Origin of the sequence: Mucilaginibacter sp. RCC_168 (assembly GCF_041355315.1) — a bacterium.
Classification (GTDB): domain Bacteria; phylum Bacteroidota; class Bacteroidia; order Sphingobacteriales; family Sphingobacteriaceae; genus Mucilaginibacter.
The window spans coordinates 1-57,671 of sequence record NZ_JBFUPN010000010.1 but is presented as its reverse complement, the minus strand read 5'-3'; the positions used below and the strand labels follow the sequence as shown (position 1 = coordinate 57,671).

General features: G+C 43.3%; 53 protein-coding genes (1 of these 53 running past the window's edge). 24 read left to right on the top strand and 29 right to left on the bottom strand.

Features of this window, described 5'->3' with window-relative positions; translation table 11 throughout:
* From AB6735_RS11150 to AB6735_RS11135, 4 genes are all read right to left on the bottom strand, one after another.
* Positions 1–48, bottom strand: partial view of a YMGG-like glycine zipper-containing protein gene (locus AB6735_RS11150; protein WP_370996003.1) — the beginning only. 270 nt of this gene lie to the left of the window's left edge; the window shows 48 of its 318 coding nt (coding positions 1–48); the start codon lies at positions 46–48; its stop codon lies beyond the left edge, outside the window.
* Between the two features lie 104 nt (positions 49–152).
* Positions 153–950: an alpha/beta fold hydrolase gene (locus AB6735_RS11145; protein ID WP_370996002.1), complete on the bottom strand. Its 798-nt coding sequence runs from the start codon at positions 948–950 to the stop codon at positions 153–155.
* Positions 951–964: 14 nt separating this feature from the next.
* Entirely contained in the window at positions 965–2,281 is a 1,317-nt protein-coding gene (locus AB6735_RS11140) for a gluconate:H+ symporter (protein WP_370996001.1), read from the bottom strand.
* A gap of 128 nt (positions 2,282–2,409) precedes the next feature.
* A complete protein-coding gene (locus tag AB6735_RS11135; RefSeq protein ID WP_370996000.1) occupies positions 2,410–3,885 on the bottom strand; it encodes a sensor histidine kinase in 1,476 nt (491 codons plus the stop codon).
* 189 nt (positions 3,886–4,074) lie between these two features.
* Between AB6735_RS11135 and AB6735_RS11130 the strand changes: the two genes are divergently transcribed.
* A complete protein-coding gene (locus tag AB6735_RS11130; RefSeq protein WP_370995999.1) occupies positions 4,075–4,431 on the top strand; it encodes a response regulator in 357 nt (118 codons plus the stop codon).
* 997 nt (positions 4,432–5,428) lie between these two features.
* A complete protein-coding gene (locus tag AB6735_RS11125; protein ID WP_370995998.1) occupies positions 5,429–5,797 on the top strand; it encodes a PleD family two-component system response regulator in 369 nt (122 codons plus the stop codon).
* Between the two features lie 65 nt (positions 5,798–5,862).
* Here AB6735_RS11125 and AB6735_RS11120 read toward each other — a convergent pair whose 3' ends face one another.
* The 3 genes from AB6735_RS11120 to AB6735_RS11110 form a co-directional block, all read right to left on the bottom strand.
* A complete protein-coding gene (locus AB6735_RS11120; protein WP_370995997.1) occupies positions 5,863–6,234 on the bottom strand; it encodes a hypothetical protein in 372 nt (123 codons plus the stop codon).
* Between the two features lie 71 nt (positions 6,235–6,305).
* A complete protein-coding gene (locus AB6735_RS11115) occupies positions 6,306–6,812 on the bottom strand; it encodes a GbsR/MarR family transcriptional regulator (RefSeq protein WP_370995996.1) in 507 nt (168 codons plus the stop codon).
* Between the two features lie 178 nt (positions 6,813–6,990).
* Positions 6,991–8,133 carry a hypothetical protein gene (locus AB6735_RS11110; protein ID WP_370995995.1) on the bottom strand — a complete coding sequence of 381 codons (1,143 nt, stop codon included), beginning with the start codon at positions 8,131–8,133 and terminating at the stop codon, positions 6,991–6,993.
* Between the two features lie 231 nt (positions 8,134–8,364).
* Here AB6735_RS11110 and AB6735_RS11105 point away from each other — a divergent pair, with 231 nt between their 5' ends.
* The 7 genes from AB6735_RS11105 to AB6735_RS11075 all read left to right on the top strand — a co-directional run bounded on the left by AB6735_RS11105 (position 8,365) and on the right by AB6735_RS11075 (position 18,031).
* Entirely contained in the window at positions 8,365–11,475 is a 3,111-nt protein-coding gene (locus AB6735_RS11105) for a tetratricopeptide repeat protein (RefSeq protein WP_370995994.1), read from the top strand.
* Positions 11,476–11,509: 34 nt separating this feature from the next.
* On the top strand, positions 11,510–13,363 hold the full coding sequence (locus tag AB6735_RS11100; RefSeq protein WP_370995993.1) for a hypothetical protein: 1,854 nt from the start codon (positions 11,510–11,512) through the stop codon (positions 13,361–13,363).
* A 153-nt stretch (positions 13,364–13,516) separates the two neighbouring features.
* On the top strand, positions 13,517–14,602 hold the full coding sequence (locus AB6735_RS11095) for a hypothetical protein (RefSeq protein ID WP_370995992.1): 1,086 nt from the start codon (positions 13,517–13,519) through the stop codon (positions 14,600–14,602).
* The gene (locus tag AB6735_RS11090) at positions 14,599–15,312 is read left to right on the top strand and encodes a MotA/TolQ/ExbB proton channel family protein (RefSeq protein ID WP_084192179.1); all 714 of its coding nucleotides are present in this window, start codon (positions 14,599–14,601) and stop codon (positions 15,310–15,312) included. The genes AB6735_RS11095 and AB6735_RS11090 overlap by 4 nt, the downstream gene beginning before the upstream one ends.
* Positions 15,309–15,710: a biopolymer transporter ExbD gene (locus AB6735_RS11085; protein ID WP_295717316.1), complete on the top strand. Its 402-nt coding sequence runs from the start codon at positions 15,309–15,311 to the stop codon at positions 15,708–15,710. The genes AB6735_RS11090 and AB6735_RS11085 overlap by 4 nt, the downstream gene beginning before the upstream one ends.
* A gap of 96 nt (positions 15,711–15,806) precedes the next feature.
* A complete protein-coding gene (locus AB6735_RS11080; RefSeq protein WP_370995991.1) occupies positions 15,807–16,619 on the top strand; it encodes an energy transducer TonB in 813 nt (270 codons plus the stop codon).
* A 113-nt stretch (positions 16,620–16,732) separates the two neighbouring features.
* A complete protein-coding gene (locus AB6735_RS11075) occupies positions 16,733–18,031 on the top strand; it encodes a folylpolyglutamate synthase/dihydrofolate synthase family protein (RefSeq protein WP_370995990.1) in 1,299 nt (432 codons plus the stop codon).
* Between the two features lie 54 nt (positions 18,032–18,085).
* Here the strand turns inward: AB6735_RS11075 and AB6735_RS11070 are convergent, their stop codons facing one another.
* Positions 18,086–18,601, bottom strand: coding sequence for a lipocalin-like domain-containing protein (locus AB6735_RS11070; protein WP_370995989.1), 516 nt, complete (start codon positions 18,599–18,601; stop codon positions 18,086–18,088).
* A 106-nt stretch (positions 18,602–18,707) separates the two neighbouring features.
* Here AB6735_RS11070 and AB6735_RS11065 point away from each other — a divergent pair, with 106 nt between their 5' ends.
* From AB6735_RS11065 to AB6735_RS11055, 3 genes are all read left to right on the top strand, one after another.
* Positions 18,708–19,064, top strand: coding sequence for a winged helix-turn-helix transcriptional regulator (locus AB6735_RS11065; protein WP_370995988.1), 357 nt, complete (start codon positions 18,708–18,710; stop codon positions 19,062–19,064).
* An 84-nt stretch (positions 19,065–19,148) separates the two neighbouring features.
* Positions 19,149–20,141 (top strand): L-glyceraldehyde 3-phosphate reductase, encoded by a 993-nt coding sequence (gene mgrA / locus AB6735_RS11060; RefSeq protein ID WP_370995987.1) that lies wholly within the window; start codon positions 19,149–19,151, stop codon positions 20,139–20,141.
* A gap of 127 nt (positions 20,142–20,268) precedes the next feature.
* A complete protein-coding gene (locus AB6735_RS11055) occupies positions 20,269–21,246 on the top strand; it encodes a Gfo/Idh/MocA family protein (RefSeq protein WP_370995986.1) in 978 nt (325 codons plus the stop codon).
* A 43-nt stretch (positions 21,247–21,289) separates the two neighbouring features.
* Here the strand turns inward: AB6735_RS11055 and AB6735_RS11050 are convergent, their stop codons facing one another.
* On the bottom strand, positions 21,290–21,466 hold the full coding sequence (locus AB6735_RS11050; protein ID WP_370995985.1) for a DUF6496 domain-containing protein: 177 nt from the start codon (positions 21,464–21,466) through the stop codon (positions 21,290–21,292).
* A gap of 203 nt (positions 21,467–21,669) precedes the next feature.
* On the opposite strand from AB6735_RS11050, the gene AB6735_RS11045 reads away from it, so the two are divergent.
* The 4 genes from AB6735_RS11045 to AB6735_RS11030 all read left to right on the top strand — a co-directional run bounded on the left by AB6735_RS11045 (position 21,670) and on the right by AB6735_RS11030 (position 26,032).
* Positions 21,670–22,764, top strand: coding sequence for an AI-2E family transporter (locus tag AB6735_RS11045; protein WP_370995984.1), 1,095 nt, complete (start codon positions 21,670–21,672; stop codon positions 22,762–22,764).
* Positions 22,765–23,111: 347 nt separating this feature from the next.
* Positions 23,112–24,071, top strand: a complete 960-nt coding sequence (locus tag AB6735_RS11040; protein ID WP_370995983.1) for an MBL fold metallo-hydrolase — start codon at positions 23,112–23,114, stop codon at positions 24,069–24,071.
* A 64-nt stretch (positions 24,072–24,135) separates the two neighbouring features.
* Positions 24,136–25,023, top strand: a complete 888-nt coding sequence (locus AB6735_RS11035; protein WP_370995982.1) for an alpha/beta hydrolase — start codon at positions 24,136–24,138, stop codon at positions 25,021–25,023.
* Positions 25,024–25,144: 121 nt separating this feature from the next.
* A complete protein-coding gene (locus AB6735_RS11030) occupies positions 25,145–26,032 on the top strand; it encodes an alpha/beta hydrolase (RefSeq protein WP_370995981.1) in 888 nt (295 codons plus the stop codon).
* Positions 26,033–26,172: 140 nt separating this feature from the next.
* Here AB6735_RS11030 and AB6735_RS11025 read toward each other — a convergent pair whose 3' ends face one another.
* The 8 genes from AB6735_RS11025 to AB6735_RS10990 form a co-directional block, all read right to left on the bottom strand.
* Positions 26,173–26,745 carry a hypothetical protein gene (locus tag AB6735_RS11025; RefSeq protein WP_370995980.1) on the bottom strand — a complete coding sequence of 191 codons (573 nt, stop codon included), beginning with the start codon at positions 26,743–26,745 and terminating at the stop codon, positions 26,173–26,175.
* Between the two features lie 57 nt (positions 26,746–26,802).
* On the bottom strand, positions 26,803–27,042 hold the full coding sequence (locus tag AB6735_RS11020; protein WP_370995979.1) for an Ada metal-binding domain-containing protein: 240 nt from the start codon (positions 27,040–27,042) through the stop codon (positions 26,803–26,805).
* A 23-nt stretch (positions 27,043–27,065) separates the two neighbouring features.
* Positions 27,066–27,773, bottom strand: coding sequence for a 2OG-Fe(II) oxygenase (locus AB6735_RS11015; RefSeq protein ID WP_370995978.1), 708 nt, complete (start codon positions 27,771–27,773; stop codon positions 27,066–27,068).
* A gap of 10 nt (positions 27,774–27,783) precedes the next feature.
* Positions 27,784–28,632, bottom strand: coding sequence for a bifunctional helix-turn-helix domain-containing protein/methylated-DNA--[protein]-cysteine S-methyltransferase (locus tag AB6735_RS11010; protein WP_370995977.1), 849 nt, complete (start codon positions 28,630–28,632; stop codon positions 27,784–27,786).
* A 315-nt stretch (positions 28,633–28,947) separates the two neighbouring features.
* Complete coding sequence (locus AB6735_RS11005; RefSeq protein ID WP_370995976.1) at positions 28,948–29,481, bottom strand: GNAT family N-acetyltransferase; 534 nt, start codon at positions 29,479–29,481, stop codon at positions 28,948–28,950.
* A gap of 239 nt (positions 29,482–29,720) precedes the next feature.
* The gene (locus AB6735_RS11000) at positions 29,721–30,923 is read right to left on the bottom strand and encodes a sodium:proton antiporter (protein ID WP_370995975.1); all 1,203 of its coding nucleotides are present in this window, start codon (positions 30,921–30,923) and stop codon (positions 29,721–29,723) included.
* Between the two features lie 269 nt (positions 30,924–31,192).
* Positions 31,193–31,732 (bottom strand): hypothetical protein, encoded by a 540-nt coding sequence (locus AB6735_RS10995; RefSeq protein ID WP_370995974.1) that lies wholly within the window; start codon positions 31,730–31,732, stop codon positions 31,193–31,195.
* Positions 31,733–31,813: 81 nt separating this feature from the next.
* A complete protein-coding gene (locus AB6735_RS10990; protein WP_370995973.1) occupies positions 31,814–34,057 on the bottom strand; it encodes a sodium-translocating pyrophosphatase in 2,244 nt (747 codons plus the stop codon).
* A gap of 310 nt (positions 34,058–34,367) precedes the next feature.
* On the opposite strand from AB6735_RS10990, the gene AB6735_RS10985 reads away from it, so the two are divergent.
* From AB6735_RS10985 to AB6735_RS10975, 3 genes are all read left to right on the top strand, one after another.
* On the top strand, positions 34,368–35,777 hold the full coding sequence (locus tag AB6735_RS10985; RefSeq protein WP_370995972.1) for an APC family permease: 1,410 nt from the start codon (positions 34,368–34,370) through the stop codon (positions 35,775–35,777).
* Positions 35,752–37,161 (top strand): D-alanyl-D-alanine carboxypeptidase/D-alanyl-D-alanine-endopeptidase, encoded by a 1,410-nt coding sequence (gene dacB / locus AB6735_RS10980; RefSeq protein ID WP_370995971.1) that lies wholly within the window; start codon positions 35,752–35,754, stop codon positions 37,159–37,161. Before AB6735_RS10985 ends, dacB begins: the two co-directional genes overlap by 26 nt.
* A 95-nt stretch (positions 37,162–37,256) precedes the next feature.
* Positions 37,257–37,655, top strand: a complete 399-nt coding sequence (locus tag AB6735_RS10975; protein WP_370995970.1) for a hypothetical protein — start codon at positions 37,257–37,259, stop codon at positions 37,653–37,655.
* 260 nt (positions 37,656–37,915) lie between these two features.
* On the opposite strand, the gene AB6735_RS10970 is transcribed toward AB6735_RS10975, so the two are convergent.
* The 3 genes from AB6735_RS10970 to AB6735_RS10960 all read right to left on the bottom strand — a co-directional run bounded on the left by AB6735_RS10970 (position 37,916) and on the right by AB6735_RS10960 (position 42,119).
* Positions 37,916–38,335 carry an OsmC family protein gene (locus AB6735_RS10970; RefSeq protein WP_172337035.1) on the bottom strand — a complete coding sequence of 140 codons (420 nt, stop codon included), beginning with the start codon at positions 38,333–38,335 and terminating at the stop codon, positions 37,916–37,918.
* A gap of 127 nt (positions 38,336–38,462) precedes the next feature.
* Positions 38,463–39,533: an NADPH dehydrogenase NamA gene (namA, locus tag AB6735_RS10965; protein ID WP_370995969.1), complete on the bottom strand. Its 1,071-nt coding sequence runs from the start codon at positions 39,531–39,533 to the stop codon at positions 38,463–38,465.
* Positions 39,534–39,701: 168 nt separating this feature from the next.
* On the bottom strand, positions 39,702–42,119 hold the full coding sequence (locus tag AB6735_RS10960; protein WP_370995968.1) for an outer membrane beta-barrel protein: 2,418 nt from the start codon (positions 42,117–42,119) through the stop codon (positions 39,702–39,704).
* A 535-nt stretch (positions 42,120–42,654) separates the two neighbouring features.
* On the opposite strand from AB6735_RS10960, the gene AB6735_RS10955 reads away from it, so the two are divergent.
* Together AB6735_RS10955 and AB6735_RS10950 are read left to right on the top strand one after the other, a co-directional pair.
* Positions 42,655–44,211: an amino acid permease gene (locus AB6735_RS10955; protein WP_370995967.1), complete on the top strand. Its 1,557-nt coding sequence runs from the start codon at positions 42,655–42,657 to the stop codon at positions 44,209–44,211.
* 155 nt (positions 44,212–44,366) lie between these two features.
* Complete coding sequence (locus AB6735_RS10950) at positions 44,367–44,936, top strand: MarC family protein (RefSeq protein WP_076377851.1); 570 nt, start codon at positions 44,367–44,369, stop codon at positions 44,934–44,936.
* Positions 44,937–45,236: 300 nt separating this feature from the next.
* Here AB6735_RS10950 and AB6735_RS10945 read toward each other — a convergent pair whose 3' ends face one another.
* From AB6735_RS10945 to AB6735_RS10905, 9 genes are all read right to left on the bottom strand, one after another.
* Positions 45,237–45,725, bottom strand: coding sequence for an SRPBCC domain-containing protein (locus AB6735_RS10945; protein ID WP_370995966.1), 489 nt, complete (start codon positions 45,723–45,725; stop codon positions 45,237–45,239).
* A gap of 12 nt (positions 45,726–45,737) precedes the next feature.
* Positions 45,738–46,043 carry an ArsR/SmtB family transcription factor gene (locus AB6735_RS10940; RefSeq protein WP_370995965.1) on the bottom strand — a complete coding sequence of 102 codons (306 nt, stop codon included), beginning with the start codon at positions 46,041–46,043 and terminating at the stop codon, positions 45,738–45,740.
* 74 nt (positions 46,044–46,117) lie between these two features.
* The gene (locus AB6735_RS10935; RefSeq protein ID WP_370995964.1) at positions 46,118–46,489 is read right to left on the bottom strand and encodes a DUF4180 domain-containing protein; all 372 of its coding nucleotides are present in this window, start codon (positions 46,487–46,489) and stop codon (positions 46,118–46,120) included.
* A gap of 251 nt (positions 46,490–46,740) precedes the next feature.
* On the bottom strand, positions 46,741–47,907 hold the full coding sequence (locus tag AB6735_RS10930) for an RsmB/NOP family class I SAM-dependent RNA methyltransferase (RefSeq protein WP_370995963.1): 1,167 nt from the start codon (positions 47,905–47,907) through the stop codon (positions 46,741–46,743).
* A complete protein-coding gene (locus AB6735_RS10925) occupies positions 47,904–49,145 on the bottom strand; it encodes a hypothetical protein (protein WP_370995962.1) in 1,242 nt (413 codons plus the stop codon). Before AB6735_RS10925 ends, AB6735_RS10930 begins: the two co-directional genes overlap by 4 nt.
* Positions 49,102–50,631 (bottom strand): glutamine-hydrolyzing GMP synthase, encoded by a 1,530-nt coding sequence (gene guaA, locus AB6735_RS10920; RefSeq protein WP_370995961.1) that lies wholly within the window; start codon positions 50,629–50,631, stop codon positions 49,102–49,104. The genes AB6735_RS10925 and guaA overlap by 44 nt, the downstream gene beginning before the upstream one ends.
* Positions 50,632–51,111: 480 nt before the next feature.
* Complete coding sequence (locus AB6735_RS10915) at positions 51,112–51,816, bottom strand: SDR family NAD(P)-dependent oxidoreductase (protein WP_370995960.1); 705 nt, start codon at positions 51,814–51,816, stop codon at positions 51,112–51,114.
* Positions 51,817–51,941: 125 nt separating this feature from the next.
* Positions 51,942–53,720, bottom strand: coding sequence for an aromatic amino acid hydroxylase (locus AB6735_RS10910; protein WP_370995959.1), 1,779 nt, complete (start codon positions 53,718–53,720; stop codon positions 51,942–51,944).
* A gap of 71 nt (positions 53,721–53,791) precedes the next feature.
* Complete coding sequence (locus AB6735_RS10905) at positions 53,792–54,742, bottom strand: lysylphosphatidylglycerol synthase transmembrane domain-containing protein (protein WP_370995958.1); 951 nt, start codon at positions 54,740–54,742, stop codon at positions 53,792–53,794.
* A gap of 299 nt (positions 54,743–55,041) precedes the next feature.
* Between AB6735_RS10905 and AB6735_RS10900 the strand changes: the two genes are divergently transcribed.
* From AB6735_RS10900 to AB6735_RS10890, 3 genes are all read left to right on the top strand, one after another.
* Positions 55,042–55,911 carry a carbon-nitrogen hydrolase gene (locus tag AB6735_RS10900; protein WP_166093266.1) on the top strand — a complete coding sequence of 290 codons (870 nt, stop codon included), beginning with the start codon at positions 55,042–55,044 and terminating at the stop codon, positions 55,909–55,911.
* A 101-nt stretch (positions 55,912–56,012) separates the two neighbouring features.
* Positions 56,013–56,366 (top strand): four helix bundle protein, encoded by a 354-nt coding sequence (locus AB6735_RS10895; RefSeq protein ID WP_370995957.1) that lies wholly within the window; start codon positions 56,013–56,015, stop codon positions 56,364–56,366.
* Between the two features lie 2 nt (positions 56,367–56,368).
* A complete protein-coding gene (locus AB6735_RS10890) occupies positions 56,369–57,466 on the top strand; it encodes an agmatine/peptidylarginine deiminase (protein WP_370995956.1) in 1,098 nt (365 codons plus the stop codon).
* Positions 57,467–57,671 lie beyond the last annotated feature (205 nt).

The following is a 57,671-nucleotide window of genomic DNA, read 5'->3' as shown; positions in this document are numbered from 1 at the left end:
TAGCAGAAACGCTACAAACAGACAGGCATATATCATTAGCTTTTTCATAAAACATGTATTGATAAGTGTTAAAAAACAATTTCTAAACATACCTATACAAATAGCAAGCCGCTTATATAAAAAGGGCCCTTAAATAACTAAAGGATGACATTTTATTTCAGAAAAGCCAGCACAACTGCAGAAAACTGTATAGTTCTGGATGCACTATTATGATCGCCTGTAACATAATTGAGCTTAGAACCGGGGATAAGTTTGTTAAGAGCGGTTTCTGATCCGTTGTCATGATCTTCAGTACCGCAAATGATCATAACGGGTATTTTTACTTTGGCTAATTCCTGTGGACTTGTGGAGGGCTGGTATTTTTGCTGTAAAGCCAGCGCAGTTACATCAAAGGCTGGATTGCTGTGGATGTAATTGATCATGCCATCCACATCGTGAAAGGTAGTATCGCCCATGAGCGCCTTGTAGGCATGGATCCGCCTGGGCCATTCCGGGTTGGTATAGGCATCGCCCATGCCTCCCATCACCAGTTTTTGTATCCGCTTATCCAGCACCAATAATCGCGAAGCAATAATGGAACCTCGCGAATAGCCAACTATGTCATATTTTTTAAGCTTAAGGCTGCTGGCCAAGCCTATGATGTCTTTGGCCTCGGCATCATTCGCGTAACCAGCATCCGTATGGGGTTTGTCTGACCGGCCATTACCCCGCTGATCTAAAATGATCACTTGATAACCGGCATTTAAAAGGTCGGTATAAAGCTGACCTTTTTTCCAGCCTTCACCAGTACCCGAAAAGCCATGGACCAGTATCACCGGAAAACCATTTCCCTTTACCTCGTAATATATTTTTGTACCATCAAAAGAAGTGTAGTAATTACCAGCGGCCTGCTGCGCATGGCTGCAATAACCAGTCATTAATAATAGCAGGATGATGATACTTTTTCTCATGACAATGGGATCTGCTATTTTACAAACTGGTTAATGATCAAAACACCTATTAAGCCAATAACCGAAACCAAGGATTCCATCATTGACCATGATTTGATAGTATCTTTGATGCTCAGGTTAAAATATTCTTTATAAAGCCAGAAACCAGAATCGTTCACATGCGAAAAAGCCAGGCTGCCCGCTCCTATCGATAATACCATTAAGTTGGGGTTCACATGATTTTGTAACACCAGCGAAGCCACAATACCCGCGGCTGTTAACCCTGCTACCGTAGCCGAGCCTAAACTTATCCGGATAATAGCGGCGATAACCCAACCCAACACAAGTGGCGGAAGGTTTAGCTTCTCTAACTGGGCAGCAATTTGGTCGCTCACACCACTGGCGGTCAATACCTCTTTAAAAGCTCCTGAACCGGCGATGATCAATAAGATTAAAGCGATATCTTTAATGGCATCGGTATAATTAGTTGCCAGTTGACTCATATTCCTGCCCTGCTTCACGCCCAAAGTAAAGGTGGCCACAATAAGGGCAATCAACATTACAATGGATGGATCGCCCAGGAAAGTTACCAGTTTTAACAAGCCGGGATCTTTAATGCCGAGATACGGAAAAAATGCCGTAAGCATGAGTAGTATCACAGGCAGCAGGGCGGTAAAGAAACTATTAAAAGCGCCGGGCAGTTTTTCTTCGGGTAGTTCTTCGGCCCTGAAGGTAGCTAACGGCTCCGAGGGTATCTTTTTCAGAAAACGAGCAAATACGGGCCCTGCCAATATAATGGCGGGGATGGCTATCATCAACCCATAAATAAAGGTGGTAGCCATATTGGCATGAAACAATACCACCAATGCCGATGGTGATGGATGCGGCGGTAAGAACCCATGGGTTACAGATAGCGAGGCCAGCATAGGCAAACCAATATATACCGCAGGTAATTTATATTTATACACCACCGAAAATATAAGTGGTACCATCAGCACAAAGCCAATGCCGTAAAACAGTGGTATACCGATAATAAAACCGGCGGTTACCAGCGCCCATTGTATGTATTTTTGGCCAACGGCATTCACCAGTACTTCGGCAATTTTTTGGGCGGCACCGCTTACAGCCACCAGCTTGCCCAGCATAGCACCCAGACAAATAATAATAAGCAGTTGCCCCATAATATCGCCCATGCCTTTTTGTACAGACGCGGTAACTTTATTGATAGGGATACCCAGCATCAAACCAGCGGCAATAGATACCAAAAGAAAAGCGATAAACGGATTAACTTTTGCCCAGCTTACCAATAAAACAAGCAGGATAATACAGATCAGTATAGTTAGTAATGCCATGATTTAAACTGTTAGGTACAGGTAAGCAGCTTGGTGAAGCCCGGCCGCATGTTATCTGCCTAAAGTAATAACAATATTTGAGTTTCGGATTTTTATAGACAAAACCGTTACAATTAACCGGTCAGTTGTTACAAAGGCTGATCCCAATCAGCCTGTAATGGCAGCAGGAAGTAAAATTCGGCGCCTTTGCCATCCTCGCTCTCTACAGCAATTTTTCCATGGTGCAGCCTGATGATCTCGGCCGATAAATAAAGACCAATACCAAAGCCCGACAATCCACGAGTGCTCTCATCTTCCACCCGGTAAAAACGCTGAAAAACATTTTGCTGATCTTTGGCTTTTAAGCCTATACCTTCATCTTTTACACTTACCCGCAAATGTTCAGTAAGTTTTTTAACCTCTACAGTTATGGCACTGCCTTTGGGCGAATATTTTACGGCATTGCTGATAAAATTACCTATTACCTGAGCTATCTTTTCCCTGTCGGCGGTGATCTGTACAGTTTGTCTGTTTTCAAAAGATAAAACATGATCTGGTGCTATGAGCATTTTATCGGCTGCTATCTCGGTAAGCAACTCGTTCATATCAAAAGTTTGGGTATTCAACTGTAGTTTACCCGACTCAATTTTTGACATATCCAGAAAACCATGAATGAGCCTGTTCATTTTGTTGATCTGTTTTTCTGACTTTTCAAGAGCGTTTATAAAAAAATCATCATCCGCTTTTTTTGCTTTTGATACCAGTAACTGGGTATAGGCTTTAAGTGAGGTGAGCGGCGTTTTTAACTCATGACTGGCCATAGCTATAAAATCATTTTTCATGATCTCCTCCTGTTTACGTTTGGTAATATCATTAATGGTACCCAGCATGCGTACGGGTTTACCGCGTTCATCATACAAAATCTTCCCGGTTGTTCGTATCCAATGTACCGATCCATCGGCCCATATTATACGCGCCTCGTATAAATAAACACCTGTTTTTATGGCTTTTTTATAGGCATTATTTACTATCGCCTTATCATCGGGGTGTATCATATCCCGCAATTCGGGGTGTGTTAACTTATCTTCAGGGTCAAGACCAAATATGACAGAAAGCGTTGGTGATGCGATAACATCATTAGTCACCAGGTCAAGATCCCAGTTGCCTATGCCTGTAGCTTCAATAGCCAAGCGCAAGCGTTCTTCGGCGTCTTCTAAAAGCTGCCTGGCTATTACCTGCTTGGTTACTTCTGTGGCAACAATCATAACGCCGGTTACCTTATTATTATTGTCCTTAACAGGTTGGTAAACAAAGTCAAAATAAAACAAATTAACATGCTCATTCCGGTTAAGCCTGATGGGAGTTTCATAACCATAATGGATATGACCGCTTTTATAAGCATCCTTAACCAGGTTTATATAATCACTCGCGTTGTCTCCATCCAATGCAAGGGTAAGCGGCAGACCAATAATATTGGCCTGTTTTCCCCATAATTCAAGCACATTCGCATTGGCCGATTCAATGATGAGATCAGGGCCTTTCAGAAAACTGATGGCCACCGGAGCCTGGATAATCAGATCATCTATGTATTGTCTTGCAGTTATATTTTGATCGTTCTTTTTCAAAACTTTAATTAAAACAAAAATATATATAGATCTGCTCTTTTTTTATGATTCAATAATATAAAAAATAGTTAAGTTTGTACTTTATTTACCCGATAATTTTTTAGCCCAAGTCATAGCTTTTTATGCTATTTTAGTTACATTTATCCGCATACCTCAGATCCTTTGGCCTTTTCACTTTTTAATATTTTTATGTCAAAACGTATTTTAGTATTAGATGATAATCAGGACATATTAGATATTGTGCATGAAACCCTTACCTATGAACAGTTTGAGGTAAAAAGTACTTCGAACAGCCTGGATGTATTGCCTTTAATGGAGCAGTTTCTTCCGGATCTGGTTATACTTGACTACCGCGTTTCCGGTACCACAGGTGGCGAAATTTGCAAAAACATCAAGTTGCACAGTAAATTCAATAACATACCGGTTATTATATTCTCGGCCTATCTGAATAATGATGACCACCTGCTTAACTACGGTTGCGATGGTGTTATTAATAAACCTTTTGATCTTTCTGAACTGGTTGAAAAGGTGAATAATTTAATATAAGCTTTTAAAAGATACATCTTCCATTAGGTCCATGCCGGTAATTTTACTACCCTTTATTTTTCTTCATATCCGCTTTCTCAACGGCAATCATTAACAGACAAATAAAAAACATTCTTCAAAATGATATTTTATTGCAACATCTATTAAAATTGAGCCTTAAAAATTCCATTTAACTAATAATTAGATATTTAGATTCAAACATTCATAATTTTATTATTTTTGTTAGTACCAGGCGTTATAGAATATTGATATACAATTAAAGTACCGATCGTATATGGTTATTCCAGCAAATTCAATTGAATCCATCAGAGCTCAAGGTAAAAGATTACCTATGTGCCCTAAGTGTAAGGCTCCACTTGACGACCGCGTACCAAGGGGCGCTTTTGTAAAAACCATATTCTTCTTTCTACCCTTAAAACGCTATATCTGTTATAAGTGTCAGCGCAAACGCTATGTACTACGGTAGTTAATCAAAACATTATTTTTTATGCTTTAGATTAAGCAAAACATACCTAATAGTATGTTTTGCTTAATCTAAAGCTCATTTTCATAACAGGTATTGTAATTTGCGCACTATTTTATTTATAGTGACCGACCTAAATTCAACTACCAAAAGAAAAAAAAAGTATCACTGCTCCAAATGCGGTGAGCCTTTCCATTTCCAGTTAAAGAGAAACTGGTTTGTAAAAAGAGTATTATATTTTTTGCCTGTGAGGAAGTACTTCTGTGCCAAATGTAAAAAAGCATCCTATATTTTTGTGGACCAATCACATCCATAGCCGGCTTCGGATGTTTGCTTAAATAGCCATTAAAATCGGTTTTTTATTTTATTTGTACCTGTTACGAAAATAAATCGCTTTGTTATTAAGTATAATCGGCAATATTTAACTGTACTTTAAGTACTTAACTATTACTTTGGTACAAGAATTGCTAAACTTAGCATAGTTTGCTTTTTTATTATCTGAAAGCAATTATAGACGATACTTAAAGACAAAATATGAGACGGATTTTAGCAGTAGACGACGACAGCGACATTCTGGAGGTTTTACAGTACATATTGGAAGATTCGGGCTATGAGGTGATAACCCTTGCTGATGGGCATTATCTTTTTGACAAGATAAGAGAAAGTCAGCCCGATCTTATCCTATTAGACATTATGTTAGGTAATTTAGACGGGCGTGAGCTTTGCAAAGATGTTAAAAGCAGTATAGAAACACATAATATACCGGTTATATTGATATCGGCAAGCCATGAGGTGTCCAGAACATTAAACCAAACCGGCGCCCCTGATGATTTTATCGCAAAACCATTTGATATTGATGTTTTACTTGGAAGCATTAACCGGCAATTACATAATGCAGCTTAAAATGCACAAATAGCAGGTCGTAACCGCAATTACTCCTGCTATCGCTTTAAAGCCTATTTCCCTGTTCAGGCATTGATATTAAATGCCCTATCCCTTTTAGCCCTGTTACGTAATTTGAAAAATACAATCAGGTTTAAAAAGTGCATAGCCCCCAGTATCAGAATAATACACCCTACCTTATAGCTTAAAACTTCCACCACTACCTGCGTACTGATTATGCTGCCTGTTTCTTTAAGGGCCAAACTCATGTAGCCTATATTCACGAGGTAAAACCCTACTACCAGCAACTTGTTCACAGAATCGGCCAATTCATTATTGCCGTGAAAAATATCCACCAAAAATATACGTCCGTTTTTAAATAGCACTTTAGCCACCCATACGGTTAATGCGATGCTTACCAGCAGGTAAACAATGTAGGTTAAGATAAAATAGTTCATGATTGTGATTATTTATATGTTATTAATTATTGAATTTTCAGTAAAAAATGAAATTTGGAGATAAAAAAATATTACTTGAATATTTTAAATATCGAACCAAAAAACCAACTCTCCTCGGCTTTGAGCATGGTATCTAAAGTTTTGTTTACATTATTGGCCAGCTTGTTAATATCGGTAACCGAGGAATGGAATGCTTTAAAGGCGGGATCTTTTTTATCCCCTTTCACCTCCGTTAACTGGCCTAATATTTTGATCACCGGGTCGAGCTCACGTTTTTTGCGTTCTTCGGCCACCCGCCTGGCAATTATCCAGGTATCTTTTTCGGCATAAAAGTATTCTTTACGCTCACCGGTTTTATGCTGTTTTTCAACCAGGCCCCAGCCAATCAGGTCGCGCAGGGTCATATTGGCATTCCCGCGCGATATGCTCAGCTCGGCCATTACCTCTTCGGTAGTTAAAGCCTCCGGCGAAATGAGCAGCAAGGCATGTACTTGGGCCATAGTGCGGTTAATCCCCCACTCCGACCCCAATTTACCCCAGGCTTCAATAAATTTCAGCTTTGCTTCTGCCAATTCCATATACAAATATAAATAACTTTTTAAACTTTCAAAAATAAATGAAAGATATTTTTGATTTGGGATGTGGGATGTTTGTCATGCTGAGCGGAGCGAAGCATCTATTGTACGCCATACATCGCGAAGAAGATCCTTCGTTCCTCAGGATGACAGCGTTAATTGAATTGGCATCTTTTCAAACTCACCACTCACCACTCACCGTTTTCAGCTCCTTATCTATCTTTTTATTCCACTCCTCCTGTGCGGCCATGTTCATGCCGTGAGCGGTTTCGGTATCATATTGCTCCTGCATCACGTTCATTTCATGAAACGATTCCAGGTATTGTACATTGATAGGGCCATCATAATTATCTACTGTATATTTTTCCGCCTTTAGTTTTTGCTTAAACCGTTCTATGATAATCTTTACAATATCAAAGTGCCTTTGCTCGTGATTCAAACTGTAGGCATTTTTACTGTCGGGTTTTACCCAGCAGGCACTTTTAGGTAAAAAGGCTTTCAAACCCAGATGCACGTTAACCATGCTTTTACTCACACTCACATCTTCACTATAACCAATGCTGGGTAAAACTTCGGCGCCAAACCGGCTGTTGTTGACTGGTTTGGCCTTAAAATCGTCCCACGTTAAAGGCCTTTTGGATGAATAATAAATGGTGTCACCTTCGGGCTCCTCCGTATAATCGGTAAAAATGATCTTCACACCTTTTGCCAGTTTAATATTGGTGCCGGCCTCCTTATTTATCCAGGTATTAAAAAAGGTAAGGCCGTACTCAAGCGCATGACGTAATACCATTTCTACGTCAACCTCCTGGTTAACGTATCGGTTATAACCAGCACTGCCATTATAATCTGTCAGATGGATATTTTGACCATCCCTTTGCAGGTAAAAAGATAAGGACACTTTTACTTTACCTTCTACATGATTGCCAGGCAGTGGTGTTTCATCAAGTTTAAACTTCTCTAAATGGATCATCACCGGTCTTAACGTTTTATCGGGCGGGAGGGCGGCAGTCACAAACTGTCTGATAGCCGCTAATGCACCTCCTTTAAAGTCAATGGCATACTTTACCGCGTTACCTGGGCCAGGTGGTAACAGCCAGGCTACCGCGGTACGGTCGGTCCGGTTATCTATTACCCCGGCTACATAAAACTCTTTTGCAGATACAGGCAGTCGCTCATTATTTAAAACAATCGGATCCGTTGCTTTTTGAGCTTTTAAAATTGGCGAAGAAATTAAAATAATGAATAACAGCAGCTTAACCCGCAGTCGCACCGGGCGTAACCACACAGCAACTAAGTCAATTAATACAACATCATCCATCATACTATATAATGCATAATGTTCAAATAAATTGCCTTTAAGTGTACTATTTGGTTACCTTTGACCATCGATACCAGTGCTATGGTTTTGTTCAACAATTTTAAAGTTTTCCACACACATATTGTCTTAAGTATTACCTTCGTTAATTAGTTGTGTTATCCACATTTGTTAATTACTTATGTTAATAGCTCTTTTTCGTTTCGCTAATTTAGCACCATCGTTAGTATGCGCTTTATGATCAAAATAAAATACATTTCCCTGTTAATCCCCGTATTTATTGTTTCAACGGCCAGCGCGCAGCAAAATCCATCCTTCCAGGTTTACCGCAGTTATCACACGGCTATGGACCTGATGGACAAGGGCAAATTTGCCTCTGCTGCCGAGCAATTCCGCACTGTTGAAGCCTCACGCCTTAAAACAGCCACCCAGCCCCAGTTTGAGTCGGAGCTGTCGCTGGTAAAAGAAAACAGCCAGTATTACGAGGCTTTTTGCGCCCTTAATTTGGGCAATGACGATGCCGAAAGCATGTTTCTGCGCTTTATTAAAGAGCATCCCGAAAATCCATTAACCAAGCTGGCTTATTTCCAAATAGGTAAATCGTATTTTAAACAAGGTAAATATGAAGATGCCATCCGCTGGTTTGACAAGGTTGAGGCAGGCGAACTGAACGGTCATGACAATACCGAGTACAAATTCCGCAAAGGTTATGCTTATTTCTCACTTAAAGATTATAAGAACGCGCAACTGCTTTTTGCCGAAGTAAAAAACAAACGCTCGGAGTTTACCGAGGATGCTACCTATTATTTTGCCTATATAGCTTATCTCAACAAGGATTATCACCTGGCGCTGGCCAATTTTGAAAAACTTAAAAATTCCAAAAAATACGAAAACAGCTATCCATACTACATATCGGCGGTTTACTTTTTGGATAAACGCTATGATGATGTGCTGAGCTATGCGGTGCCTATTGTAAATAACACCCACCAGGAGCATGAAACTGAGATGCTGCGCATTATTGCCGCCTCCTATTTTGCTAAGGCCAATTACGATAACGCGGTTAAATATTATGATCGTTTCCAAAGCCGCGACCAGGGTAAAACCCAAAACACACAGGATAGCTACCAAATCGGTTACACTTATTATAAAGTGGGTAATTACGCGAAAGCAGCCACCGAGTTGGAGCGCCTAATAGAGCAGGGCGATGTGTACAGCCAAAGTGGTAATTACACGCTGGGTGATGTTTTCCTGAAAATGAATAACAAACAAAGCGCCCGTAATGCATTCTTAGCGGCTTCTAAACTCACTTACGACAAGCAACTCCAGGAAGACGCTTTGTATGAATATGCCAAACTATCCTATGAGCTCGATTTCAATACCGAAGCGCTGGCGGCTACCCGTTTATATTTAAAAAATTATCCGCGTTCACGTCGTAATGATGAAGTGAAAGTGTTGCTTGGCGAGGAATTGCTGAACTCCCGTAATTACAAGGAGGCCGTTGAAATACTGGAGCCGATACCTAACAAATCGGAAAGCGCGCAGATTGCTTATCAGAAAGTAACTTATTACCGCGGTCTGGAATTTTATAATGAGCGGGCTTTTGAAAACGCTATTGGTATTTTCCTGCGTTCGTTAAAAAACCCTGTAGATCGGAGGACTCAGGCTTTAACTACTTACTGGATGGCCGAGGCTATGTATGAGGTACGTAAATATGGCGAATCGGTGGAAAACTTTGAAGCGTTTTTAAGTATGCCCGAAGCCAAAGAGACCGATCTGGCCAACTACGCCAATTATGCACTGGCCTATGCTGCCTTTTATGGCGAGCAATACAAAAAAGCCGCCAATTATTTCGAAAAATTTCTGCGTGGCGACGTAAAAGATAAAAACACCGAAAACGACGCGATAACCAGGCTGGGCGATAGCTATTTTGTATTGAAAAGCTACGGCACCGCGCTTGATTATTATAACCGCATTATAGCCATGCATAACCAGGGCGAAGATTACGCCTTGTTTCAGCGCGGTATGATACAGGGATTACAAGGTTCGCTGGATACCAAGATCAGTACGTTGAACGATGTCTTGAACGCCTTCCCGAATTCGGATTATGCCGATGATGCTTCTTTCGAGATAGCTTATACCTATTTCCTAAAAAATGATGGCGACCGTGCAAAAACCGATCTGAACGCCATGATCCAGAAGTATCCGCACAGCAGCTATGTACCGCGCGCGCTGACTACCATCGGCCTAATTGACTACAATGCCGGTCATGACGATCTGGCTGTAGAATCATTCAAAAAAGTGGTTGCAGATTATTCCTCAACCGATGAGGCCAAACAATCGCTCAAACAAATTGAAAAAATATATACCGATAAAGGCGATGCCCAAACATTTATCAATTACGCGGGTACAACCTCTATTGGCAACTATACCACCTCGCAGCAGGAAGATATCATGATCACCGCTGCCAACAACCTTTATTTAAAAGGCGACTGGCAAGGAGCTGTAGGCGCAGTAAACGCCTATCTGGATAAATTCCCAAGCAAACAGATCTACGAAAAACAAGCCAGATTTATCAGGGCCCAAAGTTTGGTTAACCTGAACAGATCGCAGGAAGCCGTTGTTGATTATAACATTATCCTGAACGACTGGACAAGCGCCTATACCGAGAAATCATTGATCAGCATGGCTAAGCTGTATATCTCTCAGAAAAAGTATAATGAGGCTATCGTGTTTCTGAAAAAACTGGAAACCAACGCCGAGTTTAAAGAGGATTACTCTTTCGCTATCAATAATCTGATGCTTTGCTATGCGCAGATGAACATGCCTGACGATGTGCTGAACTACGTAAAACAGATCAGAGGTAATGACAAGGCCGCCCAGGAAGATAAATTCCGCACTGGTTTATACGCCGGCGAAGCTTATCTGCAAAAAGGCGATACCACTGCAGCGATAAAAGAATTTGATTACACGGTAACCAACACCAAAACCATAGCCGCTGCCGAAGCTAAATATAACATTGCTAATGTGGAATACTTAAAAGGCAGGTACAAAACATCGCAAAAGATGTGTTTCGACCTGGCTAAGGAAATGCCGAACTATGATTACTGGGTAGCCAAAACCTATATTTTGCTGGCCGATAATTATGTAAAGTTGAAGGATAATTTCCAGGCAAAAGCCACGCTGCAAAGTATTATTGAAAATTATAAAGGTAACGACGATGTATTGCCTACAGCTAAACAAAAGTTGGGTGTACTGACGGGCAAACCTGTAAAAATAGAGGCCACTGCACCAGATACAAGTGATAATAAACCGGCCCCGGCCGATACCACCAAAACCGGTCAAAACTAACAGGATGGCAAAGAATAAGATAAAAAGACAGGCAATGAAATTAAAATATATCTATACGCTGCTTACCTTAATAATAGCATTATACTTTGTCCCTGCACAAGCGCAAACAAAGAAACCGACCAAAAAGGCCACTACTAAAACTGCAGCAAAAAAAGCGCCGGCAAAACCGGCAGCTAAAAAACCTGCGGCAAAAACTACTGCCTCTAAAAAAGCCAGCACATCATCAAAAAACTTAGGTGATGCCGCGGCAAAATCTGCTGCGGATACCACCAAAAAGGGCGGCAACGGTACCAATGCCGATAACGGCGGCAGTCTTTCTGAAGAGATCGTAGTAACTACCGCTTACAAACCGGTACTGGCCGACGCGGTGAAAATACGCCGTAACCCAGATCTGGAAGATAAAGCACCGTTTAAAGCTCCTTTAGTATATGCTCCGCTTGATAAAAGACAGGAACAAAACTCAGAGATCCGTCAGTTGGAAGCCATGAAAAGGCCACCAGAGCAGGACTCGGTTCTGCTGAACAATTATGTTAAAGCAGGCGCGGGAAATCTAAAATCTCTTTTTGGTGAAGCATACTTTTCAAACGGTCGTGACCAGGCATTGCAGTTTGGAGGTTACCTGAAACATTTTTCACAGTCAGGATCATTAGAAAAACAAAGCCAGAGTAAAGATGATGTTGGCGTATTTGGTAAAAGCATCATGGGTGATAATAACATCAGTGGTCGCATCACCTACAACCGCATGGGTACCAACTTTTACGGATATGATCAATCGGCCCCTGATAACAGCTTTGTACCCGGCAAGCAACATTTCAACACCATTGGCGCCGAAGCCGAGCTGGCCAAGAACTATAAAGACGTAGAAAACGATTTCACCTATGCATTGAAAATAAAAGGTTATGCCTTCAGCAACGCCTACCAGGCCAGGGAAAACAACTTCGTAATATCAGGCTTTATCAACCAAACCGTAAAACAATTTTATGCAGGATTGAGCGGTTCGGTGGATCTGAGTTCACAGAAAGATAGTCTTTATAAAATCAGTAATAACATTTTGAGGTTAAACCCTTATATCAAATTCCAGGGCACCAATTATAAAATTGACGCGGGTGTAAACATCGAGAAGGAATTTGGCGATTTTGGCAAGTTCTACATTTTCCCTGCCGCTAAATTAGAGGTGCAGGTGATCCCGAAATACGTGCGTTTGTTTGTAGAGGCTAAAGGCGATATCAACCGGACATCCTTGCATGACCTGGCTTACATTAATCCTTTCATCGGCCAAAACATCGAGATCAAAAACTCGGTTGACCAGTTGGATCTCAGCGCGGGCTTAAAAGGCACACTGGCTCCCGGTTTAAGCTTTAAGGCATCCGTGTTCCGCAACAGTGTTAAAAATATGCCGCTATTGGTAAGCAATTTCGACGCCGAAGTAAACAAGTTCAAAGTGATTTATGATGATGGCAAAGCCCGTGTGAACGGCTTTAACGGCGAGCTTGATTTTAAAGCCAGTGATGATTTTAACATTTTTGGTCGTGTAGAGATCAAAGATTACCAAATGGCATCAGAAGCACAGCCCTGGAACCTGCCAAAATTTTTATTAACCGCCGGTACATCCATCAATATTAATAACCAGGTAAGTATTACCGGTTCGTTATTGTTCCGCGGCTCAACAAACGACAGGATATCTACCACTTCTGGCGGTACATCAACTATGGTTCAGAAGCCAATTGCCTCCTTTGCCGATTTAAGCGGCGGTGTTCAATACAAGGCTACCCATCAAATAACGGTATTTGTACAGGCTAATAACATTTTAAGCACCAGTTATCAGAACTGGTTATACTATCCTAACTACGGATTTAATATCTTTGGCGGCGTTGGGTATTCGTTTTAGACGGGATTCGAGGTTCGTGTGATGTGGTTCGTGTTATGCGGAAATACCGAAATCACGTCACACGAACCTCGAACCCAATAACGTGAACCAGGTAACACGAAGCAATTTACCTTATGCCTTTTGATGTTTTATAATTAACCGTATTTTTAGCGAATGGATATAGCCAATTATTTAAGCGAACTGTTAGGCCGACATAGTAAAGTAGGTGTGCCGGGCCTTGGTTCATTTACACAAGTGCGTGTAAATGGTTATTATAACAGCGCCGAAGGCAAATTATATCCGCCAGGTTACCAGGTACAGTTCAGTCCGGATCCATTCGATGATGATACGCTGGTAGAGCATATCGCCCAAAAGAAAAACATCTCGCTGGCATCATCCAAATATTTTACCGAAAAGTATATCACCTCCCTAAAACAGGATGCCGCTTTTAAAGAAGTCCCCTTCGCCAACCTGGGCTGGTTTTATACCAACAATGAGGAGATAGCGTTTAAAGCCGGCGAAAATCATAACGAAGGTCCCGAGTTTTATGGCCTGGCACCCATCGCCATTAAAAAGCTTAATCAGCAGACCGAAAGTTCGGAAGCCGGGAGGTCCGAAAGTCCTGCCGCTCAGCCGCTGCCTTTCACGGTAGCTCCACAAGAGCCCGTTGTTACTCCACCTGCGCCAACGGCCGATCAGCCCGAGGTATATGAGGATGAAGAAGTGGAAGAAAAACCACGTTCGGCAAGTCCATGGCTTATTGCGCTCATCATTTTGATCGTTCTTGCGGTGGCAGCATTTGCACTTTATAAATACAACCCGGCATTGTTCAATTTTGTCAGGCAACCGGCAAAACCCGGTGCCGAACAACCTAAAACACAGCCTGCGGCTGCAGCAGACAGTGCGAATGACAGTAATAAAACAGCCGCCCCTATTTTGGATACAGCAAAGGCAATTTCTAAACCCGATACGGCGTTAAAGAAAACAGTGGCAGCTGCCGATACCACAGCCAAACCTGAATTTGTGATATTTGCCGGCTCATTTAAAACGCAAAAGAAAAGCAACGAAGCTGTTAAAATTTACAAAAGCGTTGGTGTTGATGCCCGTGCATGGCATGGCCCAGGTTCTGGTAAGTATATTAAAATAATCATTGGCAGTTTTGCCACATCTGCAGAAGCAGAAGCCGAAAGACTTAAATTAATAAAAGAAAAAAAAATAAGCAAACTCTCATACAGCCAAGAAATTAACGAAAAGAAATGACATTATTATTGATACAGCAGATAGCAGATACCGCGAAACACCTGGCAGACACCGCAGGCCACATTACACAACCTATCACCACACAGCCCGAAGAGCTGCGTTTTGGCGATCTATTGATCAAGGGTGGTTGGGTAATGGTTCCCATTGGTATTTTGGCTGTTTTAGGTCTGGTGATATTTTTTGAACGGTATTTTACCATCCGCAAAGCCTCCAAAAACGAGGCTAACCTGATGCTGCAGGTACGCTCAAGTATCCACTCGGGTAACCTGGAATCGGCCATAGCGCTTTGCCGTAATAATAATTCGCCCCTGGGCCGTATGCTGCAAAAAGGGTTGCTGCGTATCGGTCGCCCGATTAAGGATATTGAGGGCGCTATTGAAAACGTAGGCAAGCTGGAAGTATCCAAATTGGAAAAAAACATCGGTATCCTGGGTATTGTTGCAGGTATCGCGCCCATGTTTGGGTTCCTGGGTACTATTGCCGGGGTAATCAAGATCTTTTATGATATATCTAAAACAGATAACATCAGCATGGGTGTTATATCTGGCGGTTTATATGTAAAAATGGTAACATCTGCCGCCGGGTTGATGGTAGGTATCGTAGCTTATGTATGTTACCATATTTTGAATATGATGGTTGATAAGGTAATTTTGAGCCTGGAAACTGATGCTATTGAATTTATTGATCTGTTAGAGGAGCCAAGCAAATGAATTTAAGAAAAAGACATAGAGGTGCATCGGCAGAGGTTCATACCTCGGCCATGAACGACATCATGTTCTTCCTGCTTTTGTTTTTCCTCATCGCATCAACAGTTACTAACCCAAATGTGATCAAGCTGGTACTGCCCAAATCATCAAGCGGGCAATCGGTATCCAAAAAAACCATCACGGTATCGGTAACTAAGGATCTGAAATATTACGTCGACAAAAAGGAAGTTCCGGTAGATGCCCTGCAAACTACCTTATCCGGATATAAAACCCTGGCAACCGAACTCACCATAGTTTTATACGTTGATAAAACTGTAGCCATACAGGATGTGGTTCAGGTAATGGATATAGCACAAAAATTAAACATCAAACTGGTTCTGGCAACGGAACCTAAAGGGTAGTTTAGAAGTGTGAGTGCGGGCTCAAAGAGCCAGTGTTTAATAGCTCTGCAAAATTAGCTCCCGCACTCGCAACTGACACCCCGCACTAATAAAAAAATGGAATACAGAGAAGAAAATAACTATCCAAAGGCATTCGCGGCAACAGGCATTATTTTGGCTGTGCTTATTGCTGCCTGTTATTTTATCGTGTTTCAAAACCCGCCAAAACAGGAAGAAGGCACCGGGGGCATACTGGTAAATTACGGTACGGTTGATGAAGGTATGGGCAACAATTATATGAGCACCGAGGAACCTTCGGTTGCTGAAAAGGCCAATAATACCAAACCGGATAAAGTTACCCACGAAAAACCCACCGAGGATAAACCCACACCGCAAACCAGCGACAAAACCGTGGTGACCCAAAATACAGAGGACGCACCGGAAGTGGCTGCGCCTACAAAAAAACCAACCAATACCGTAACTACTCCGCAGCCAACCAAAACACCGGCCAAACCTACCGTGAACCAGAATGCCTTATATAAAGGCAAGGCTACAACCGGCACCGGCGAAGGCGATGGAACCGGCAGTACACCAGGCAACCAGGGCAAACCAACCGGTACAACCCTCACCAATAACTACAACGGAACAGGATCTGGCAATGGCGGTAGCCTCAATCTGCAATCACGCAATTTTGTAAGTAAACCCAATGTTGATGATGGTAATCGTTTTACAGGCAAGGTAGTGATAGATATACAGGTAGATAAAGCTGGCAATGTAACTTATGCCAAGGCAGGCCGCGGAACCACCATATCTGATTATAACCTGATCCAAAAATGCGAGGATGCCGTAAGAAACTCCCGCATCAGCCCGGCAGAAAACGCCCCCGATACCCAAAAAGGTGCTGTAGTATTTGTATTTAAGGTAAATTAGACGTCAGTTTGCAGTTTTGAGTTTGCAGTTTGCACTTCCAAACTATAGCTTTGTTTCCCGGTAATTGCATTAAACGTTGCTAACTGCAAACCGGCAACTGCAAACTACCAACCATGAACTACAACGAAACCATCCAATACCTATACACCCAACTCCCCATGTTTACGCGCGATGGGGCTTCGGCTTTTAAAAAGGACCTCACCAATACCATTGAGCTTTGCAAACGTTTGAATGATCCTCAGCATCAATTTAAAAGCGTGCATATTGGAGGCACCAACGGCAAAGGTTCTACATCGCACATGCTGGCGGCTATTCTGCAAACGGCAGGATACAAAACCGGTTTGTATACATCGCCCCACCTGAAAGATTTCAGAGAACGCATCCGGGTTAACGGGCAAATGATCAGCGAGCAAACCGTGATTGATTTTGTGGCGCAACACCGTGCTGATTTTGAAGAGATAGCTCCTTCCTTTTTTGAGATGACCGTAGCCCTGGCTTTTGACGTTTTTGCTCGCGAAAAGGTAGATATCGCTATAATTGAAGTAGGCTTGGGTGGCCGGCTGGATTCTACTAACGTGATCACGCCACTCCTGTCGGTGATTACTAACATCGGTTGGGACCATATGAACATGCTGGGTGATACCCTGCAACTGATAGCAGGCGAAAAGGCAGGTATCATTAAACCCGGCATCCCGGTGGTTATCGGCGAACATCAGCCGGAAGTCGCTTCTATTTTTATAGATAAGGCACGGGCAATGCAATCGGAACTACTGTTTGGATCCGATTATTGGAAAATCTACCCATCTGTTGGCGAGTCACAGGTTTCTGATTATTTATCATTTGCGATAGAGAAAACACGTCCGGAGATTTCCTATTATAAACTGAAACTTGACCTTCCCGGTACATACCAACTCAAAAATGTTAAAACCGTTTTAACCACGATTGAAGAATTAAAAAAAATGGATTTTGACATCAGCGATGATAACATTCGTAACGGTTTATCACGGGTTAAAACGCTCACCGGCTTACATGGCCGCTGGGAAATTTTAAATACTCAACCGCTGACCATTTGTGATACCGGGCATAACACTGACGGCATACAGGAGGTAGTCAAAAACATTGCCGCGGTTGATTACCAGCAACTGCATTTTGTAATAGGTATGGTGAATGATAAGGACATTACCAAAGTACTCGCTCTGCTCCCAACAAAAGCTATCTATTACTTCTGCAAACCAGATATCCCGAGGGGATTAGATGCTGAAAGCTTAATGCTTAAAGCAGAAAGCTTTGATTTACACGGAGAGACTTACCCATCAGTAAAAGCGGCATTATCAGCCGCCCAGGCTAATGCCACCGATAACGACCTGGTGTTTGTTGGTGGCAGCACTTTTGTGGTGGCAGAGGTGGTATAAGCTAATTGTTGAGTTAGTGAATTATTGATTTATTGAATATAGAATCAGATAAATTTATTCTATCCGTTTCCATTCCACTTCCCCGGTTGCTGTAGCACCTGTAGTTGGGGCGGGTACCGTATACTTAAACACATTCCCTACCAATGTAAATGGCCGTTTTTGCTGTGTACCCTCCCAGTTAGGAAACGAAGCGTGGTCGATATGGAAAATAATAGTGCCTGTAGCATTGTCTACACTATAGGTTCCAAAATGCGCATTGCTGCCTTTTACTGCTTCTCTGTTCTCTTCATCAGTACCTTTGCTTTTATCATTTGCTGCAAATTTGGTACGGCCCTGGCTAAATATCTGTAGCGCATAACGGCCACTTTTATCTAAAACAAGCAACCCCTGTGGATTATCGCCATATAAATGCACCCTACTGCCATCCGCAAGTATATTATCAACAGCAATTAACGAATATGTTCCGGCAATGCTCACAGTTGCCGGCTTTGATAACATGCTGCTTTTTTGTTGGGCACTAACAGGTAAACAGCAAAAAATGGAAAATATAAACATCAGGGTACTTTTCATATGTCAAAGTTAAATTTGCTATGTACCTTTATCAAGTAGGCACAAAAAAGTAGCCTGCTTACAAATAAGTTACCATGCTGTAAATCAGCTATTTTATTTTTAACTGATGGATAAAAAAGTAAAAAGAGAGGCGCCAAAATGCGGAATTGATTATGCTTTTCAACGAATTGGAGGCAAATATAAAGGTCGTATCCTATGGCGCTTAAGGGTTGGCACCTTACGCTATGGCGAACTGCGGAAAACAGTGATCGGGATAACATCAAAAATGCTTACACAGGCTTTAAGAGAACTGGAAGATGATGGGTTGATTAGTCGGAAAGTATATGTAGAAGTACCTCCCAGAGTTGAATATACCCTTACAGATACGGGTAAAGGGCTGCTCCCTTTTTTATCTGTATTAAGAGATTGGGCCAAAGAGCAAATGTTGATAAACCACATTGAGGCTATGCCTGGACGTTCTTAACATAACAAATTATTTACTTCCGCTTTCTGCATAAAATTCTATTTTTACTTTTCTTAAAATCATCGCAATTCTCACATTTATTCTATGACATATCTACCATCAGCAGACAGATACAAAAAAATGCAATATCGCCGCTGCGGCCATAGCGGCATCAAACTTCCGGCTATTTCGCTGGGTTTGTGGCACAATTTCGGGCATGTAGATGTAACCGAAACTTACCGCAAAATTTTACACCTGGCTTTCGATAGCGGCATTACGCACTTTGATCTGGCCAACAACTACGGTCCGCCCCCGGGTTCTGCCGAAGAGAATTTCGGTCGTATTTTAAAAGAGGATTTTCATGGCTACCGCGATGAGATGATCATCTCGAGCAAAGCTGGTTATACCATGTGGGATGGCCCTTATGGCGACTGGGGCTCTAAAAAATACCTGGTAGCCAGTTTGGATCAAAGCCTGAAACGCATGGGTTTGGATTATGTGGATATATTTTACCACCATCGTCCCGATCCGGAAACACCGCTGGAAGAAACCATGGCCGCGCTTGATCTGATTGTTCGTCAAGGTAAAGCTTTATACGCGGGTATCTCCAACTATCCGGCTGCCGAAGCTGCGAAAGCTATCGCGATATTGAAAGACCTGGGTACGCCCTGCCTCATCCATCAGCCCAAATATTCTATGTTTGTACGTGATCCGGAAGAAGGCTTACTGGATGTGCTGGGTAACACCGGTGTGGGCTGTATCCCTTTTTCGCCGTTGGCACAGGGCTTGCTCACCAATAAATACCTGCATGGCATTCCCGAAGATTCAAGGGCCGCCAAATCAACCGGTTTCCTGCAAAAGGACCAGGTAACTCCTGAAAGGATTGCCCAGATAAAACAATTGAATGACCTGGCCCTGAAACGCGGCCAAACACTGGCTCAAATGGCGTTGGCCTGGCTGCTGAAAGATAGCCGGGTAACTTCGGTGCTGATTGGTGCAAGCCGTGCTGAACAATTGGCCGATTCATTAAAGGCGCTGGATAATATCACATTCTCGGCTGATGAGCTTAGCCAGATAGAAAAAATACTGGCCCTCTAATCCCCTGAAGGGGAAACTGACTTGCGCGTGTATATACAGGCTATAAATCAGGTAGGTTAATCAGTTATAAATTAAATTCAAGTTATTAAAAAGTCTTCCCCTTCAGGGGGAGACTTAGAGGGGGCTTATGAGCAATATAAACTGGGGTATCATTGGTTGCGGCGATGTAACCGAATTAAAAAGCGGACCGGCATTTAAAAAAGTAGCCGATAGTAACCTATTGGCTGTAATGCGACGCGACGCTGCCAAGGCGGCCGACTACGCACAGCGCCATCTGGTAAACCAATGGTACAGTGATGCCGAAAAACTGATGGACGAGGCCGGCGTTAATGCTATTTATATAGCCACTCCCCCCTCCTCGCACCTGGAATATGCGCTAAGTGCCTTAAAAAAGGGGCTGAACGTTTATGTCGAAAAACCGGTTACCCGCAATGCAACTGAAGCCCGCGCTATGGCCGAAGCTGTAAAACAAAGTAATGCCAAACTAACCGTTGCCCATTATCGCCGTGCCGTACCCATGTTTCTGGCGGTCAAAGAGCTGATCGATACCCAAAAGATAGGTGATATCCGCACTGTACAGATCAGGATGTGGCAAAGCCGCAAACCAGGGCTAATCGCTACAACCAAGGACAACTGGCGGGTTAACCCCGAGTTATCTGGTGGCGGTTATTTTCATGACCTTGCCCCACACCAGCTCGATCTGATGCTGTATTATTTTGGCGAGCCTGAAAAATACCATGGACTCTCGCTCAATCAATCGGGCGTTACCCCGGCTGATGATCATGTTTGCGGGCAGATCTTATTTAAAAACAAAGTAGTGGTAAACGGGTCCTGGTGCTTTAATGTAGCCGAAAACCTCACCACCGATACCTGCGAGATCATCGGCACTAAGGGCAAGATCACTTTTCCGTTCTTTGGTAATTACATCAGCTGGAAAACTGATACTGAAGATGAAACCGTCACTTTTACCCATCCGCAGCACATTCAGCAACCCATGATCGAAAAGATAGTTACTTACTTCAAAAGCGAAGGCCCCAACCCCTGCAGCATTGAAGAAGCTATTGTGCTAATGGATGTGATGGATGCATTCACCAACAACGGATAAAAAGCGTTGTTGTTTTGGACAATAACGCTTTTCAATTTAAAATTTAACTTTTCTTTTTGGGTACTTTAGCGCCCTCTTTCCGTGCCTCTGATAGTCCGATAGCTACAGCCTGCTTCTTGCTGGTCACTTTTTTGCCGGTTCCGCTTTTAAGTTTGCCCTCTTTCATTTCATGCATGGTTTTTTCCACTTTTTCACCTGCTTTTTCTGAATACTTTGCCATAATTTTAATTTTTAAGTAGAATGATTAACTCATGCAAAATATTTGCCAAAATTTATTCTTTTGAAAGCTAATACCGGTGATATAGAATCAACAACCTGGTAAATTTTAAATCCACAAAAATTAAAATGGTAAATTATTATCTGTAATAATTGCTTAACTTCAAACATCCGCTCGCTGTATGCGTTACCAACTGAAATTATCATATGTCCACCAAAAAGCTGATTGCACCATTTTACGAACGACTTGCATTAACATTAATTGGCTTTTTGGCGCTTGGATATCTGATCATTATAGGTAAGGACCTACTTGACCCCATGATTTTCGGGTTCATTTTCGCGATACTGTTGTTACCTATTTCCAACTTTCTGGAAAAAAAATGCCGGCTGCCGCGCAGTGCTTCATCTTTAATATCCATATTGCTGCTTATTGGTTTTGTTTACGGCATATTGTACCTGGTAGGCTCACAGATATCAAAAGTAGCCAGCGACTGGCCTATGCTTAAAAACCAGGTAACACAATCATTGCATGACTTGCAGGAATGGGTACAATCGGCATTTCATATTAATACCGAAAAACAAATGAACTATGTGCACAGTACAGCAGATAAGCTTATGGCATCGGGTGGCGATGTTTTAGGTACAACTTTCGGAGCTATTTCATCACTGATGCTATTTTATGTGTTCATCCTGATATTTACCTTCTTTATACTGCTTTACAGGCGTTTGCTGCTGCGTTTTATTATCTGGGTTTTCCGGGACGAAAACGAGCACATCGTAATGGATATAGTGGAGAATATTCAATCTATATTAAGGCAATACATCCTGGGCCTTTTGCTGGAAATGGTGATCGTAGCAGCTGTGGCTATCAGCGTTTTCCTGCTTATTGGTATTAAATATGCTGCTTTGCTGGGTATTATCGTTGGCTTATTTAACATTATACCTTACATTGGTATTTTTACGGCGCTGTTGCTCAGCGCCATTATTACCTTTGCAACTGGTAGTATTAAGGATACTTTATTGGTGATGGGCAGCGTAATCGGTATTCATGCGGTTGATGCTAACTTCCTGCTGCCTACCATTGTAGGCTCAAAAGTGCGACTCAACGCGCTGATATCATTTATAGGGATCATTTTAGGGGAAATGATATGGGGCTTGTCGGGTATGTTTTTATCCATACCGGTTATTGCTATTTTCAAGATCATATTTGACCGTATAGAGAGCTTAAAACCATGGGGCTATCTATTAGGAGGCGATTACGAATACAAAAAATCCGCCGCCGCCAAAATGAAAATAGAGTAATATTTATTTAACAAAAAGTTAACGCCTTTTTACGAATACTCTCTTTAAAATTCCGGTCCTTTATTTTAGGTTTGTATTGTATTAATCCCCCTAACTAATGCAAACTACTAATGCCCCTCTACGCCCTGTTTACAAGTGCAAAAAGTGCAATGAAGTACTTGATTTGCGCCGTAAAAGAAGTCCATTCATCAGAACATTTCTCTTTTGGCTACCGCTAAAAAAGTTCTTTTGTACACGCTGCCTCAAAGTACGTTATCTTTTTTAATTATCACTCGGCTTAATGCTGCAGGTTCATTAATTTAGCGGCCTCACAATTGCAATACCTGCAATTGAAAAACTGATTAAACATGCGCTTTAAGCAAGCTTTATTGATACTTACTTATATTTTGCTGCCCTTTGTTATTTTGGCGCAGCCTAAAAGTAAACCGGCTTTTCGGCTGGTGCCATTAGGTGTGTTGGGTGGTATCGATGAAAGTAATTTATCAGCTTATATGTTAGCTGCAACCGGCACCGATCAATATATCTGCCTGGATGCTGGAACCTTGCATGCTGGCATTCAAAGAGCAGTGGTAAACAAGACATTCAGGGTTTCTGGTGAGCAGGTATTGAGACAATACATCAAAGGGTATTTTATATCACACGCCCATCTTGATCATATAGCAGGGCTTATTATTAATTCGCCCGAAGATAGCAGCAAAAATATTTATGGCCTTCAAAGTACTATTGAGACCATCAAAACCCACTACTTTACCTGGGCCAACTGGGCAAACTTTGCCGACCAGGGCGAAACACCCGCTTTAAAGAAATACCATTACCGGGTACTTGATCCCGGCACCGAAACTGATATAGAAAACACCAAGCTTAAAGTGCAGGCATTCCCGCTAAGTCATTCCAACCTTATCAGTACCGCTTTTCTGGTGCAAAGTAATGACAACTATATTTTATACCTGGGCGATACCGGATCGGATACCATTGAAAAAAGCAGCAACCTGCAAAACCTGTGGCAAGCTGTTGCACCGCTCATCAAAAACAAAAAATTAAAAGCTATCCTCATCGAGGTATCCTTCCCGAATGAGCAACCAGATAAAACACTTTTTGGCCATTTAACGCCTCATTGGTTCATGGCCGAAATGGATAAATTGGCCACGCTTACAAGCCCGGCTGAATTAAAAGGGTTAAACATTGTTGTTACACACCTTAAACCACCAACCAACAGCATCACCCGGATTAAGGCCCAGTTGAAAGCTGCCAATCAACTACAACTAAACCTGATATACCCGGTACAAGGCAAGGCTCTTAATTTTTAGATAGTATTTGGTCAACGCCAAAAATTACCTAAATTTCCATCAACCAAAACTAAACCGCCTATCTATGAACATCATTAAAAAATGCCTGCTGATCTGCTGCGTTTTATGGGCCAATGCCTTATTTGCACAACCACAGGGCAAAGTACTGGAGGAAGAAACCGTTAAAAGCAGTATTTTAAAACGTAATGTAAAGTACACTGTTTACCTGCCTGCCGATTATGAAACAGCCAACCGCAGCTACCCTGTTGTGTACTTGTTGCATGGTTATACTGATGATAATACCGGTTGGCTGCAGTTTGGCGAAATAAACCGCTATGCTAATAAAGCCATTGCCGAAGGCACTATACCTCCTATGGTTATCGTGATGCCTAATGCCGATTCAAGCTGGTACATTAACTCTTATGACGGTAAAGAAAAATATGAGGATTTTTTTATCAAAGAATTTATGCCCCAAATTGAAAAGATTTACCGCATTAAAGCCGATAAAAAATATCGTGGTGTAGCTGGTCTTTCTATGGGTGGGTACGGCACGCTTATTTACACTATTAAATATCCGCAATTGTTTGCAGCAGGAGCCGCATTGAGCGCGGCAGTATTTCCGGACGATCAGATGGTGGGTATGCCCGACGAAAACTGGGATAGGGTATTTGCCCAGCTGTATGGTCGCGGACTGAAGGGTAAAGACCGCTTGAACAAGGCCTGGCAGGCCAATTCTGTATTGAGCATGGTACAGGACAAAACCACAGAACAATTGAGCGGTGTACGCTATTGGATTGATTGCGGTGATGACGATTTTTTAACCAAAGGTAACTGTTTACTGCATATCGCGTTGATGGAGAAAAAAGTGCCGCATGAGTTTCGTGTTCGTGATGGCGCCCATACCTGGACCTACTGGCGTACGGGCATTACGGAAGCGCTGGCATTTATAGGCGACAGTTTCAGGCAGAAATAGGGCTTTTGATGTGCAGATGTGCAAATTACAGATATGCAGATGATGGAGCCCATATACCGAATGAGAAAATGTCTTGATAACTGATACTCGCTACTTTATACTAAACCGATACTAAAAATTTATGAAAATATACTTTAAGCTCTCCCTGCTTTTACTACTTTTAAGCTCTGGCAATGTATTTGCCCAGCATTTAGGTAAAGTGATAGACGAGCAAAACATCAAAAGCGATATTTTAAAACATAATGTAAAATACGCTATTTATCTGCCTCCAGATTATGAAACATCAAACCGAACATACCCGGTGGTGTATCTGCTGCATGGTTATGGCGACGATCAAACCGGTTGGCTGCAATTTGGGGAGATAAACCATTATGCCGATAAAGCCATTGCCGAGGGCAAGATCCCGCCCATGATCATTGTGATGCCCGATGCCCAGACTACTTATTACATCAATTCCTACGACGGGAAACAGAACTACGAGGATTTTTTTTTTAAGGAATTTATCCCCGGTATTGAAAGGGAGTACCACATCAAAGCCGAAAAAAATTATAGGGGTATAGCCGGGTTATCTATGGGTGGCTTTGGCACATTGGTGTATAGCATCAAACATGCTGAAATGTTTTCGGCGGCAGCGGCACTTAGTGCGGCGGTTCGCAGCGATGAAGACCTGATGGCTATTCCTGATGCCCGCTGGGCCGAAGTATACAGCAAAGTGATCGGTCCAGACCTTAAAGGCAAGGAACGTTTAAATGCTACCTGGCAAAACTACTCCGTACTCGGCCTGGTACAAAACAAAACTACCGAAGAATTGAATACGGTTCGCTATTGGATAGATTGCGGTGATGACGATCCCTTAAGCAAGGGCAACTCCCTGCTGCACATCGCCTTAATGGAAAAGAAAGTTCCGCATGAATTCAGGATACGAGATGGCGGCCACAACTGGACCTACTGGCGTACCGGCATCACAGACGCGCTGGAATTTATTGGCGATAGTTTCAGACAGAAATAAGCCCCCAGCCCCCTGAAGGGGAAGTGATTTCGGAATTCGGATGTTCGATTTCGGATTTATTTAATTCATTAGCCCAGGAATTCATATCTCACAAGTCATTTGCATATCTGCACATTTGAAATTTGCACATCTTGCCCCCTTCAGGGGGTTGGGGTGCTTAAAATATCCTCACAATTCTTTTTCAGTTGGGCAAGTCGGGCAGGTAAAGTATCTATACCGTGCTGATCCTTTATATTGCGGTAAAGCAGCTTAATCAGGCTGAGTGTTTGATCATCCGGATCGCAAGCCTGGGCTTTTTCCAGATGTGGTAAAGCTTTTTTTATTTTGCCGATATAGGCTGCATCCACAATTATGTCCTTCGCCAGTTTGCCCGAAATATCCTTGATATACAGATATCCTAATGCACGGTGTGCCACATAATAATTGGGTTGCGCGGTTATTACCCTATTATAATACGTAATGGCATTCATACTTTGATGATCGCCTTCGTAAACCTGGGCCATAAAATTATAGAAACTTGTACGGATACCGGGTTTTAGTTTGGCAGTATCAGGCAGTATCTGCTCGCCAAGGGTCATGGCTTTTTCCATGTTAGCATTCAGAAATGCTTCGTTAAAATCAACGTAGCGATCATATACCTCATCGGCGGTTTGCGCGTTAGCCATTTTTCCGGCTATTACTATGATGACAATGAAGAGTGTTTTTTTCAGCATGATGATAAGATTGGCTAAATGTACTTAGCCAATCTTATAAACGCAATAAGGCATGCTTTAATTATGTTGAGAATTCTTCCACCTCCGGTACTGCTGCACCATGCAGTGTCCGCAGGGACGGTAGCCTAAACTGATGGCCTCCACCTCCGAGCTAAAGAAAACACGGTTCTCTGGTTTCATTCGTTTGCCTGATTGGCAACTCATCGTACCATAAATTTTAAGCCGGGTGTTACCACCAAGCCTGATCTGTTTTGTATCGAGCAGTTGTTTTAGTCTCCTGCCGCGAGTAAACGCCATATCACCCAATTCAAGATGTTTGATCATTTGGCGTCATGAAAAATGATACCCATGCTGCGGCGTTTACCGGCAGTTATTTCACCCACACCATGTTTCATATTTACCCGGTGATAACCCGTGCTGCCTTTTGCCGGGCGGTAGCTGGTAGTAAATAACAGCATATCGCCTTTAGCGGGTTTAAGCACCATAGCGCGCGATTGCGCTCTTGGCTTTTGCTCCATCAATATAAACTCGCCACCTTCATAATCCCGACCAGGTTCATCCAGTATAAAAACCAATTGCATCGGAAAAAACACTTCACCGTACAGGTCCTGGTGCATGGCATTGTAGCCACCTTGTGTATATTGTAATATCAATGGAGTTGGTCTCAACTGTTCGTGCTCATGGCAACGATGCAGCAGTTCTTCCAAAGTATCAGGGAAACGTTGCTCCTTATTCAAATACTGCATCCAGCCATTGGCAATGGGTGCCAGTTTGGGATAAACACTCTCCCGTAATTGTTGAACAAGCATGGGCAAGGGGTATTTGAAATACTTATACTCTCCCAGCCCGTACTGATGATGCTCCATCACAATGGTTTTACGGTACAGTTGCTCATCGGCATATTGGGAGCTGAGGGCATCGCATTCATCTGCTGTTAATACATTTTTCACCAGCGCATACCCTTTATTATCCATCGCATTTGAAATTCCGGCCCAATTCAGACCTGCAATTCTTTCTTTAATACCCATATCTGTATTATTAAGCCTCGTTGTTAACTAAAGCGGCCTCCCAGCCAATAATAGCCGATTTGCGGGTTGGCCCCCAATGATAACCACCAGATTCGCCGGTTGATTTGATAACCCGGTGACAAGGGATCAGGAAAGCAACCGGGTTGGCTCCTATCGCGCTGCCTACGGCCCTGCTGGCATTGGGCTGATGGATCTGCTTAGAGATATCCGAATAAGTGCTCAGATCGCCCATAGGAATTTTCAACAGTGTTTCCCATACTTTAAGCTGAAAACTGGTACCTTTTAAATGCAGCTTTATCTTGGATAACTCCGACCAGTCCTTTTTAAAGATGTGCAGGGCGTCCTGCTGGGCAACATCCACTACTTGCGTATAGGAAGCATTAGGGAATTGTTCCAGAAGCTTATTAAACGCATCTTCCCGGTCATCGGCAAAAGCCATATAACAAATGCCTTTGGGAGTTGATGCTACAACGATGTTGCCAAAAGGGCTTTCGGCAAAACTATAGTTGATCTCGAGCTCTTTACCGCCGTTTTTGTACTCAGCCGGGGTCATGCCCTCTATATTGATAAACAGATCGTGCAGCCGGCCGGTGCCTGACAGGCCGGTTTCAAAAGCAGTATCAAACAAGGTAGCCTGTTTATCTTTCAACAGATTTTTGGCATAATCAAGGCTCAGGTATTGCAAAAATTTCTTGGGACTGATTCCAGCCCAGTCGGTAAATAAACGCTGAAAATGGAAAGAACTTAAATGCACCTTTTCGGCCACATCATCCAGGTTGGGTTGACTTTTAAAGTTCAGCTTTATATAGTTGATCGCCTCGGCGATACGGTCGTAATTGATTTTTTCTTGTGTGTTCATCGTCTTGTTTATTAATTATTGATAAACAAATTTACCCCGGTATCAGCTCATGTAAAACCCGAAACTTGCGCTGTTTGCCTGCTCACAAAGGTATAGCCCCATAGCGTAAAAATCATACGCGTATCGACTCACCCCGACATCGCTACGCTTGTCACCCCTCTCTCCGCTTCGCGCATAGAGGGGATTTCTTTCTTTTTCTTTACCCTCTTTGCGGCAAAGCCGCAGAGAGGGTCGTCCAGCGAAGCGAAGACTGGGTGAGTCGGCTATGCGACCTGCTTTAACCTCATAGCCACCTTTTTATAGATTATTAACCGCTTACAAAGCCTTATACATTTTTACAATAGGCAGCACTTCACCATCGGGCATGGGTTGCTCAATATGCTCCAGCGGACGATAGCCCATGACCTCATAAAGCGGTACGCCAGGCAAAGTAGCACCAAGCTGAAAACTGGTAAAACCATTCGCTTTAGCTGCGTTTTCACATACCTGCATGATATGTTTACCAATACCTTTCCGGGCCCAATCAGGGTGTACAAAAAAGGCCCGGATACGTGCAGCATCTCTCGCGGGATCAAGCAGTGGGTCTTCTACCTCTTTATGCTGATCGCCGCCGTATAGCGTATTCCGTTTGCTCCAGCCGCCACAGCCCACTATGATATCACCAACCTGGGCTACATAATAAGTACCATCGATAATGAGTTGTGTATCGATACCAAAAATATATTTAATCGCGCTTTCTATCTGGCTTGAGGTATTATAAGCGGTACTTAACCCGCGTACAGATGCACCTATTAATTGCTGTAAAAAAGGTATATCCTCAAAAGTAGCGAGGCGGGTAGTAATAGTCATTGGTGTTTCTTTTGATCAAATATCATTAAATTCCTGATAACTGTTTGGCCCGGATGCAATTCACATTGTGGCAGAGCCGACTCACCCTGGCAACGCTACGCTTGTCACCCCTCTCTCCGCCTGCGGCGCATAGAGGGGATTTCTTTCTTTTTCTTTACCCTCTTTGTGGCAAAGCCGCAGAGAGGGTGGTCCAGCGAAGCGTAGACCGGGTGAGTCTTTTCATGGACTATAGGATGAGGCTAAACATTCCCAAATTCCTGGCTTTGGCTTGTTGCATGCCTTTTGGTTACCAGCAAGCCGAGGCTCAATATAATACTGGTGCCCAATACCACCACAAATAATAAACTGGCACCCACCTGGGGGATACGCAGATTAGCGGGCAGGTTATAGTATAGCAGTACATTGATAAGTCCGCGGGGTACGATAAAAAGCTCGGGCATCAGGTCGGTTTTAGATACCAGTTTAATATATAAGAAACGCACTACGTAAATAGAAATCAAAATAGCCCCGGCGCTCAGTAAAATCGGCACATCGTTCAGCTCGCGGATATTCATGGTATAGCCAAAAACAATAAAAAAGAAGGTACGCATCAGAAAAGCGCTCTCGGCCGAAAGCTGGTGCAGTTGCTTGATGTCATGCTTAAAGGCTGGGTAGATAAACGTTTTCCTGAACCAGGAAAAATTGATCTGGCTGGCATTGTTCAGGAACAAACCTAAAGCCAATACAATAATGAGCGCTGACAAATGGTACGACTGGCCGATAGAATAAACCAGGATCAATAATGATATGATCAGGAACGATTTAATATGATGTTTTAAACGCCCGATAACATATAACAGGGCAAGGCACGATAAAATAGCCACCAGAATAATACCCGTAAGTTCGCCGCCCAGCTTAGCAAATGAACCAATATCTATCTTCGGATTTCTGACGATAAAATTAAACAGCACCACGGTGAGGATATCTGAGAACGAGGATTCATAAATGATAAATTCCTTTTTACTTTTAATGAGATTAGCCGCGGATGGTATAGCAATAGATGAGCTTACTACACAATAAGGAATGGCATTTACAAAGCACTTATAAATACTCTCGCCGGTAAGGTAATAGATAATACCGGTGATGGCCACTGTGCTTAACAGCAATATACCTAATGCCGAAAAGAATGCCTTTTTGATCACCGCGTTTTTATCGCTGTTGTATCGCAGCTCCAATGCCCCTTCAAATACGATTAGTATCAAACCCAATGTACCCAGCGTGGGCAGGATGAGTGAGAAATTGAGCATCGGAATATTAAAATACTCCACGATCTGCTTTAGGCCAATACCCAATAACAGTAATAAAATAACGGAAGGGATCTTTGTTTTACCGGCCAGCAGATCAAACAGGTAGGAGAATATGACAAGTCCGCTGAGGATAATGAGGGTTGTGTATGTAGTCAAATTAGGGTTGATTTAATATCCGTTCGTAAATGAGCCTTAACACACGAAATTTAGGTATTGTTTTGGAGATGATGGGGTTTAGGGATCAATCAAACTGATTTATTACTTGTTGATGTCATTGCAAATCTTTCCAAAACAAAAAAGAGCCACTCTTTCAGGCGGCTCTTCTCAACACTATTTATTCGAATTAAAGTTGGATCTTCCATTATATCTCCGGTTACAGAGATCTTGCGAAGAAGATATGATTTTTTATAATGAAGCTACATCAATCATTGATCAAACGATTCTCCCGGGACGATTTGATGTGAAAATTTATACTTGATCAGTAACGTATTTAAAAAGTATCTGAATGACTTGCTCATGCCACTTAGCATATAATAAGCATCTTTGCCTTTACCAATTTTTCCTTGCTTCTGAGCCGCTATATCGATGCTGGAATCTAATGCGTTGCAATCAAGACATACGGATACATGAGCAACTATTTTAGTTTTATGGTAATAAACAATGCCTAAGTGTGGATCGAAACAAGCCGCGGATCCGCTACCATATGAGCTTTTGTTATTCAGACTTTTACTTAATTTATTTATTTCCATTGTATTAAGCGTAACTTGTTTGGTCACGGTTTTAGCAAGCCGGCCTTGCTCGTCGATAATATGAATGTAATAGTCTTTGCTGCCTGAATAGTCATATATGATCACCTTGTCATATTTCAATGAACTGAAAGTTTTGGTCGGCTGCGTAAAAGCTGCAAAAAACAAGAAAGAGAAGATAAGTGTTAGTGCTATACGCCCTATGAGAATATTTGTCATATCTTTTTAAATTTAATAAAAACTACATCTAAAAAAAGAGCCACCCTTTCAGGCGGCTCTTCTCAACACTATTTATTCGAATTAAAGGTTTTTGTCGTTTTTGATCACTATATATGTATTATTCAGCGATTGTCTGTGCAGTTCGCGCTGGATGCGTGGACTGGTATCAACCAAATGATTGAGGTGCGGCGCGATCACCAGTGAAACGATCGACATCAGTTTAATAAGGATGTTCATGGATGGGCCCGAAGTATCTTTAAATGGATCGCCTACGGTATCACCGGTAACAGATGCTTTGTGCGGTTCTGATTTTTTATAGTGGATCTCGCCGTTGATCTCCACACCTTTCTCAAATGATTTTTTGGCATTATCCCAGGCGCCACCAGCGTTGCTCTGGAAAATCCCCATCAGCACGCCTGATACAGTTACCCCGGCCAGTAAGCCACCTAAAACTTCGGGGCCAAAGGCAAAGCCAATAATGATTGGGGTGATGAGAGCGATCAACCCTGGGGCAACCATCTCGCGGATGGAGGCTTTGGTTGATATAGCCACGCATTTTTCATACTCGGGTTTGGCTTTGTACTCCATAATGCCAGGGATCTCGCGAAACTGGCGCCTTACTTCTTCCACCATAGCCATAGCAGCACGACCAACAGCCGAGATACATAAAGCCGAGAAGATAAAAGGGATCATCCCGCCTACAAACAAACCAGCTAAAACGTCGGCCTTGTAAATATCAATATGTTCAATACCGGCCACACCTACAAAGGCCGCGAACAGAGCCAGTGAGGTTAATGCCGCCGAAGCGATAGCGAAACCTTTACCGGTTGCAGCGGTAGTGTTACCTACAGCATCCAGGTTATCTGTACGGTGGCGTACTTCTTCGGGCAGACGGCTCATTTCGGCAATACCACCGGCGTTATCGGCAATAGGGCCAAATGCGTCGATAGCCAATTGCATAGCTGTAGTAGCCATCATACCGGCTGCAGCGATAGCTACACCATACAAACCCGCGAAATGGTATGAACCATAAATCCCCGATGCCAGCACCAGGATAGGTAATACGGTTGATTCCATACCCACAGCCAAACCGCCAATAATATTGGTAGCATGACCGGTTGACGACTGGCGGATAATGCTCAGCACCGGGCGTTTACCCATGGCGGTATAATATTCGGTGATAATGGACATCAAAGTGCCAACGATCAGTCCGACAACTATCGACATAAAAACCCCATTTTTGGTAAATATCAGCGATCCTGCTTTAATACCTCCATTCACTTCATCACGAGACATGTGAAATTCTCCCGCAGGTAACATCCACTGTACTACAAAATAAGTAGCTATGGCAGTTAAAATAATAGATGCCCAGTTACCCATATTCAAGGCCTTCTGCACGCTGTCTGTTTCATTCTTTATTTTTACAAAGGATGCGCCAATAATAGAGAATATCAGGCCCAAACCGGCTATTACCATAGGTAACAATACCGGGGCAATGCCACCAAAAGCATCATGCGATACAATTTCCCTTCCCAGCACCATAGTAGCCAGCATAGTAGCCACGTATGATCCGAATAAATCGGCCCCCATACCGGCTACGTCGCCCACGTTATCACCTACGTTATCGGCAATGGTAGCAGGGTTACGTACGTCATCCTCCGGGATACCTGCTTCTACTTTACCCACAAGATCGGCGCCTACGTCGGCGGCTTTGGTATAAATACCGCCGCCAACACGGGCAAACAGCGCGATAGATTCGGCACCTAAGGAAAACCCAGCCAAAACATCAAGCGCTTTGGCCATATCTTCGCCATTTACAGTACTGCCAGTTACGTTTTTAACATATATGGTATAAAAAACAATAAACAATGATCCTAAACCTATAATGGCCAAACCGGCAACGCCCAAGCCCATTACCGTACCACCGGTAAATGAAACTTTTAATGCTTTGGCCAAACTGCTGCGCGCGGCCTGTGTGGTACGCACGTTGGCCTTGGTGGCTATCCGCATCCCCAGGAAACCGGCGAATGCCGATAAAAACGCGCCAATTAAAAACGATATGGCAATAACCGGACTTGAGGTGGCCACCGTGGTGCCCGACCAGGCCAGTAATACACCCGCAACTATTACAAAGTAGCTGAGTATCTTCCACTCTGCACGTAAAAAAGCCATTGCACCATCGGCAATGTAACCGGCCAGCTGGGCCATGTCGCCGTCGCCGGCGTCTTGTTTGGTAACCCAGGCGGCTTTAACCGCCATAGCGAGAATGCCTATAAGGCCTATCACCGGAATTAAATAGATCAAGTAGTTGTTCAAAAAATCCATATTCAAAATTTGGTTTAGTAATATAAATGGTAGTGAGGAGCAAGGATTTTGAGAACAAGGAGCAAGGATAGTTTCAAAACGGACATTTTGTGGTCTATCTAAATCTTGAAATTCGATATCCGTCTTCCGTTACAAAAATCTTTGCTCCAAAAATCCTTAATCCTTAGTCTCTATTACTATTAATTGGTGGATGCAAAATAGTAATTTTATTTTCTTTACCAAGAGCCTGCTTATTATAAAGTTTTTTAAATAGTTTAGGACCTTAAACCCCTTTGAATAACAGATGACAAAAAAAACTGATCAACCAAAAATGAAACATGAACTGAGTCTGCTTGACGGCACCATGCTGGTAGCGGGCTCAATGATAGGTTCGGGTATTTTCATTGTAAGCGCCGATATTATCCGCAATGTAGGCTCAGCCGGCTGGCTCATCGCCATTTGGTTACTCACCGGTTTCATGACCCTCACTGCTGCATTAAGCTACGGCGAGCTGAGCGGTATGTTCCCAAAAGCAGGCGGTCAGTATGTTTATCTGAAAGAAGCCTATAACAAATTCATTGCTTTTTTATACGGCTGGAGCTTTTTTGCGGTGATACAAACCGGAACCATAGCCGCGGTGGGTGTGGCATTCAGCAAGTTCGCGGCTTATATATACCATCCTTTTAGTGAGGAGAATATTTTGTGTGATCTGGGTTTTGTAAAAATCAGCGCCGCGCAGGTGGTATCTATTATACTCATTATATTTTTAACTTTTATTAATAGCCGGGGCGTAAAAGGTGGTAAGCTGATCCAGAATACTTTTACCTTAACTAAACTGTTAAGCCTTTTTGGATTAATTGGTTTTGGTTTTTTAGCGCTGCGAGGCGATATCTGGCAGGCCAACTGGAGCAATGCCTGGGATATTCATAACCTGAGCAAGACGGGCAATATAACTGCTTTAACTATAGGCGGCGCCCTGGGTGCTATCGCGGCGGCCATGGTAGGTTCAATTTTCAGCAGCGATGCCTGGAATAGCGTAACTTTTATTGCCGGCGAAATGAAGAACCCCAAGCGCGATGTAGCGCTGAGCCTGGGTTTAGGCACTTTAATAGTGACCATTATTTACGTATCGGCCAACTTTGTTTATACGGGTGTGCTGTCATTACATGACATTGCATCGGCTGATAAAGACCGGGTAGCCGTGGCCGCCTCTCATGTAATATTCGGTAATATTGGTACCTATATCATCGCTGTAATGATCATGATATCAACTTTTGGCTGCAATAACGGGTTGATACTATCAGGCGCCAGGGTATATTATTCTATGGCCAAAGATGGTCTTTTCTTTAAACGTACGGGTGATTTGAATAAATTCGGAGTTCCGCAGTTCGGTTTGTGGTTACAATGCCTGGTAGCTTCCATACTATGCCTAAGCGGTCGTTATGGCGATCTGCTGGATATGATATCATTTGTGGTGGTGATATTTTATGTGCTTACCATTTTTGGTATTTTTATTTTGCGGGCTAAACATCCTAACGCCGACCGACCTTACAAAGCTTTTGGTTATCCAATTTTACCAGCCATTTATATTTTAATGGGCCTGGCATTTTGTACATTGTTAATTATATATAAGCCACAATTTACCTGGCCAGGCTTAATCATAGTATTGATAGGTATCCCTATATATTTCATATCGCAGCGGAACGTTAAACATAATGATGAAACGGTTACTGATAGTTAGTTTATTTTTGATAAGCGGGCAGCTTTATGCCCAGGATCTTCAGCAGAAATTATCGAATGCCTTTGGCAGGTTGCAGGCAGACAGCCAGTGCAGCTATGCATCGGTTTCTTTAACCGTATTGGACGCCAAAACCGGCGAACAGGTATTTGCCGCTAACCCTAATATGGGGCTGGCTACTGCATCTACCCTCAAAACCATTACCAGTATAACTGCTTTTAATATTTTAGGGGCCGATTTTAAATACCAGACCCAATTGGGCTATGCCGGTGAAATTACCGCTGATGGTACACTGAACGGTGATGTAATCATTAAAGGTGCCGGCGACCCTACCCTGGGCAGTTGGCGGTACGAACAAACCAAAGAGGCCCACGTACTGGCCCTGATGACCGATGCCTTACAAAAGGCAGGTATTAAAAAAATAAACGGTCGTGTTATTGGCGATGATAGTATTTTCGGTACGCAATCTATCCCCGAAGGATGGATCTGGCAGGATGTGGGTAATTATTACGGCGCGGGGACTTCGGGCCTGTGCTGGCGCGAGAACCAGTTTGATATAAAACTGCGTACCGGCGCAGTCGGTAACCCGGTTGGCGTATCCCGTACGGCTCCCACCATCCCATACCTTACTTTTAAAAGCGAGTTGGTAAACGGCGAAGCAGGCTCCGGCGATAATGCTTATGCTTTTCTGCCTATTGGCAGTTCGGTAATGTACCTGCGGGGTAGTTATGCGATAGATAAAGATAAAAAAAGCATATCTGCCGCCCTCCCGGATGCCGCTTATGATGCTGCCCTGCGCTTATCGGATACACTTAAAAAATTAGGCGTTTTGGTAACAGGCGGACCGGAATCAGCCGCTACTTTAGCTGCTAAAGATTTGAAGTTGCCGCTCATCAGTAAAAATTTAACGACTATACTATCGCCGCCTTTGAGCCGCATTATTTACTGGCTTAACCAAAAAAGCATCAATCTGTATGCCGAGCAATTGCTCAAAACCATTGCCTGGAAACAGGGGCGCAAACCCACCTCGACCAACGGTGTAGAGGAAGTTCAGAAATTTTGGAAAGCGCGCGGTATCGACCCGAATAGCATCAACACATATGATGGCAGCGGACTTTCGCCTGGTGACAGGGTAACTACCTTAACGCTGGCCAAAATACTGCAATCGGCCAAAAAAGAAAGCTGGTTTGCCGATCTGTACGAGAGCCTACCGGTTTATAACGACATGAAAATGAAAAGCGGCAGCATCAACAGTGTATTATGCTATGCAGGTTATCAAACACATAACGGCCGTGAGCTATGCTTCTCCATCATGGTGAACAACTTCAGCGGATCAAGTCGCGGCATCAAGGAAAAAATGTTCAGAGTGCTGGATGTGCTGAAGTAGGCCCCCCAACCCCCTGAAGGGGGGAGTTTTTTGATTTGCTGATTTGGTAATGTTTTTTTATAAAACGTTGTAAGTTTATATATCAATTATAAACCATGAAAAAACTAAGCATAATTGCCATTCTGATAATGTGCGCCTTCTTCGCCTGCAAGCCAAAAACCAACCCTGCCGACGAAGTTAAAAGCATCCAATTTAAATTTACCGAGTTGGGGCGCGAAACACAGTTCAGAATAACCTGCGATAAGTTTGATTATTATTTCCCTGAGGGTAAGGTTAAAAACTTTACACAAAAAGCTTCAGTGGATAGTGTGATGCAGTTATTGACCGATATGAAAAGGGCGGATGATGGTTTCCAGCCTGATGTGCGTGGGAAGATTTACCTCACACATCCTAATAACACGGTGGACACCTTATGTGTAGGTGTTAAAGTGCTTACCTATAAAAGTGCCACTTACGAAACGCCGCAAGCTTTGCTGGCCTTGATACAGAAGTAATAACTACTTTGTCATGCTGAGCGTAGCGAAGCATCTGTTGTTCAGTAGACATATTGTCAAATAGATCCTTCGCTCCGCTCAGGATGACAAACAAAAAATTATGTCATTGCGAGCATAGCGTGGACAACCGACCGCAGGGAGCTCATTAATACCTTAGAAAACAATTAGCAACATTAATAATCTCCTCGCGTTCTCATTGATTAGAATAGCTACGAGATTGCTTCGTCGTTCCTCCTCGCAATGACATGTATGAGAAATTTTTAAGCGTAAGTAACGTTTAAAGTAATAGGCACACTCAGTGCTTTTGAAATAATGCAATTGGCTTTGGCGCCTTCGGCAATTTGTTTGAAGGTTGCTTCGTCAACACCGTCAATAACAGAGCCCTTTAGTTCCAGGTGAATGTTCGTAACTGCCAGGCCAACCATGTCCAGATCTAATATGGCGTCGGTGGTCAGGTCATTAGGTGTAAAACCGGCCTGGGTTAAAGCGGCGCCAACGGCCATGGTAAAGCAACCTGCATGAGCAGCGGCAAGCAATTCTTCGGGGTTGGTACCAATGCCATCGGCAAAGCGCGTTTTAAATGAATATTGTGTTTTGTTTAATACAGTGCTCTGGGTAGTGATCTCTCCCTGACCTGCTTGTAATGTGCCGTTCCAATGGGCGTTTGCTGTACGTTTCATAGTTGTTGTTTTAGTTTTGTGATGTATTATTTAGTTCATTGTTCATAGATCATTGTTCATAGTAGTTTTTGGTTCATACACCTGATCGTATTTTCCCAACCATGATCTATGAACCATTCGCTATGAACTATTGCCATTTGGCACGTTCATATTGAACGGGCCATTTTACTTCATGCCCCAATTCGTGCGCGGCACGTAACGGAAAATGCGGATCGCGCAGCATTTCCCGGGCCAGGAATATCAGGTCGGCCTCGCCTTCCTGTATAATCTCATCGGCCTGGTAGGCGGTTGTTATCAGGCCTACCGCTCCTGTAAGTATACCACTTTCCTTTTTAATTTTCTCTGCAAACTCAACTTGATAACCTGGTTTTAACGGTATCTTAGCATTGACTACATTTCCACCGCTTGAGCAGTCGATCAGATCAACACCTTTATCCTTCAATAGTTTGGCCAGCGCGACGGAATCCTCAGCAGACCAGCCACCTTCGGTCCATTCGGTTGTGGATAAACGTACAAACAAAGGGCTCTCTTTGGGCCACACCTCTTTAACGGCTTCCAATACCTCAATCAGCAAGCGAATACGGTTTTCAAATGTACCGCCATATTCGTCAGTACGTTTATTACTTATAGGCGAAAGAAACTGGTGCAGCAGATAGCCATGCGCGCCGTGCAACTCTATCACTTTAAAGCCAGCGGCTATGGCCCTTTTGGCAGCCGCTTTAAAATCGGATTTTACTTTTTCAATACCGGTTTTATCCAGTTCAAGAGGTGCTTCTTCATCAGCCTTAAACGGAATGGCGCTCGGTGCTACCGCTTTCCAGCCATTGGGTTGGTTTGATGGTATTTGCTGGCCACCGTTCCAGGGTTCCAGATGACTGGCTTTGCGCCCGGCGTGGGCAAGCTGCACCCCAGCAACCGCACCATGCGCATGTATAAAATCGGTGATATGTTTAAGTTTTTCGATATGCTCATCACGATAAATACCCAGATCGGCAAAGGTAATGCGGCCCTCGGCTGATACCGCGCAGGCTTCGGTAATGATCAATCCTGCGCCACCAACGGCCCGGCTGCCCAGGTGAATGAGGTGCCAGTCGTTAGCAAAACCATCTTCACTGGAGTACTCACACATAGGCGATACCACGATACGGTTCTTTAATTCGATGTTTTTTATTTTTAAGGGCGAAAATAAATGAGCCATTTTTATTTTTTTCGGTAAATATGGTAACTAACAGCCGTAAAGCCCTCACTGTTTTGTAAAATACATGATGGGGAAGCAGAAAGCTTAAAGCCGAAGGCTCAAAGCCAAAAACATCTGTGATCGTAACAAAAAAAGCTTTCCGCTTTAAGCCTTCGGCTTTCAGCTTTCTCAGTGTATCCTGCCGCGTTCTTCTTCGTTGCCGGTATCGCGTTTTTCTGTGTTGGTTTCTTTACCAAAGCGATAGCTCAGGGCTAATTGTACAAAGCGGTTGAGTTGGAAATTGGTGAATTTATTCCTGATACCGTTAACCGTGGTTGTTACCGCCGGGGCGCTGCTCCGGAAAGCATCGTTAAGGTTGAGGGTGATGTTTAGTTTCTTTTTCATGGCCAATGCCGTAAAGCCTACATCAAGCTTATAATAGGCATCCGAACGACCAATATGATCAACCTCGGGGAACTGGTACCAGAAATTCACCGCCGCTGCAAAGGTTTTGCCGGCATTAAAATAAGCCGTATTGTTAGTGGCCAGGTTAGCTCCATAGCCATTGATGCTTTTGATATAAGGTAAGCTGGAGCGCGCGCTGGTATGGTAAAAAGTAGCCTGGTTATTATTATCCAACCAGGAAAACAGGTGCAGCGACAAATTCTCGGAGATCCCTACCCGGTAAGTTTTTATAAAATTAAGCGGGATGGTGCGTACCAGGTTGGTATCCGCATTGACTATGGTTACATTATTAAACCCATTATCAGTGATATTCAGGAACAAGCCCGAGGTAAGGATATTTTTGTACGTATGCGATAATTCGAGGTTGCTGTTATATTCCGGCTGTAAAAAGGGATTACCCTCGCCATAGCTGTAAGCCGTAAACAGAGACTTGAACGGGTTGAGGTTCCAAAAGGTTGGCCGATTTATCCTGCGGCCAAAACTTAGTGAGAAACTATTTGTGGTATCAGCCTGGTACGATATCAGCACTGAAGGAAACAATTGCAGATATTTATTGGTGTTTACCTGTTTGAGTGTGTAGGACGTGCCCTTGGTCTCGGTGTACTCGGCACGCAAACCTGCCTGGTATTTCCATTTGTCCTTTTCCTTATTCAGGTTGAGGTATAATGATTGTGTGTTTTCTATATACCGGAACTCATTACTTAGGTTAGTGTTATAAGTAAGTTTATCATTAGGGCCTTTATCATAGTAATAGGCATTACTATAGTTATTAATAAAGCTGAGTTTACCACCAAAAGCAAACCTGGCGAATTTGGTGGGTATTTCGGCATCAGCTTTAAAGGTATATAAATTGATGAGTTGCTTGTTGGTATCAAAATACTGGGTGTTACTGGCTGGGATCACCTGTCCATTGGGCAGATAGCTGTTACTTTCAAAGTCCGACCGGTCATTACGGTTATAATTAAAATAGTCGGCGTTAAGAATTAACTTTTTACCGGTAGTATCAAAGTTGATCACCGCATGCGCGTTACCCGAATTACTGATAGCAATAGGATGATAAGTAGCAAAGGTTCTCAGGGTAGAATCCAGACCGCCGCCGCTATTATAGATTGGATTATTCACATGGTCAGATCCATCGTAAATACTTTTACCGCCCAGGTAAGAGATGCCGATGCTTGTTTTCGGGCTTATTTTATAATCAACCCCGACAATAATATTAAAATTGTGCCCTCTGTAATTGCCCGTATCTGTTTGCAGCCAGCTTTGTTTGGGATAAAACACATCGGTTGCAAAGCCTTCCAGTTCATGATCATGATCCATGCTGATGTTGGTATAGGCCGACCATTTATCTGTATTATAATTCAGGTTGGCGCTACCGGCGGCCAGCCAGTAATTGCTGGTGCCAAAAACGTTGGCCGGGCTATGCAGTGATTGTTTGTCGCTTAGCTGTACATTGCCCGATAAACCTTGTTTGCTGCTGCGTTTGGTGGTTATATTAATGAGCCCGGCATTACCATCAGCATCATAATTGGCCGATGGGTTTTTGATCACTTCTATTTTAGAGATCTGGTTGGCTGATATCGATTTTAAATACCTGGCCAGATCAGTGCCGGCCAATTGTACAATACGATCGTTCACCATTACTTTTACCTGGCCCTTACCCACAATGCTGATGTCGTCGCCATTTACTTTTATTCCGGGTACTTTACCTATGGCGGTCAATGCGTCGGTACCCGTAGCGGTAATATTGGCTGATACATTGTACACCGTTTTTTCCTGGTTGTTTTCGATAGCGGCTTTGTTAGCGGTAACCACCACTTCGCCCAATTGCGTGTTGGAAGTTTGCAGGATGATGTTAACAGCAGTATCTTTTGTAATGAATAATGGCGACTGGTACTTGGTATACCCTGTAAACGCTATGGTAAGTTGATACTGGCCGGTCTGCAAATTCGTAAAGACAAATCCTCCCCCGGCATTGGTTTGTAACGACTGATTTTTATTGCTGCTGATGTTAAACAGACTTACACCCGCATAACCCAAAGGGTGTTTAGACGCGTCTGTAACCGTTCCGGTAAGTTTTATCTGAGCCGAGAGGCCGGTGCATAAAAAGGCAAGAAAAAGTAAGGTACCAATAAATTTCAAAACAGGCAGGGTTTATAAATTTGGCTAATAATAAGAAAAAGATGGGTAAAGTTGGAAATTTTTGATTGAGACGGCAGGCATTTTTGAATAAAGACTATATCGGCCCTAAACATGGATAGCATAAAGACTATAAATATAAGTGAAGTCTTTTAAAAGCAAAAAAACGCAAAACTTTACCTGTCAAAATGTATTTTAAGGAGAAACAAGCATAATTAGGTGGAGAAAAAAGAATGATCCATTTAATTCTAAGAACATTTTTTTGATTTTGCGGTGTTTATTTAACAATTATTTTTAATTAAAAACCAAAGTGTACCCAAAACACCGCTTTTGCCTGCTTGTGCTACAAATGAGGCACTTACATAAGTGCTTATAAAAAATCCGATTACCTATAGATTTAATCGGATTTGCACACTTTTATTTGGAAATCCCTCATTATTGCGTTGTTACATTCTGCCCTTTAGGATTTCAATAAATTTAAGTACGTTTGGGGGAATGTGAATTTTTAAATTTTTAAAACTGATCTTACTATTTTAAAATGAAGTTATTTATTAAGAAACCTATTCAGCAATTGATGGCTGCCTCTGTCGAGACGGAGAAATCGCTGAAAAGAACCTTAGGCGTTGGATCGCTTATAGCGCTGGGTATTGGTGCTATTATTGGAGCCGGTATTTTTGTGCGTACAGCAGCGGCAGCCGGCGAACATGCAGGTCCGGCTGTTACTATTTCATTCCTTATCGCGGCAGCCGGTTGCGCCCTGGCCGGTTTATGCTATGCGGAGTTTGCCAGTATGATACCTATCGCCGGCTCGGCCTATACTTATTCCTACGCCACCATGGGCGAATTTATAGCCTGGATCATTGGCTGGGATCTTGTATTAGAGTACGCTCTTGGGGCTGCTACCGTAGCCATTGGCTGGTCGCAATACTTTAACGAATTTTTAATAACATTTTTTAATTTCCATATCCCCTACCAGTGGACACACTCTTTCTTTGAAGTGTCAAACACAACTTCAGGTATGTACGCTGCCGAACTGGGTACAAGAGGGATTGTAAATTTACCAGCCATATTTATCATATTCCTGCTTACCTTATTGCTTATCCGCGGTATGGCCGAATCGGCTGTGGTAAACAATATTATTGTAATTGTTAAAGTAGCTATTGTACTCCTGATCATCGGTTTGGGATGGCACTTTATAAATCCGGCCTTTCATACACCTTACATGATCCCGGCTGATGCAGGTACCATAAAGGTAAGTACAGGTGTTGTTGATTATGGCGATACTTTTAACCATGGGTGGCTGGGTGTTTTACGCGGCGCCAGTGTGGTATTCTTTGCCTTTATCGGTTTCGACGCGGTTTCGACCGCTGCGCAGGAGGCTAAAAATCCTCAAAAAGATATGCCAAAAGGTATCCTGATATCATTGGTTTTCTGTACTGCGTTGTATATTTTATTCTCACATGTACTTACCGGTCTGGTATCTTATAAAGACTTCCTGATCCAGGGTAAAGAAGCATCCGTAAGCTATGCTATCAAAACAGCTATGCCTGGCTATGGCTGGTTAGCTTCGTTTGTTACCGTATCTATCCTCGCCGGTTTTTCTTCGGTGATCCTGGTGATGCTAATGGGCCAAACCCGTGTGTTTTATACCATGAGCACCGATGGTTTGATCCCTAAAGTATTCTCCAAACTTCACCCTAAATTCCGTACACCTTATAAATCGCAATGGTTATTTTTCGTATTCGTATCCATATTTGCTGGTTTTATACCTGATAAATATGTGGGTGATATGGTGAGTATCGGTACCCTGTTTGCATTCGTGCTGGTTTGTATAGGCATATTTATCCTCCGCAGAACTGACCCAAACATTGTACGTCCGTTTCAGACGCCGCTTTATATGATTGTTTGTCCGCTTGGTGCGCTTATATGTCTTTGTATGATTGCCAGCGAGGGTTGGGAAAACTGGGCCAGGCTTATTGTTTGGTTACTGATCGGCTTTGTCATTTACTTTACTTATAGTATTAAACGCTCACACGTAAGACATGGCAAGGTTGAAGCTGCCAATGACCCTATCAATCCTAAATTTGTTGAATAAGCTCAGTTTGTAAATATTATAAGCAAAGGTCCTGAGTTAACTCAGGACCTTTTTTTGTGCAGCTATTTGTTGCATAAATTTCGGCTCATCGTATTTTCTTTTTATCTTTCTTTATATTTTAATCGCATTTTTGCACCAGCATAAACCCTACAGCCATGCATCCATTAGTTTTCAGGGAAGTACTATCCGTAACCATGATCCTTTTTGCCATTATCGATATTTTGGGTGCTATACCCGTAATTATCCAGGTAAGGCAGCGTGTGGGGCATATTGAGTCGGAAAAGGCCAGCATAGCGGTGCTGATCCTGATGGTGGTGTTTCTGTTTGTGGGGGATGAGTTGCTGGCCGTTATTGGTTTGGATGTAGCCTCTTTCGCTATAGCAGGCTCCCTGGTAATATTTATCATCGCGATGGAAATGGTGCTTGGTGTTGATTTTTTTAAAGAGGAAGTCCCCCTTTCGGCTTCCATAGTGCCATTGGCTTTTCCGCTGATCGCTGGCGCAGGTACCATGACCACCCTGCTCTCACTCAAATCGCAATATCAAACCCAGAATATTCTGGTGGGCATAGTACTCAATACCATTGTAGTTTACTTCGTGCTCAAAAATGTAAAGTGGATCGAAAAGCTTTTAGGACCCGTTGGCCTGAGCATCCTCCGAAAATCATTCGGCATTATTTTGCTGGCCATCGCTATTAAGCTGTTCAGGAGTAATACGCATTTGTAACCCCCTTTAACGAAGCCGCCCATAACGTGTTTCACTCATGTCATTGCGAAGAGGAACGACGTGGCAATCTCGTAGCTATTCTTGCCGATGAGAACGCGAGGAGATTATTAATGTTGCTAATTGTTTTCTAAGATATTAATGAGCTCCCTGCGGTCGGTTGTCCACGCTACGCTCGCAATGACATATACTTTATAAATAAGTGAGTCGCATTTTTCAATGTACCACCTCATTTTTTGAAAACAAAAAAGGCGGCCACCATTTCCGGGTAGCTGCCTTTTACTTTGTATTTTGAAATAATAGTTACGCTTCCAATATCTCGTCCAGGTTGCCCAGGGCCATAGTGAAACCTTCTTCGAAGCCCATTGCAACAATTTTTTCCAGGTCGGCTTCACTATCAAAGGTAAGCTCTGCTACTACCCGGGTAGATGCTCCAACCGGGTGGAAAGTAACCAGCCAGTGCATCGGCGGAAAATCAGGGTTTACAACGCCATTTTCATCGCAAAACAAGGCAGTAGAGGTAAAGCTTTGTTGTGGTACTATGGTTTTAAAATTAACCCGGCACCAGGCTGTCTCGCCATTTGGGCCCACCATAGAGTATAGCCAGAAACCACCTTCACTAAAATCGTATGATTTAGATACCGCTTTCCAGGGCTTTGGCGCCCACCATTGTTCCAACAGACTAACATCTGTCCATGCTTTCCATACTTTTTCCAAGGGGGCGGCAAATTCCCGTGTAACATTAATTTTTTTGTTAGCCAGATCTTTGGTGATCTCTGTTTTTGTACTCATATTGAATTTGTTTTATAGGTTTTCTAATAAATTATCTAACTGATCAAAACGGCCTTCCCATAACTTGCGGAAACGATCGAGCCATAAATCTATTTCTTTCATTTTGTTTGGATTAAAATGGTAATAAATTTCTCTGCCGGTTTGCTGTTGTTTCACCACTTCGCATTCTACCAGGATCTGGATATGTTTGGATACGGCCTGCCGGGTACTATCAAAATGTTCGGCAATAGCGTTTGGTGTCATTGCCTGCAGCGCCAGTAACCCTAAAATTGCCCGCCTCGTAGGGTCTGCAATAGCTTGAAAAATGTCTCGTCTCATATTATTTGCAACCGATTGATTGCAAATATAAGCGCAACCGGTTAATTGCGCAAATTTATTTTCATTTTTTTTACTTAAACCCTGATTCCCTTTGACAAGGCATCAAGAGCCTCATCTTTAGTGGCTACAAAACTGATCCTGCCAGCTTTATTACTTTCGTAAATAAAATCCCGAAGGCTTTGGCTGCTGTACTTTGAAAAATCGCCAACAATGGCCAGTTTAACGTTGTAGTTGGAGAATTTTTGGAGTATGTCGCCGGCAAGTGTCGTTTTGAGGTCGAAGAAGCTGTCAGTGATGTTTTCCTGGTACATCACAATCCTCCGGGCATCCTGGTAGGCGCAATTAGCCAGTATATCCAACGCGTCCTGCGCGTTGTTAATTTCGATGATATCGGATATGATCTCGGCTATATAATAATCGTTGATGCTGATGAGGTTGATGTCCATTGTATATTTGTTTGCTTATACAGACAAACAAATACCCGGATTTGTTACAAATAAAAAGGTTGTCATTTCGATAGAGCCGGGCAGGCTATAGCGTTGTGCGAAAGAGAAATCTTCTGCTGTGTATAAGCCCCAATTGCATCGCGAAAAAGATTTTTCGCCACGCTCAAGAGATAGTTCCTCCTCGTTCGTTCGAAATGACATTGCTTTTTCAAAAATCATTTGCACATCTGCATATTTGCACATTTGCACATCTACAAAGGCGGGCTCAATCTCGCAACAAACATGGTATCGGCCCGGCGTTCGTAGCCTTTAAGTATTTTGCTTTCTTCCAACTTAAGGTCAAGCTCTTTCACCAGGAAATCAACCACATCCTCGTTCTCGCCTTTAAAGGCCGAGCAGGTAATGTAGATAAGCGGCTTACCGGGTTTCAGGTATTTCACCACATTCTGGGCGATGCTTTTTTGCAGTTTCTGGAAAAATTCGATCTTATGTGCATCAAACTGGGCTATCATTTCGGGTGTACGGCCCCAAGTGCCCGAGCCGCTGCACGGAGCATCCAGAATAATACCGTCAAATGCATAATCATGCAAAGTCTGGTCGACATTGGTGGTAAGATCAAGCGCCTTTTTCTGGTATTTGGTTAAACCAGCCAGGTGAAAACGTTCGTCCAGGTTGGCCAGTACCGATTCACGGATATCTGATACCACCAGCTTGATGTTGGGCTCATCTTCATGCAACAGCAACGATTTACCGCCCGATGCCGCACAGGCATCCCACCAGCTGTCCCAGCGTTGCGGCCTGAAAAAATCGCCCGTTTGCTGTGATGAATAGTCCTGCACCTCAAACCAGTGCTGTTTGGAAAATATGGTTTCGAGCCGGGTGCCGTTTGGTAATGAAAGGCAGCCATTCCCTTCGTCCTTAAATACGATCTGTGCTTTGTTCAGTTCTCCCTTAACCAAATGATCGTAACCATTGCGCACCCGGATAAAAAGATCGGGCTGTGTAAAGAATGATCTTAAGAAAGCGTTACGATCAATATCTGGCGATAATTGTGAAACCCATGGAAACACATCCTCCAGGTCAAAATCAGGATGCGCCGTTTTTACCAGCGCCAGTTTGTCGTCGATATTAAAACCGATACAAGCGGCCCAATCAGGTTTAAAATTTTGTAAAAAAGAATTGATCTGCGTGTTGCATAAAAACTCGGCTACAAATAAACGCTCATCGGCAGGTAAATTATGGAGGGCCCTGCCTATCCGGAAATAATTGTACATCAACCGGTTGGCAATACGCCTGTCGGTTGATCCCATTTGTTTATTTTGCCTGTAGAAGCCGGGTAAAAACTTACTTAGAGGCGTATCGGCAGGGTATTCACCCAAAATTCGCTGAAACGTTTTAAGCTGGTTTATAGCCTTCATTCTACCTGTTTTAACTCAAAGTTACTATACATTAATATATTTACATGCGTGTTGACCCAACCTAAACCGGGCTTTTTCACAAAATGGAAACCATTGTGTATGCCTGTAAAATCGGTTTTGTCAATCGCCGCCATATCTTTGTTACCCTCCAAAAGTTGCCGGCCAAAATACAAGCCTTCATCAAAACCCTTGATGGCATATTCGGTGGGTTCAACGTGATACACTTTACGGTAGTTGCGCAAAAAAGCAATCGTAGCCTCCTGCTTATAATTTACCTTATCGCTGGAGGTAATATGCGTTTTAAGCCGCTGCAATATATCTGCCTTTAAAAAATTAAACTTCTCCCAACTGGGGTGGCCAAACAGTATCACGGGATAGTTTTTGTTTAAAGTATCTAATGATCGCAGTGTAACACCCAAAAAGGCCTGATCAGTAGCCGGTATCACAAACACATTACGTTCTGTTTTTGACAGCTGTGGCAGCAAACCGCTCAATTTACCCCGTGTAATAATAACGCTTACAATTTTAACCTTTTTATTGCTTAAACTGTCGGTTGCTTTTTTAAAGTTTACCACATAATCGTTCTCCTGGCTAAAGCCCGAACGCAGGATAAAAATCTTTTTAGGTTTCAGTTTATCGTTGATGTATTGCGCCGCGCCTATAGCATGATATTCCAGCGGGGGAATAGCGGTAATGAGGTTGTTGCTTTTAATAGTAGCAGGCGATGCGGGCGACAATGGCGACAGAATAACCATACGCGTGCCCATAGTCGCGGTAAACAGCCTCAGCCAATCGGGATATACCGGACCAACCACCAGGTCGCTCGTTCTTACCTGAGGGTTATAAGCCAGGCTATGCGCTGCGGAAGCATCATCTTTTGAATCAAAAAGTTGCAGTTTGAAATTAGCGCCCTGGGCAGCCAGGGAATCTAAAGCCAGTTTAAAGCCCTGGTAGTATTCAATACTCATGTTGGCCTGTGTCAGGCCAATGCCGCTGTAATTACGCGGCCGCACATGATCAAGACCCATAGGCAATATCATGGATATGACAGAAGCTTTTGCCGTTGGCTTTACCGGGGGCTTTTCTACAGCCTTGGGTTCGGGTTTTTCAACTTTTTTTACGGGCGTTGATACAGGCCTCACTTTGGGTGAGCATGCACCCAGTATCAGCGCCGCGCTAAAAAACAATAACCATTTATTCCCACTCAATGGTAGCAGGTGGTTTCGAACTGATATCATATACTACCCGGTTAATTCCTTTTACGTTATTGATGATCTCGTTGGAGATCTTGGCCAGTAGGTCATAAGGTAAATGGCACCAATCGGCTGTCATTCCATCCAATGATTCTACCGCACGCAGGCATATCACGTTCTCATAAGTACGCTCATCGCCCATTACACCTACCGATTGTACCGGCAAAAATATAGCGCCGGCCTGCCAAACCTTATCGTAAACACCATATGACCGCAAATTGTTGATATAAATCGCATCGGCCTCCTGCAATATAGCTACTTTTTCTGGTGTAACATCACCCAAGATCCTGATAGCCAGACCCGGACCTGGGAAAGGGTGCCTGCCTAAAATATTCGGATCAATGTTTAAAGCCTTGCCTACACGCCTTACTTCATCTTTAAATAAAGTATTCAGCGGCTCAACCACCTTCAGTTTCATAAAATCGGGCAAACCGCCAACGTTATGGTGCGATTTGATGGTAGCCGACGGGCCTTTTACCGAAACCGACTCGATAACATCGGGATAGATAGTTCCTTGTCCTAACCATTTTACATCCTGAACCTCGTGCGCGGCATCGTCAAATACCTCGATAAACACGCGACCGATGGCTTTTCGTTTCAATTCAGGATCTTTCAACCCCGCCAAAGCATCGTAAAAACGCTGCTTGGCATCAATACCTTTTATGTTTAAGCCCATGTGCTTGTACGAGTCGAGCACCTGTTCGTACTCGTCCTTGCGCAGCAGGCCGTTATCTACAAATATGCAATGCAGATTTTTACCAATGGCGTGGTGCAATAAAACCGCAGCCACAGATGAATCGACACCACCTGAAAGACCTAATACCACTTTATCATCGCCCAGTTTTTCGCGCATAGCAGCAATGGTGGTTTCCACGAAGGAATCTGGTGTCCAATCCTGTTTGCAACCGCAAATGTCGACCAAAAAATTCTCCAGCAATTGCTTGCCGTCAATACTGTGCGTTACCTCGGGGTGAAACTGAATACCGTAAGTTTGTGTACCGGTTACCTGGTAAGCGGCCACTTTTACGCTATCGGTACTGGCAATGATCTCAAAGTTATCGCCGATGCTGGCTATGGTATCGCCATGCGACATCCACACCTGCGAGTTCTCCGGAATATTTTTAAACAGCAGATTTTCCTTGTTGATATAATCCAGATTGGCACGGCCATATTCGCGGGTACTCGAAGCCAATACTTCGCCGCCATGGAAATGGGCCACGTACTGTGCACCATAACAAACCCCCAAAATAGGACGGGTAGTATGGAATTGCGCGAAATCAAAATGAGGCGCATCTTCCTGCCTTACAGAATAAGGGCTACCAGAAAGGATGATTCCTTTTACAGTGCTGTCAATTTCGGGATAATGATTGAAGGGGTGGATCTCACAGTAAATATTGAGCTCCCTGACGCGGCGCGCGATGAGTTGGGTGAATTGCGAGCCAAAGTCAAGAATGAGGATTTTTTCTTGCATGGGCAAAGATAAAAATTTGATGTGAGATGTGAGATATGAGATTTGAGATTTTGGGGGTTCTAATTATTGAATTAGTGATTTAGTGAGTTATTGAATTTTATTAAATAACCCTTTTTTTCCTTTCTCCCCCGTCAGCAGAACAGCTTCGGGCGAAAGCTGGGAGAATATGTTGGACTGTGTGGTTGAAGGGGCATTAGCGAATTTTGCCTGAAGCGGAGGGTAATGAGCGAACGAAGTAGCGGCAAATTTAGCAGCCCGTGGTTCTGCCCGCTTTGCAGGGTAAAGGCTCCTAAGCGCAAAGAAGCATTTCTGGTGACAAGCCTTTTGGTTACTTTGTGGCTACAAAGTAACTGGCCCTCCCGCGGCCAAGAGCGGGTATACGCCATACACATCTACGCTCTGTATAATAGGGGATTGCCACGCTACACTCGCAATGACGTGGCGTGTGCTTTTCGTACCTCGCAATGACGGGGAGAATATTTATGGAGTAGTCACAGCAACAGGCAACACTTTGCCATTGAAAAACTTATGCCCCGTAAGCGCGAAATCAGCTACATATTTACCCATTTCAAAAGCCATTACCGGCGATTGATAACCCGGAAAAGCTTTCTCCAGCATTTCTGTTTGCGCCGAACCTAAGGCCAGACAATTTACTTTGATGTCCTGCTCTATCAACTCCTGGGCCAGGCATTCGGTAAGGGTATGCAGTGCGGCTTTACTGGCCGAGTATGCTGTCAATCCCGGAAATTTGGCGCTGCCCTGGAAACCGCCCATACTGCCAACGTTGAGGATATGTGAACCGGCGGGCATCAATGGTAATAGCGTCTGTATCATGCGTACATGACCAATAAAGTTGCTTTGCAGCATTTCTACAAAATCGGTTTCCAGTAATTGTGTAAATGGCTTATTGATGAGCATACCGGCGTTGTTAATCAGTACATCAACCCGGTTATCAAAATTAGAGGCTATAAATTGCTGCAGACCCTCATAATCATCATGTACGATATCAAAATTAAGGGCAAACAACTGGCAATCAGGATTAAGACCATGGGCAATTTCCAGCAGGCGCTCCAGCTTGTCCTGCGAGCGGGCCAATGCAATTACCTTATTGTTACCCGAAAGTATCAGTTCAATTACTGCTTCAAATCCCACGCCGCTGCTGGCGCCTGTTATAATAATGTTCATATGCCCGCTGTATAATCCATGTCATTGCGAGCGTAGCGTGGCAATCTCCTGGCTTGATGAGGAGATTGCTTCGTTCCTCGCAATGACATATTCTTTCGTTTATTCTTATTTGCGTTTAACCGCGCCTAAAATACCAATTTTTGTTCAACGGGATGATCAATCAGATAAAAACCATCGCTGATGAGTTTTTTTAGTTCGGGCTGATCTTTGGCTTTACGTTCCAGAAACCGCCTGATCTCAGTTCTCAGTGCCGGTTCAACATCTTCATGTTCCAGCAATTCCAGAATTTCGAGGGCACAAAGCCAATCGTCGTGATGGTTTTTTTGCAGTTTGAACCATACATTACCTAAAAATCCAAAGTCGCCGCCATTTTGCCGGCGGTTGCGTACCTGCTGGTAAAGTTTATGGAGTTCCCGGGTGCGCAGATCATATTCTGCATGATGGGTAGCAGTTTGCGATTTGTAAACGATTTCTTCAAAAGCCGCTTTATCGGCTGCACCGCAAAATACCGAAACTATCTTTTCGCCCACAGCCATATCGTACACGCCCCATGAAGGATCAAACAATACATGGCCTTTTTTATCGGTAACCGTGCAGTCGGTAAAAGTAATTAACTGTGTTTTGCCGAGGAACGCTAATATAGTTTTTACCGTTCCTTTAACCTTTATGCCGCTTTCAAATTCAAGTTCTGCCGTTTTGCCTTTGGTAATACCTATGTTATCAAGCCCTTCTTCAGTCAGGTCTTCCAGCGGTGTATGGATATTTTTCAGTTTCCCTACCGGCGAGCTGAAACCATCCTTATGATAATTTTTACCGTGCCCCGGAAGCTGCTTATCGTTCACTGCTAAAGCTGTTGGGCCGGTAGTTTTAATAAAGTAAGGATTATCATTTGTATCAACCTTAAATTCGGTAATAGTGCCTGATACTTGTAAACCCGAGCTGTAAACCGCGGTACAGGTGTTTTTGCTTTCAAAAGCTTTGGTCAGGCCATACGCTCCACCCTTTCTGAATGACATAGTATTGGCAAACTCTTCCAGTACATCTATCAGGTTTTGGAAGGTTGGCGTTACAAACAACTGCGGCTGTGGTTTGGTGATATCATAACTATAATTCAGGGCATCAATGGTATACCATAGTTTTTCAACCTCGGGTTTCATACAGCTGGAGCTTTCGCCAATGGACGACAGCAGGCCCGCGCCATAGATCTTTGGGTTCTCCAGCGTACCGATCAGGCCATACTCTACCGTCCACCAGTGTAGGCGGCTCAGCAGGGCCATTTCAGAGGGCTCTCCCATATTTTCCTGGCGATAGGCTACCTGCTCTTCCGCTTTTTTGATCTCCGCATCATTCGCATCGGGCATTTCTTTTAATATAGATAGTGCGCGAATAGCTTCATACAGCTCAAAATCCTGCGCCGAAAACATAGCCTTGGCCCCTATCGAACCAAAATAACTTAGGTATTCATGATAATCCTTATCGGCAATAATAGGCGCGTGCCCGGCCGACTCATGGATAATGTCCGGAGCAGGTGTATACTCAATATGGCGCAATTGGCGTATATCCGCCGCGATAACCAGTACCCTGTAGGCCTGGTACTCCATAAAAGCAGCAGGAGGTATAAAGCCATCCACTGTAACGGCGCCCCAGCCTATTTTGGCCAGTGCATCGTTCATCTCCTGCAAATCGGGAATGCGTTCGATAGTAAGCCCCGCCTTGGTTAGGCCGGGTATGTATGGGTAGTAGGCAACATCTTTCAGATAGCTGTAATTCTGGCGCATTACATAGCGCCAAACGGCATGATCAATAGGTGTATAATGTTCGTAGTGCTGGTCGACTATAAATTGTTTTAAATGACCGGGCAAGGCCGCAACCTGCGGATTGTTAAAATCATTAAAATGGCTCATTTACGTTGTAGTGGTTTATTATAGGAAACGCAAATTTAGAAAATTAGGTGTACTCACACACTTTATTTTCGCTACTCACCACCGGGATCCATAGCTGTTTCTGCCACCTCTTCGTCATATTTTTTCAGGCCTTTATCTAACCGGCTCGGACGGATCACATAATACAATCCAAACAGGGCCACCAAAAGAGAGATCAAATAAAATGACGAGGGAAGAAAAACCGAGAGCCCTTTATCCATCGGGAAATAATCGGATAGTTTGGTAAATATAGCCTCACGCGCACCCGCCCCGCCAGCGGTAATGGGTATAATGGATGCGAGCGCCGAGATCAGGAACGACAACAGGTATGGCGAAAACTTCCCGGTAAAATCCTGTCCGAACATGACACAGATAATAGCCAGCAGCTGAAAACCCTGCAATACCAGGGCCTTTAGATGCGCCTCGAAAAAGTACTTGGTGTACTCCCTGAAAAACATGTAGGCCACAAAATAATAAACAGCCGAGCCACCCAGGAATATACTTACCGGGAGCGCTTTATGTATATCGATCTGCGGGATCATAAATATCAGGGCCACGGTGATCAGGCCGATGGCCCACAGCCCGCTAAGCCTATCGAACATAATAGCCCAGAACAATTTTTTGCCAGGAACTTTATGTGCTTTATTCAAAATAAAGATCTTGTAACCATCACCGCCGATACCGCCTGGCAGCAATACGTTGTAAAACAAGCCCAGGAAATAAAGACGCAGATTATATTTAGGGTTCAGTTTTAAGCCTATCGACCGGAAGAAGCTCAACAAACGCCATGATGATACCACCATCGAACAGAAATAACAAACGACCGCAGCGCCCATCCACCAGTAATTGGCGTGCAGTAAACGGTATTTTACCAGTTGAATTGGTACCTTGCTAAAAACCCAGATGAGCAGCGCTGTAGTAACAGCTATTTTTAATACAGTTTTTGTAACATTCCACAGTTGCTGTTTAAATGTTTTTGGCGCTGGTATTTCGTCTTCTGTCATTGGCTGCAAAGCTAATTATTTTTTATAGTATCAAGTAGCTAGTATCAAGTATCACGACCATAAACCATTTATATTCCTGAATGTTTTTACATTCCAGTATCAAGTGCTGAGTAATGAGTTGCGAATAGTTGTGAGTTTGCTATTCCGCAATAGATAAAGTATCCCGACACTCACCACTTGCTACTCACCATTCACTACTCACCTTTTTACATTTAAGCCACAAATCTTGATCATGAAATCTTGATACTTGATACTAACTACTTGATACTAATTGCTATTTTTGCGCAAATTTTATGAGTATGAGTAAAGTAAAAGTTGGCCTGGTACAGATGAGCTGCACTGCTGATAAACAGCAGAACCTGCAAAAGGCTATTGTTAAAGTAAGGGAAGCCGCTGCAAAAGGCGCGCAAATAGTTTGTTTACAGGAACTTTTCACCTCGCTTTATTTTTGCGATGTGGAGGATTACGACAACTTTAAACTTGCCGAAAGCATCCCTGGACCATCAACCGACGAACTGCAAAAAGTAGCCGCCGAGCTAAATGTGGTGATCATTGCTTCGCTGTTTGAGAAACGCGCGCAGGGTGTTTACCACAATACCACCGCCGTTCTGGATGCCGATGGCAGCTACTTAGGCAAGTACCGTAAAATGCACATCCCTGACGATCCGGGTTTTTACGAAAAATTTTACTTTACCCCCGGCGATCTGGGTTACAAAGTATTCAAAACTAAATATGGCAAACTGGGTGTGCTCATTTGCTGGGACCAATGGTACCCCGAAGCTGCCCGTATTACCGCTTTAATGGGTGCCGATATCTTATTTTACCCAACCGCAATTGGCTGGGCCACCACACAGGATGAGGCTACTAATGTGGAGCAATACAATGCCTGGCAAACCATACAACGCTCGCATGCGGTGGCCAATGGTGTACACGTGGTAAGCGTAAACCGTGTGGGCGAAGAAGCCGGTGTAAAATTCTGGGGCGGCTCATTCTTTGCCAATCCGTTTGGCGCCATCATCCACCAAACCTCGCATGACCAGGAAGAAGTAGTGGTACAGGAGTTGGATCTGGATAAATCTGATTATTATAGAAGCCACTGGCCGTTTTTAAGAGACAGAAGGATTGACAGCTATCAGCCTATCACAAAACGTTTACTTGACGAGGACTAATTAGTCCGAAAGTCGGGAAGACCGAAAGTCCGAAAGATGCCCCCCTAAAAACTTCCGGACTTCCCGACATTCGGACTTTCGGACTAAAAAATAAATAGTTTATGAGCTTCAAATTCGAGAAACTAATTGTATGGAAAAAGGCTGTTGATCTATCTTCAGATATTCACGACTTAACAAAAACGTTTCCCAAGGATGAACTATTTGTTCTTACAGCACAGATAAAAAGAGCAGCTGATTCTGTTTCATTAAATATTGCGGAAGGGTCAACCGGGCAATCAAACTTAGAATTTAATCGCTTTTTAGGATACGCTTTACGATCAAATATTGAAGTTGTAGGTTGTTTATATTTGGCACAAAAAAGAGCCTTGGTTTCAACACCTGATTTTACAAAGCTTTATCAACAATGCGAAGAAATATTGGTTATGCTTAATGCATTACGTAATACCCTGAAATAACAATGTCAATTCATAAAGATACTAATAACTCAAATCTTTCGGACTTTCGGACTCCCGGACTTCCGGACTTCCCAGCAAAGCTGGGATTTCATTTTCCTGCCGAATGGGCCAGGCACTCTGCCACCTGGTTAAGCTGGCCGCATAAGGAAGCTTCGTGGCCGGGCAAACTGGATACTATTTATCCTTCGTACATCGAGTTTATCAAAATATTAACCCGCAATGAGCTGGTACGTATCAATGTGGTTGACGAGGTAATGAAAGCCGCTGTGATCTTTCAATTGCAGCATGCCGGTGTCGACATGAATCGGGTGGAGCTTTTTGCTTTTGGCACTAACGATGCCTGGTGCCGCGACCATGGACCAGCATTTGTCATCAATCCCGAAACCAAACAAAAAGCTATTATCGACTGGGGTTACAATGCCTGGGGTGGTAAATATCCGCCATTTGACCTTGACGATGTGATACCGACCAAGATCGGTCAGCATTTTGATTTGCCGGTATTTAATCCTGGTATTGTGATGGAAGGCGGCTCGGTTGATTTTAACGGTAAAGGCACTATCCTCACTACTACCGCCTGCCTGCTCAACAAAAACCGTAACCCCCAGCTCAGTCAGGATCAGATAGAAACCTATCTGCGCAATTATTACGGTGCCGAGCAGATACTATGGCTGGGCGACGGCATTGTTGGCGATGATACCGACGGCCATATTGATGATATTACCCGCTTTGTGAACGAGGACACCGTAGTTACCGTGGTTGAGGAAGATAAGAACGACGAGAACTATCACCTGCTGCAGGAAAACCTCGAAACCTTAAAAACCATGCGCCTGCTTAACGGCAAACAGCTTAACATTGTAGAGCTGCCTATGCCCGAGGCTGTGCTTTACGAGGATACGCGTTTGCCGGCATCATACGCTAATTTTTACATTGCCAACTCAGCGGTTATCGTACCTACATACAGATCAATAAATGATGATAAGGCCTGCGATATACTGCAACAATGCTTCCCTGATCACGAGGTGATCGGCATCGATTCAACCGATATTATCTGGGGCCTGGGCAGTTTCCACTGTCTGAGCCAGCAGGAACCGGAGGTATAAAGCCTGCGTTTCGACTCACCCCGTTTACGCTGGAAGGGAAGATAAAAAATAACGTCATTGCGAGCGCAGCGTGGCAATCCCCGACTTACAGAGACGCTCTGCATATCGGGGATTGCCACGTCGTTCCTCCTCGATTTCTATGATCTAAGCAACTAATTTGAGATAATTTTTTTCATATTTTCTATTCTGATTTACACAGGAGAAA

Coding starts and splice junctions, on each gene's coding strand:
- dacB (WP_370995971.1), top strand. CDS start 35,752: ATGATGAAACGGTTACTGATAGTTAGTTTATTTTTGATAAGCGGGCAG.
- AB6735_RS10990 (WP_370995973.1), bottom strand. CDS start 34,057: ATGGATTTTTTGAACAACTACTTGATCTATTTAATTCCGGTGATAGGC.
- AB6735_RS10985 (WP_370995972.1), top strand. CDS start 34,368: ATGAAACATGAACTGAGTCTGCTTGACGGCACCATGCTGGTAGCGGGC.
- guaA (WP_370995961.1), bottom strand. CDS start 50,631: ATGCAAGAAAAAATCCTCATTCTTGACTTTGGCTCGCAATTCACCCAA.
- AB6735_RS11035 (WP_370995982.1), top strand. CDS start 24,136: ATGAACATCATTAAAAAATGCCTGCTGATCTGCTGCGTTTTATGGGCC.
- AB6735_RS11090 (WP_084192179.1), top strand. CDS start 14,599: ATGACATTATTATTGATACAGCAGATAGCAGATACCGCGAAACACCTG.
- AB6735_RS11025 (WP_370995980.1), bottom strand. CDS start 26,745: ATGCTGAAAAAAACACTCTTCATTGTCATCATAGTAATAGCCGGAAAA.
- AB6735_RS11020 (WP_370995979.1), bottom strand. CDS start 27,042: ATGGCGTTTACTCGCGGCAGGAGACTAAAACAACTGCTCGATACAAAA.
- AB6735_RS10950 (WP_076377851.1), top strand. CDS start 44,367: ATGCATCCATTAGTTTTCAGGGAAGTACTATCCGTAACCATGATCCTT.
- AB6735_RS11125 (WP_370995998.1), top strand. CDS start 5,429: ATGAGACGGATTTTAGCAGTAGACGACGACAGCGACATTCTGGAGGTT.
- AB6735_RS11040 (WP_370995983.1), top strand. CDS start 23,112: ATGCGCTTTAAGCAAGCTTTATTGATACTTACTTATATTTTGCTGCCC.
- AB6735_RS11010 (WP_370995977.1), bottom strand. CDS start 28,632: ATGAACACACAAGAAAAAATCAATTACGACCGTATCGCCGAGGCGATC.
- AB6735_RS10925 (WP_370995962.1), bottom strand. CDS start 49,145: ATGATATCAGTTCGAAACCACCTGCTACCATTGAGTGGGAATAAATGG.
- AB6735_RS11110 (WP_370995995.1), bottom strand. CDS start 8,133: ATGATGGATGATGTTGTATTAATTGACTTAGTTGCTGTGTGGTTACGC.
- AB6735_RS10995 (WP_370995974.1), bottom strand. CDS start 31,732: ATGACAAATATTCTCATAGGGCGTATAGCACTAACACTTATCTTCTCT.
- AB6735_RS11145 (WP_370996002.1), bottom strand. CDS start 950: ATGAGAAAAAGTATCATCATCCTGCTATTATTAATGACTGGTTATTGC.
- AB6735_RS11080 (WP_370995991.1), top strand. CDS start 15,807: ATGGAATACAGAGAAGAAAATAACTATCCAAAGGCATTCGCGGCAACA.
- AB6735_RS11030 (WP_370995981.1), top strand. CDS start 25,145: ATGAAAATATACTTTAAGCTCTCCCTGCTTTTACTACTTTTAAGCTCT.
- AB6735_RS10940 (WP_370995965.1), bottom strand. CDS start 46,043: ATGAGACGAGACATTTTTCAAGCTATTGCAGACCCTACGAGGCGGGCA.
- AB6735_RS11005 (WP_370995976.1), bottom strand. CDS start 29,481: ATGACTATTACTACCCGCCTCGCTACTTTTGAGGATATACCTTTTTTA.
- AB6735_RS10900 (WP_166093266.1), top strand. CDS start 55,042: ATGAGTAAAGTAAAAGTTGGCCTGGTACAGATGAGCTGCACTGCTGAT.
- AB6735_RS10945 (WP_370995966.1), bottom strand. CDS start 45,725: ATGAGTACAAAAACAGAGATCACCAAAGATCTGGCTAACAAAAAAATT.
- AB6735_RS10905 (WP_370995958.1), bottom strand. CDS start 54,742: ATGACAGAAGACGAAATACCAGCGCCAAAAACATTTAAACAGCAACTG.
- AB6735_RS11050 (WP_370995985.1), bottom strand. CDS start 21,466: ATGGCAAAGTATTCAGAAAAAGCAGGTGAAAAAGTGGAAAAAACCATG.
- AB6735_RS11085 (WP_295717316.1), top strand. CDS start 15,309: ATGAATTTAAGAAAAAGACATAGAGGTGCATCGGCAGAGGTTCATACC.
- AB6735_RS11095 (WP_370995992.1), top strand. CDS start 13,517: ATGGATATAGCCAATTATTTAAGCGAACTGTTAGGCCGACATAGTAAA.
- AB6735_RS11130 (WP_370995999.1), top strand. CDS start 4,075: ATGTCAAAACGTATTTTAGTATTAGATGATAATCAGGACATATTAGAT.
- AB6735_RS10915 (WP_370995960.1), bottom strand. CDS start 51,816: ATGAACATTATTATAACAGGCGCCAGCAGCGGCGTGGGATTTGAAGCA.
- AB6735_RS11015 (WP_370995978.1), bottom strand. CDS start 27,773: ATGGGTATTAAAGAAAGAATTGCAGGTCTGAATTGGGCCGGAATTTCA.
- AB6735_RS11140 (WP_370996001.1), bottom strand. CDS start 2,281: ATGGCATTACTAACTATACTGATCTGTATTATCCTGCTTGTTTTATTG.
- AB6735_RS11075 (WP_370995990.1), top strand. CDS start 16,733: ATGAACTACAACGAAACCATCCAATACCTATACACCCAACTCCCCATG.
- AB6735_RS10975 (WP_370995970.1), top strand. CDS start 37,257: ATGAAAAAACTAAGCATAATTGCCATTCTGATAATGTGCGCCTTCTTC.
- AB6735_RS11100 (WP_370995993.1), top strand. CDS start 11,510: ATGAAATTAAAATATATCTATACGCTGCTTACCTTAATAATAGCATTA.
- AB6735_RS10890 (WP_370995956.1), top strand. CDS start 56,369: ATGTCAATTCATAAAGATACTAATAACTCAAATCTTTCGGACTTTCGG.
- AB6735_RS11065 (WP_370995988.1), top strand. CDS start 18,708: ATGGATAAAAAAGTAAAAAGAGAGGCGCCAAAATGCGGAATTGATTAT.
- AB6735_RS10910 (WP_370995959.1), bottom strand. CDS start 53,720: ATGAGCCATTTTAATGATTTTAACAATCCGCAGGTTGCGGCCTTGCCC.
- AB6735_RS10930 (WP_370995963.1), bottom strand. CDS start 47,907: ATGAAGGCTATAAACCAGCTTAAAACGTTTCAGCGAATTTTGGGTGAA.
- namA (WP_370995969.1), bottom strand. CDS start 39,533: ATGGCTCATTTATTTTCGCCCTTAAAAATAAAAAACATCGAATTAAAG.
- AB6735_RS11055 (WP_370995986.1), top strand. CDS start 20,269: ATGAGCAATATAAACTGGGGTATCATTGGTTGCGGCGATGTAACCGAA.
- AB6735_RS11105 (WP_370995994.1), top strand. CDS start 8,365: ATGATCAAAATAAAATACATTTCCCTGTTAATCCCCGTATTTATTGTT.
- AB6735_RS10970 (WP_172337035.1), bottom strand. CDS start 38,335: ATGAAACGTACAGCAAACGCCCATTGGAACGGCACATTACAAGCAGGT.
- AB6735_RS10955 (WP_370995967.1), top strand. CDS start 42,655: ATGAAGTTATTTATTAAGAAACCTATTCAGCAATTGATGGCTGCCTCT.
- AB6735_RS11115 (WP_370995996.1), bottom strand. CDS start 6,812: ATGGAATTGGCAGAAGCAAAGCTGAAATTTATTGAAGCCTGGGGTAAA.
- AB6735_RS11120 (WP_370995997.1), bottom strand. CDS start 6,234: ATGAACTATTTTATCTTAACCTACATTGTTTACCTGCTGGTAAGCATC.
- mgrA (WP_370995987.1), top strand. CDS start 19,149: ATGACATATCTACCATCAGCAGACAGATACAAAAAAATGCAATATCGC.
- AB6735_RS11045 (WP_370995984.1), top strand. CDS start 21,670: ATGTCCACCAAAAAGCTGATTGCACCATTTTACGAACGACTTGCATTA.
- AB6735_RS11070 (WP_370995989.1), bottom strand. CDS start 18,601: ATGAAAAGTACCCTGATGTTTATATTTTCCATTTTTTGCTGTTTACCT.
- AB6735_RS10935 (WP_370995964.1), bottom strand. CDS start 46,489: ATGGACATCAACCTCATCAGCATCAACGATTATTATATAGCCGAGATC.
- AB6735_RS10895 (WP_370995957.1), top strand. CDS start 56,013: ATGAGCTTCAAATTCGAGAAACTAATTGTATGGAAAAAGGCTGTTGAT.